Here is a 57,671-nt window from a genome sequence, read left to right as displayed (position 1 = left end):
CTCGAGACCGATCTGGTCGCGCACCTCGCCGAGGCCAAGGCCGAACAGGCCAAACGGCTGCACGTGTGCGTCGTGGCCGGCGCGGGCACGGACGACCTCACCGACCTGTGGACGCTCAAGCGCATCGCGGTCGCGGTCTCGGAATTCGCCAACCCGACCGTGGAAGGCGCACCGCCGCAAGCACATTTCGGCGACGGCACCGTGCACGCCACCCTGATCACCGAAGGCGCCTGCGCCGTACCCGGCAACGACCTCGTGCCGGACACCCGCCAGGCCGCACTCGCGGGCGGACGTCGCGTGCTGCTCAACGAGCAGACCCCGCTGCGCTGGCGCCTGATCGACACCGAACCGAGCACCCCCATCGCCGACCTCGTCACCGAACTCGGTGTGCCAGGCGCGTTCTCGCTCGACAACACCGACGAGGTAGTGCTGCGCGACGGTGTGCGCTGGGCACCCGTGGTCACCAAACCGCTACCCGGCCGGATCGAAGAACTGGAAACCTCGCACCCCCTGGGCGACCCGGAGGCCAACTTCGAACTCGACATGCCACGCACCCGGCTGCTGTCACAGGTGGCCTGGCGGCAATGCCCGCGTCCCGCCCCCGCCCCCGGCGAGGTCGAGGTGCGCATGGCGGTGATCGGCCTCAACTACAAGGACCCGCTCAAGATCATCGGCCTGCTGGGCGAACGAGAGCTCGCACCGACGTATTTCGGCACCGTGCCAGGCATGGAAGGCATCGGCACCGTGGTGCGGGTCGGCGACAATGTCACCGACGTCGCGGTCGGTGACAAGGTCGCGGTCGCGTCCAAGGGCATGATGCGCCGGTTCGCGGTGGTCGATCGGCAGCTGGCCGTGGCCGTGCCCGCCGACACCGACCCCGGCCACTGCACCAGCACCATCGCCTTCGGCACCGCCGAATACGCACTGCACGATCTGGCCCGACTCGAACCAGGCGAGACCGTGCTGATCCACGGCGCGGCAGGCGGTGTCGGCACCGCGGCCATCCAGGTCGCCAAGGCGATCGGCGCCCGCATCATCGGCACGGCGAGCTCGCCCGAACGTCGCGAACACGTCCTGGAGATGGGCGCGCACCACGCGGTGAACTCGCGGTCGCTGAACTTCGTCGACGATGTACTCGCCCTGACCAACGGCGCGGGCGCCGACGTGATCATCAGCAGCGCGCCAGGGGAGATCCTGCGCCAGAACTTCAATGCCGCAGCCGAATTCGGTCGCATCGTCGAAGTCGGCAAGGCCGACATCTACACCGGTGGCCTGCTGGAACTGGCCAACTTCGACAAGAACCTCGCCTACTACTCGATGGATCTGGACCGGCTGGTCGCGGTCCGCCCGCAACGCCTGGCACGTCTGCTGGAGCGGGTGTTCGAGAAGGTCACCGACGGCACCTACACCCCGCTGCCGTATCAGCTGTTCGACACCCACGAGGTGAGTCAGGCGTTCGAGGAGACCCTGCGCTCCGCACGCGTGGGCCGCGTCGCGCTGCGCATGGACGACCCGCAGCCGCCCGTACGCCCCTTCCTGCCGCCGATCGAGATCGACAGCAGCGCAAGCTATCTCATTACCGGTGGCTTCGGTGGCTTCGGCATGGCACTGGGCCGCTGGCTGGCACTGCGCGGTGCGCGCAGGCTCGTGTTGGTCGGGCGCAGCGGCGCCACCACCGACACCGCACGCCGTCAGCTCGAGGTCTGGCGGGCAGTGGGCATCGAGGTGATCGAAGAACACGCCGACGTCACCGACGCCGACGCGGTCGCCGCGATCGTGGCCCGCGCGCACAGCCCACAACACCCCCTGCGCGGAATATTCCACGCCGCGGGTGCGGTGGCCGACAACCGCCTGGCCAACATGCAGTTCGCCGAACTGGACCGGGTCTACCGTCCCAAAGTCCATGGCGCGCAAACACTGCACCAGGCCGTGGCCGACGCGGGCATCACCTTGGACATGTTCGTGCTGTGCTCGTCGGGCGGCTCGATGTACGGCATCTACGGGCAGTACAACTACTGCGCCGCCAACATCGCCGTGGAGACACTGGCGCAACGCTGGGCCGCCGCCGGCGAACGCGCACTGTGCATCGGCTGGGGCCACCTGTCGGGCGCGTCAGGCGGCATGGCCTCCGACGAAACCGCCGAAAAGTATTTGGACCTGGTGGGATTCGGCCCCATCGACATGGCCGACGCCACCGCCTACCTGGAACAGGCACTGCGCCTGGGCGCCACCCGAGCGGCGATCATCCCCACCGACTGGGCGAAACTGACCGGCACCTTCCCGCAGTTGGCGCGCACCGGCCGCACCGCCGCCCTGGCCCGCACCTCGGCCAAGGACACCTCCGAATTGGCCAGGCTGCGTGAGGAATTGGCGGCCATGGACGAGGCCAAGCGCGGACCCGCCATCGCCCGGAAGATGGCCGACGAACTCGCGGTCGTGATGGGCGTGCCGGTCGAGTCGATCGACATGACCGTGCCGGTGCCCGAACTGGGGCTGGACTCGTTGATGGCGGTCGAATTGGGCGCGCGCGTGACCAAGACGCTGGGCATCGACCTGATGTCGATGCAGATGGGTCGCTCGTTCAGTCTGGAACAGGCTGGTCCGAAGGTCGCGGAGCTGATCCTGGCATCGGAACCCGTTGCCGCACCACCACTTCCGGTATCGGAATCCGCTCCACAGCCCGACGAGACGACCGACTGGACCGTCGATCGACCCGCGGACGTCTCGATGGCGGGATCGCACTGATGGTGAACTTCGGTCTGATCGACGAATGGCGGCCCTCGCCCGGCCGCCTGGTGACCTGGTTCGCCTCGGCGGACTCGGTCGCGCGCGCGGCGAGAGCACCGGTGCATCCGTCGCCGCCCTCGCTGCAGCAGGAACAGTATCTGCGCCTGGCCGACCGGCACTCCGGCGCGGACTTCCGGTTCTCCGGACTGTGCCTGGTCACCGCCGAGATCCCCACCGGTGACCTCGACCGCGACGCCATCACCCGCGTGATCCACGCATTCCTGTTGCGCCACGACACCTTTCGCACCTGGTTCGCCGTGGAACCCGGCGGCACGGTGCGGCGGCACCTGGTCCCCGAGGCCGATGTCGAGTTCACCCCCGTCGAGTACGGCTACATCGACGACCCCGAGGCGATCTGCCGACACGTGGAGAAGACCACCCCCGGCCCGTTCCAATGGGACTGCTTCACCTTCGGCACGATCGAACACGAACACTCCACCACGCTCTACCTGGCCGTGGACCACCTGCACACCGACGGCCTCGGGCAATACCTGTCCGCCGCCGACTTCGCCCAGCTCTACACCGCGCAACTGTGGGCCGACGCCGAACCCCTTGCCCCCGCAGCCAGTTACCTGGACTACTGCCGCAACGAACGGTTCGTCAGCGACCAGCAGAGCCTGTCCTCGCCCGGGGTGCGGAAATGGTTGGCGCTGTTGGCGGGCAACGACAACCGGCTGCCGGTCTTCCCGCTCGACCTGGGCAAGAAGACCGACGGCTACCACCGCAGCGCCCACCGCAGCATCGAACTGCTCGACGACGAGCAGGCCGACCGCTTCGAACAGGTCTGCCGTGCCAACGGCGCCGACTTCGTGGGCGGAGTGTTCGCCGCGGCGGCACTGGCCGAACGGGAGCTGGTCGGCTCGGACTACTACTTCGGCATGACCCCGATCAGCACCAGAACCACAGCGGCGGAAAATAACTCAGTCGGCTGGTACGTCACTCTGGTCCCCGTCGCGTTTCCGCTGAGCGAACGCACCACCATCGGCCGCGCGATCACCCTGGCCCAACGCGCGTACGACAGCGGCCTGCTGATGGCACCCACTTCCTTCCACCGGGTGCTGGACCTGCTGCCGCCCGATTCCGAGATCAAGGCCGAGCCCGGCTGGGTCACGCCGATGATCTCGTTCATCGATGCCAGGGACTTCCTCGGCAACGAACTGTTCGACAGCTTGAACGCCGGCGTCTTCGCCAACCGCGCCGCCTCCGAAGAAGCCCTGATCTGGATCAACCGGCTGCCGGGACGCACCTCACTGAGCGTGATCTTCCCCGACACCGAGATCGCCCAGGAGTCGGTGTCGCGCTATCTCACCACCATGAAGTCGGTCTTCACGGCCATCATCGACAGCGGCGAGGAGCACCGGTGATCCGAGAAGAGTTCGAACCCAGCATCTTTCGCGATCCGCACATCCCCGACGGGGAGAAGTCGATGTACCGCATCGGCATCACCGGACAGCCGGGCGGCCTCGACGTGTCGCACGTAGTCGTGCACAACCGGGGCGCTTACCACACGACACTCGAAGTAGGCTCCGGCGATTCGGGTCAGCGCGGGCTGTCGATGACGATCGAGCAGCGGATCAGCCGCATCGACGGGCGACTGCACGCGGAAACCTATCGCGCACAAACACTGTCGGGAACCACCGTGGTGTCGCGGGAAGAAGCCAACTTCGCCGACACCGTGCACCTGCAGTTCGGCGGGCTGCCGCAACCGTTCCCGGCGAACGTGATGCCGATCGCCGGCGGGCTCACCCTGCTGCGCGGGCTGGAATTCGCCGACGGGCTGGTCGAAACGGTCGACGCGTGGCTGTCGTTCTCCGTGCACTGGCCGCTGCTGGTTCGGGTGGAGAAACAGGTCGTGTTCGCGGGGCCCGCCGGGGTGTTCCCCTGCTGGCAGGTGCGGATGCGGCCGGGATTCGACCAGGTGAACCCCATGCTGGACAAGATGGTCGGCTCCGTCGTGCCGCCGTTCCTCGCACTGTTCGAAGTCGCGGAACCGCATCGGCTGGTGCAGGTCAGCTTCCCGACCCAGATGTCGATGTCGGCCCCGCGCGCCACGATGGAGTTGGTGTCATGACCGTCAAAATCGACACGCGTGAGCTCGGTGCGTGGCTGGCCTTCGGTGCGTGCCTGATCGCGGTGTTCATGCAGATGATCGACGTGACGATCGTGAACACCGCCCTGCCGAACCTGACCGCCGACCTCGGTGCGTCCAGATCCGCTCAGCTGCTGGTGATTTCGGGCTACGCGTTGGCTTTCGCGTGCACCTTGCTCACTGCGGCGCGGGTCGGGGCGATGGTCGGTAGGCGCCGGATGTTTCTGGTGTCGGTGGTCGCGTTCACCGCCGCGTCGGTGTGGTGTGGATTGGCTGACGGCGCAACCGAATTGGTGATCGCGCGGGTGGTGCAAGGTGCGGCGGGCGCGGGGATGGCGGCCCAGACGATCGCGATTCTCACGGCCGGCTTTCCGCGCGAACGGCATCCGTTGGTGTTCGCGCTGTACGGGGGAGTGGCCGGATTTGCCGGGATGCTCGGGCCGATCGTGGGTGGGGTGCTGCTCACTCTCGATATCGGCGGGTGGGGGTGGCGGTCGGTGTTCTTGATCAACCTGCCGATCGGGGTGTTCGCGTTCGCGCTGGCCTGGAAGTTTTTGGACCGGAGTAAGCCCGAAGGGGGACACCAGCTCGATCTGGTCGGTGCTGCGCTGTCGGGGCTCGGATTGTTCGCCTTGATCGCCGGGATGGCGCAGATTCAGGAACATGGGTGGCGACTGGATTTGCTCGCGGTGGTCGGTGCCGGGGTCGTGCTCGTCGGGGTGTTCCTCGCACAGCAGCGCAGCCGCACCGCGCGGGGTGCGAGCCCGCTCGTGCGCCTGGATCTGTTCGGCAACCACGGCTTCCGGATCGGGTCGGTGCTGGTGGGGGCGTTCTTCGGACTGTTCACCGCGTTCGTGTTCGCGGCCTCGATCACCATGCAGGATGTGCTCGGGTACTCGCCGTTGCTCACCGGGATGGTGATGACGTTGTTCGCGCTGGGTGCTGGTGCGGGAGCCATCGGGTCGCTGGTTTTGGTTCCTCGCTGGGATATCTGGGCGTTGGCCGGGGGGATCGCGCTGTTCGGTGGGTGCATCGGGGCGGGTGGGGTTTATCTGTACCTGGTCGATGGGGTGGCGAGCGCGCTGCTGTGTGCCGGGCCGGTGTTCGCGGCCGGGTTCGGGGTCGGGGTGTTCGGGGTGCAGTTGCAGCCGATGATGTTGTCCGGGCTGGATTCGGAGCGGATGGCTGAGGCTTCGGGGGTGTTGCCGACTGTCGAGCAGGTCGGGAACGCGGTGGGGTTGGCGGTGTTGACCACGGTGTTCTTCCGGTCGCACACGCTCGGGGGCAGCATCATGATGATGGGGGCCATCGCGGGTGTTGCGCTGGTTCTCGCGGCGTTGACGTTGGCGATGCCGTCGCGTGCGCGTCGAGAACAGGCTGCTGCTGTGGCTGTGTGAAGAACGTCGGGTCTCGCGCGGTTGCCGGAGTCTCGTGTGGCGTCGCCGCAGGTTGTCGTACCCCGGTGCCAGACTCTGGCAGGTGCGGTGGGCGATAGCGGAGACGGGTGACGGTGGCGCTCGGCTGTGCCCGCTCGACCAGGACGGACACCCCGCCGGGCCCGTGGTCGACGAACCCTCGCTCATCGAGGCCGTGCGCTCGCGACCCGACGTCGACAGGTGGGTGTGGCGATCCACCGCCGAGATCTATCGGCCACTGCTCGCGGCGGGTGTGTGGGTGCAGCGCTGCTACGACGTGCAGGCGGCCGAATCGTTGCTGATCGGCCACGAAGAAGGACAGTCGGGCCAACCCCGCTCGCTCGCCGCCGCATGGGCACGCCTGCACAACCTGCCCGTGCCGCCCGATGGTCCTGTGCGCGCCGCCGAAACCCAGCCATCGCTGTTCGACTCCGGCCCCGTGCCGCTCCCCGCGGGCACTGACGAGTTCACCGCCTTGCTCGCGGTCTACGCCGGACAGATCGCCCGCACAGCCCGCACCGAACATCCCGACCGCATGCGCCTGCTGCTCGCCGCGGAATCAGCGGGAATGCTCGTCGCGACGGAAATGGGTCTCGCCGGAATCCCGTGGCACGCCGACGTCCACCGCGAACTCTTGGATTCCTTTCTCGGAGAACGTTTTCCCGGCGGTTCGGAACCACGCCGCATGGCGGAACTGGCCGACGAAGTCTCCCAGGCATTCGGCTTCCGAGTCCGCCCCGACCTACCCGCCGACATCATCAAAGCCTTCGGCCGCGCCGGAATCCTGTTGTCCTCCACCAGAAAATGGGAAATCCAGAACATCGACCACCCCGCCGTAGCCCCGCTGCTGGCCTACAAATCGCTGTACCGCCTGTACACCGCCAACGGCTGGTCCTGGCTCGAACAATGGGTCCACGACGGCCGCTTCCGTCCCGAATACCTGCCCGGCGGAACAGTATCCGGCCGCTGGACCACCAATGGCGGTGGCGCACTACAGATCCCGAAGGTGATCCGTGCAGCCATCCGCGCCGACCCCGGCTGGTCGCTGGTCGTCGCCGACGCCGACCAAATGGAACCCCGAGTACTCGCCGCCATCTCCCGAGACCCCGGCCTGATGGAAGTAGCCGGCCGCGGCGACGACCTCTACGCCGACCTGGCCGCCCGCGGCTTCGGCGGCGACCGAGACCAAGCCAAAATCGCCCTGCTGAGCGCCATCTACGGCCAAACCTCCGGCGACGCCCTCACCCACATGGCCAACCTGCGCCGCCGCTACCCCGCCGCGGTCGCCTACGTCGACGACGCCGCCCACGCAGGCGAAGAAGGCCGCCTGGTCCGCACCTGGCTGGGCCGCACCTGCACACCCCTGTCGGTGCCGCCCGACGACATCGAACCACCCCCCGACACCCGCACCAACTCCGCCGCCCGAGCCCGAGGCCGCTTCACCCGCAACTTCGTGGTCCAAGGCAGCGCCGCCGACTGGGCTCTGCTGGTCCTGGCCGGCCTGCGCCACGCCCTGCGCGACCTGCGCGCGGAACTGGTCTTCTTCCAACACGACGAAGTGATCGTGCACTGCCCGACCGACGAAGCCGAAACAGTCGCCGCGGCGATCGCCACCGCCGCGAACACCGCAGGCCGAATCGCCTTCGGACACACCCCAGTTCGGTTCCCTTTCACCACCGCGGTGGTGCAGTGCTACGGCGACGCGAAATAGGTCGCATCGGGCTGCGATGAGTTTCGCGTGGCGCGGGCGTCTAATCGAACATGACCTCAATTCACGCGGACATCACCCTCTCCCTCGACGGCTACGTCGCCGGTCCCCACGCGGGCCCCGGCAACGGGCTCGGCGACGGCGGCCGACCCCTCCATGATTGGATCTTCGGCGACCTGACCGATCCCGCCAACAGCGCCGACGCGGACTTCGTCGAGAAGCTCGATGCCGAAACCGGTGCGGTCATCGTCGGGCGCACCATGTTCGAAGCAGGCGACCGCTGGGGCAACCAGAATCCGTTCTCGACGCCGGCCTTCGTGCTGACCACCCGCGTCACCGACGACCTGCCGTCCGGCTTCGAGTACGTGACAAGCCTGCCCGAGGCCCTGCGCCGAGCCCGCGACGTCGCAGGCGACAAGGCGGTGGCCGTGCGCGGCGGCGCGCACGTGATCCGCCAGTTCCTCGAAGCCGACCTGGTCGACACCCTCACCCTGCACCTCGCCCCGCTCGTCCTCGGCGGCGGCACCCGCCTGTTCGAGGGCTGCGTGCCGACCGTGTGGCAGCGAACCGACTGCCGTCCGTCGCCGCGAGTCACCCACCTGACCTACCGCATCGCCCGCTGAGCCATTGTGGCCGCGTCCCTGCCGTTCCTGTCGGTGGGTTTCGGTAGCGTTCGTGGCGTGGAAACAGGCAAACGAATCCAAGAGCTCGCGGACCGCATGGTAGAGCTGCGCGACGCCTACTACCAGGGCACGCCGCTGGTCGCGGACGCCGACTTCGACGCGGTCGAAGACGAACTGCGCGCGCTGATCGAAGCCAATCCCGAGCTCACGCCTGACCCGAACCCGCTCGAGCAGGTCGGTGCGCCCGCGGTACTGCACGCGCCGGTGCGGCACTCGCGACCGATGCTGTCGCTCGAGAAGTCGACCAAACCCGAGCAGGTCGAGGCGTTCTTCAACCGCTTCCCCGGACAGTCGGTGGTCGTCATGCCCAAGCTGGACGGGTTATCCCTGGCCATCGTCTACGAGAACGGGCGGCTGATGCGCGCGGTCACCCGCGGCGACGGCACCACCGGAGACGACGTGACGCTGCTGGTCCGCGCCCTGGTCGACGGAGTTCCCGAGCGGATCGACCTGCCGGGGCGCGTGGAGGTGCGTGGCGAGGCGGTCATGCTGCGATCCACTTTCATCGCCTACAACGTCGCGCACCCCGACAAGCCACTGATCAACCCCCGCAACGCCGCAGCGGGCACTCTGCGTTCCAAAGACCCGTCCACCGTGTCGGACCGACGCCTGCAATTCTTCGGCTTCGACCTGGACACCTCCGCCGACGACGCCGCCCACGACCTGGGTGAGGGGCTGCGCGCCATCGGCGTCGCGGGAGCGGAGATGCGCCTGTGCGCCGACGCCGCGCAGGCACAGGCCGCGATCACCGATATCGAAGCCGGCCGCAACGACCTGGACTACGACATCGACGGTGCGGTACTACGCCTGGCCGACCGAGATGCCTACGCGGCAGCCGGAACTCGCTCGAACTCCCCCCGCGGCGCACTCGCCTTCAAGTTCGCCGCCGAGGAAAAAACCACCCTGCTGCGCGAAGTCATCTGGGACGTCGGCAAGACCGGCAAAATCGTCCCCGTCGCCTGGCTCGAACCCGTCTTCGTCGGCGGCACCACCGTCACCAAAGCAACCCTGGCCAACCAGGAAGTGATCCGCGCCCGCGACATCAAGGTCGGCGACACCGTCCTCGTCCGCCGCGCAGGCGACGTAATCCCGTTCGTAGCAGGCGTTCTCGATGCCTCGAAACGCACCGGCGAAGAAATCGACATCATCTCGCCCACCGCCTGCCCCTCCTGCGGCCAACCGGTCACCGAACAGGGCAACAGCCGAGAACTGTTCTGCACCAACGTTTCCTGCCCCGCGCAAACGGTCCGCCGCCTCATCCACTGGGCCTCGCGAGCAGCCGCGGACATCGATGCCATCGGTGGAGTTTGGATCGAACGCCTAGCCGAGGCAGGCATCCTGGAAAACCCCTCCGACTTCTACACCCTGACCAAAGAACGCCTCCTCGAGTTCGACCGTATCGGCGAAATCTCCGCTGCCCGCATGATCGACTCGATCGACGCCAGCCGCCAGGTAGGCCTGCGCCGCGCCCTGATCGGCCTAGCCATCCCCATGGCGTCCGACGGCACCGCCGCCCGCCTGGCCCGCTCCGGCTTCGGCTCCCTGGAAGAAGTCGCCGACGCGGGCGAAGAACGCCTGGTCGCAGTCGAAGACATCGGCCCCAAGGTCGCTGCCTCCCTCGAAGCCCACCTCACCCGCCTGCGTCCAGAACTGGAACGCCTTCGAGCCGCAGGCGTCAATCTCGATGTGCGCGAAGAAGACCTCCCCCCGGTCGTCGCGGCCGGCGCCCCCCTCGCGGGCAAAACGGTCGTCATCACCGGCGCCATCAGCGACCCCCGCTCCGGCGAAAAGGTCGCCCGCCCGACCTTCCAGCGGCTGTGCGAACAGGCAGGCGCCACCACGGTCTCCTCGGTCTCGGCCAACACCGACATGCTCATCACCGGCGCGGGCGTCGGCGACAGCAAACTCGCCAAGGCGGAAAAGCTCGGCGTGGAGGTCGTCGACCAGGGCGAAATCTGGAACTTACTGATCGAGGCCAAGGTCGTGTAGGGGCAGCCGAATCCACTGTCACGGAACACGCCCAGCGACAGCACCGCGTCCACGATCAGGCGTTCTGTGGGTGGAGCCGTGCGACCACCCGCGATCAGTAATCCTGGCTCTTCGCTCGAGATGCCACCAGTTCGGTGAAGGCCTTCGCGACAAGGGCGACGGAATGATCCGGGTCCGCGCTCAGTGGCCGCAAGGTCGCCAGCGCGCTGGTGCCGGGCAGTTCCACCAATGCCTGGATCAGCCGGATTCGGATGCCTGCGTCGTGATCGTGTGTGGTCAGAGCGTCGGTCAGCGCGCGCAATATTCGATCGGCGGATTCCGGATCACCGGACAGCTCGCCCAGCACTTCGCCCGCGTCGACATCGTTGACACCCGCGATCACCATTCCCACCAGGACCGGCTCGGCCGCGGTCACGCCACGACGACCGGCGGACAGGGCCGCGTGACCACGGACCCCGGAGTCCGGATCGTCGAGCGTGGCGGTGAGCAACTCGGTCGCGGCGTCGCCCGAAATCTCCGCCACCGCCAGCACCGCCCGCCGCCGAACCTCGACGTCGACCGAGGCAAGTCCGGGCGCGACCGCGACCAGGCCGTCGCCGCCGGCCCGCGACAGCGCCCAGCGCAGGGCGCCCGCCATATTGGGCTCGGTCTCGGCCAGCACCGCCGCGGCCAGCAGGCCCGTCGGCACCGGCTCGTTCGCGGCCGGGTTCAGCACCGCCTGCAAACGGTTGTGCGGGTCGGCCGAGCCGAGCGTGCGAACCAGTTCGACGATGCGCAGCACATCCGGCCAATCGTCGGGCTCGGCGTTCTCGACCGCGCGCAGCCGATCGAGCAGTTCGCGCTCCCGCACCAGCCGCTGCTCCGTGCGTTCGATGAGATCGCTCACCAGGGTCCGCGGCGTGAACGACTGATCTGCCAGTATCCGGGCGATCTCGCGCAACGAGAGACCAAGCGTCCGAAGGCTTTCCACGTGAAAGATGCTGCGGATATCGGCATCGGAGTACTGGCGATACCCGCCGACGGTGCGCCCGGTGGGTCTGACCAGCCTGAGCGAGTCGTAGTGGCGCAGCATTCGGGTGCTGACTCCCGAACGCCGCGCCACCTCGCCGATCAGCACGGGGCGCCGTCGAGGGCAGCGACCCGCTTCGCCGCGTCGATGTCGAGATCGAACGCGGCATCCGGGTCACGCAGCAACTGCTCGGTGGCCAACGCGTGCGCCCGCACTTCTGGATCGGCACTGGTCGTCGCGCGATGCAGCACCGGGGCGATCACCTCGCCCAGTGAGGTCAGCGCACGGCTCAAGCTGCGCCGAACGTCCCGATCACCGCGGGCGAATTGGGTAGCGAGCTCGGTGGCCAATGCCTCGCACTCGGCATCCGGCACGAGGACAACCGCCGCCCGCCACGCGCTGCGCGCCACGTCGTCATCGGGATCGCGCAGCAGCGCCGAGGTAATCGACGGCCACACCGTCGGATCGCCGATCTTGGACAGCGTGTGCAACGCCTGGCTCCGGGCCTGACCTCCGTCGGACTCCAGTTCGGCGCGCAGCCGGGGCACGGTCAGCTCAGCGGGAAGTCTGGTCAGCGCCCAAGTGAGCATGTCGCGCACGAAGAAGTCCGACTCCACCGCGCAGCGATCCACCAGCGCACCCAGCAGCGCCGGGTCGGCATGGGTGCCCGCAGCCAGCGCGGCCTGCAGCCGGGTCGACGCATCCCGCGCGCTCAGCGCGGCAAGCAGCCGCGGATCCACCGATTGTCCTGATGTCGAGTTCATGTCGGAACCACCTCCAACCTCCAGTGAAGACGTTGTCACTGTGTCAGGGTCAAGCGCTCGATCGGGTCAGGACGCTCACCGTCGCGCCCGGCAGGACCGTGCGCATCACCTGTACCACTCGTCTGAACTGCGAAGGATCAGGCGGCCACAACCTCGGCCGCGCCGTTGAGTCGCGCGTAACGTCCACCGTCGTCGATCAGGGTCGAGTGGTCGCCGAGTTCGACGACCCGGCCGTGGTCGAGCACGGCGATCTGGTCGGCGTCGCGGATCGTGCTGAGCCGGTGGGCGATGGTGATGACCGTGCGGCCCTGCGCGACCACGTCGATGGCGGCTTGCACCGCGCGTTCGGTCTCGTTGTCCAGCGCGCTGGTGGCTTCGTCGAGGACCAGCACGCGTGGGTCGCGCAACAGGGTGCGGGCCAGGGCGATGCGTTGTTTCTCGCCGCCGGAGAACCGGTGGCCGCGCGACCCGACCACCGTGTCGTAGCCGTGGGGGAGCGCGGCGATCAGTTCGTGGATCTGGGCGGCGCGGGCCGCGCGTTCGATCTCCGCGTCGGTGGCGGTGGGCTTGGCGTAGCGGAGGTTTTCGCGAATGGTCGTGTGCAGCAGGTACGACTCCTGGGACACCACGCCAACGATGCGGGCGAGGGTGCCCAGTTCCAGGTCGCGCACGTCGACGCCGTCGATGGTCACTCGGCCGTCGGTCACGTCGTGCAGTCGCGCGACCAGCGAGGCCAGGGTGGTTTTTCCGGAGCCGGTCTCGCCGACCAGGGCCAGCGTCGATCCCGGCGGGACGACGAGGGAAATGCCGTCGAGGACAGCGGGGCCCTCGTTCTCATAGCGGAAGCTGACATCTTCGAACCGGACCTCGCCCACGACATCGCGCGGGTCGAGGTCGATCGGCTGCGCGGGCTCGTCGATCTCGACGGGCAGGTCGAGGTAGCCGAAGATCCGGCTGAACAGTGCCATCGAACTGGTGACTTCCACACCCACGTTGAGCAGCGCCATCAGCGGCCGGAAGAGCCCGGCCTGCAGGGTCGTGAACGCGACCAGCGTGCCGATCGTCATGCCGCTGCTGGTCGCCGGGAGTCCGGCGGCCAAGTAGAGCAGGGCAGGAATCGCGGCGAACACGATGCTCATGGTGGCCATCCGCCAACGCCCGGCCAGCTGCGCGCGCACTTCGAGATCGACCAGGTCGTGCGACGTCTTCTCGAAGGTCGCCGACGCGAGCGGCCCGGTGCCCAGCGTCTTACCCAGCTGCACACCGCTCACCGACAGCCCCTCCTCGACCTGACCGTGCAGGTCGGCGAGGTGACGTTGGCGCTGGGCGGTGATGGTGCGGCGAAGCAGGGCAACGCGTCGCGTCAACCAGATCGCCGGCGGCAGGACCACCAGCGACAACAGCGACAACCGCCACGACAGCACGGTCATCGCGATCGCGGTACCCACCACGGTGGTGACATTGCTGGCGATGGAGGTCGCGGTGCTGGTGACCACCGACTGCATCCCGCCGACATCGTTGATCAGGCGGGACTGGACCTCGCCCCCGCGCGTGCGGGTGAAGAACGCCAGCGACTGCCGTTGCAGATGGCGGAACACGTCGGCGCGCAACACGTGCATGACCTGCTGCCCGACGGTGGTCGAGATGAGCGTCTGGCCTACGCCGAGCACCGCGGTGAGCACGGTCACCGCGAGCATCCCGCCCACGGCCCACAGCAGCAACGACACGTTCTGCTGCGGCAGCGCGTCATCGATGATCATCCGCAGCAGGAACGGCGAGGCGAGACCGATCGTCGAAGCCGCCACGATCAACACGGTCAGCCCGGTGAGCTGCAGCCGGTACGGCGCGAACAGCGCGACGATCCGACGCAGGGAAACCGGCGACTCGCGCAGTTGCGCGCGGTCGGCCGGGTCGAGGCGACGGGTGCGTCCGCCGGTCGAGTCTTTCTCTTTCATGCAACCCCCTTGGGCTGTGCAAGTATGCTGAGGTTACCTCACTATCTGGTCAGGTGAACAAACCGAGAGGCGAGTTTATGCCCGACAACGACAGCGACCTGCTCATGCAGGTAGCCAGAACGCTCCGTCGGCGCTGGTCAGCGGCATACGCCCCGATCGGACTCACCCCCCACCAGGCCCGAGCCCTGCGCGTCACCGGCGAACACAACGGCCTACGCCTCTCGGCCATCGCCGACGCACTACGCATCAGCCCCCGCTCAGCCACCGAAGTAGTCGACGCCTTACAGGAAGCCGACCTGGTAACCCGCCACCCCGACCCGACCGACCGCCGAGCAATCCTCGTAACGGTCACCCCGTCGGGCAAGCGAACCCTGGCAACCCTGACCGACGCCCGAACAAAGGACGCCGACGACTTCTTCAGCCGACTCACCGATGAGGAGCGCGCCGCGCTGCGCGCCATTCTGGGAAAGCTCGTCCGCTAACCGATCGACCCGGCGACGTTGGTGTTGTGCACCGAACAGACCCACCAGGACCCATCGCGCCGGACGAGCACCCATGTTCCACGATTGGTGACGGAGAACTCCGGTGTGCGCAGCGTCTGCTCTACGTTGACCACAGCGTGGTCGGGTGTCAGGAAGCGGACCACGAGCAGTTCGAAGTGGGCGCGGGCGTCGGGAGCGCTGCCGAGGCGTTCTCGATGGTAGGAGTGCAGTTCCTCCCAGCCGCGAAAGATGGCCCCCGCGGGGGTGATGAACACGACGTCGTCGGTGAATGCCTGATCGAAGGCGGCGGCATCCTTGGCGACCAACGCCTGTTCCAGTGTTCGGAACAGTGCCTCGATCTCGGCCGTCGCGGTGGCGTCTGTCTCGGCCACGCCGGCTGTCGGGCGGCTACCCGACATCGGGCCCGAATACTGCCTTGTCATCGGCTTCCTCTCAGATCTGCGTCCTGGTCTCACCGACAACCCTGCACGATCGTCGATCGGCATGGGGGAAGATGCGCGCACGTGGGGCGCCAAGTAATGTCCCGGAGCTGTGGAAGACGACGGTATGCGGGGCACCCGACGGATTACGGCGGGATGGGCCGGTGTGACCGTGCTCGGGGTGATCGTGGGGTACGTGGGGGTGCTGCTGGCCAATGCCCGGCACTTCTACACAGACGACACCGAGGCGCAATATGTTCCGCTCTGGCTGACAGTCGGGCGGCACCTGCGAAACGGGGACTTTCCGGGGCTGGAACCCCAGCGTTGGATGGCAGGCAATTACCTGATCGAAGGTCAGGCGAGTCTGTTCAACCCGCCGCAGCTGCTGGTCGCGGCGATCGCACCCTCGTTCGACAACATGGTCGTGCTGGCCACGGTGGTCAAGCTCGCCTATTCGATCATCCTCGCCCTGGGCGTTTTTCGGATCTGCCTGGCCTATCGGGCGCAGCCGCAGTGGGCGGCGGTGGCCGGGGTGGCGATCTGTTTCTCCGGGTGGTTGCTGTTTCTCGACCAGGCCACGTGGGTGCTGGGTCTGGCCGGAACTGCTTGGCTGGCGCACGCGTGGGCGTCGGCAGTGCGCTACGCGCGAGGACGCAGCGGCCCGATTCCGGTGTTCGTTTTCCTGTTCTTCACGATCACCGTGGGCTACGTGTGGCCGGGCGTCGAAGCGGCGCTGATGATCGTGGCCGTGGCGGCGGGGGAGTGGCTGTATCAGCGCTCGCCGTGGCCGTCGCTGCGGCTGCTGCTGGCCGCCGGATGCGCCGGACTGGCCGGGGCGATCACGTATCTGCCGAGCCTGCTGTCCTCGGAAGTCACCTGGCGCGTGGCCGACAACTCGATCCACAACGACGGCTTCATGACGGTGCCGTGGTCGGAATCGCTGAGCGCGAGCCTGCCCACGAACTTGCCGTCGTTCAACTCCTGGTTCGGTCTGATCCAACCGTTCCCGATCGTCTACATCGCCTGGTTCCTCATCCCCGGCCTGGCCTTCGTGGACTGGAAGGCGGCGGCGAAGTCCGCGCGCGAGATCAGCGGCATCGCGATCTTCGCCGCGATCACCCTGATCTGGACCGCCGGACCCGCGATGCTGGGCCCGCTACGTTGGCCCGCCCGCGTCCTGCCCATGCTCGCGATGGCCCTGCTTCTGCTCGGGTGCGTGCTGTTGAGCAGGCATGGCAGCCTCGTCAACTGGCGCACGCGAGGCGCGGTGGCGGTCGCGCTGGTCGCGGTGCTGTGGGTGCGCGCGGTCGCCTCCGCGCCCTACGACCGGATCCAGGTCCACCTGGCCGCGGCGCTCGTGGTGATCGCGCTCGGCGCGGTCGTGACACTGCTGTACGCGAAATGGGGACCGACAGCGGCCTGCACGGCACTGCTGGCGACCATCGCGCCGATCGCGTACTACCAAGTCGACGAGTCGTTCCCGCATCCGATGTCGTGGAGCCTGCCCGAAAGCCGTTCCGAGGCCGCCGCCCGATTCCCCGACTTCGACGGCACCACCCTGCAACTGGGCAACAGCCAGGCCTTCCCCGGTGACGCCAAGAACAGCGACGGCGTCTACACCTCCCTGGTCGTGGGCTTCTCCGCCGAAGTCCCCGGTGTCGAATACGTCAACGGCTACACACCGATCGGCCACCGGGCATTCTCGGACCGCATCTGCATGTTCTGGGAGGGCAGCACCTGCGCCGAATCCCTCGGCAAGATCTTCGAGATCGAACCGAAAACCGGCAAACCCATCGTCGACCTGATGAAGGTCGACCGCATCACCCTGATGCGCCTGGTCTACCCCGACGTCCGCTGGCACCCCGCACCCGCGGGCTGGCACTGGGTCGACTACCCACCCAACGACAAATGGATCTGGGTCCTCGAACGCGACAGCGGCCCGATCTCCACCACCAACGGCCGCATCGCCGCCACCGCCGACGGTGTAGACGCGGTCTCCCTCACCGAATCCGGCTACACGAGCACCGCCCGAGTCTCGTCCGAGAACGGCGGCCGCGTGACATTCGCCCGCCTGATGTGGCCCGGCTACCGCGCCACGCTCGACGGCCGCGACCTCGACGTCGAAGCCGTCGACGACATCTTCGTCTCCGTCATCGTTCCTGCGGGCACCGAGAACGCGCAGCTCGAGGTCACGTGGCGACCGCCGGGCATGTATTTGGGGATCGCGATCTTCTCGCTCGGGGTGACCGGGATCGGCGCGCTGCAGTGGTGGTTTGTGCGCAACCGGCGGCGGTCGGATGGGCTTCTGCTCACCAGTTCGGTGTCTGCGTTGGGTGATGGTGAGGTCGTCGATCGACCGCGTGACCAGAGCTCGAAGGTGTTGGCCCGGTAGGGGTTGACTGTCCCGTAGGGGGAGACGGTTGGCTGGGCTCATGGACCTCACCGAGATCAAACAGGCCACCGCCGTCCTGAGCGAATGGGCGCACGTGGCGACCGTGGGTCGAGATGGCGACCCCGACGTCTCTCCCGTGCACCCCGCGTGGCAGGGCGACACGATCTGGTTTCTGACCGGTGCGTTATCGGTCAAGGCCCGCAACATCTCTCACCACCCTCGAGTCGCCATGCACTGGCAGATCGACGCGGCCGGCGATGGCGTCGAGGTGTGGGGCGAGGCCGAGATCTACGCCGACGTGAGCACCAAGCGTGGCCTGTGGAACGGGGTATTCGACTACGACCTCAACGACTTCGCCCCCGGTGGCCCGGACGACTCACCCGACATGGTGTTCGTAGCCGTCCGGCCCACCCGTGCCGTTCACATCCGCGCCTTCGGCATGGGCGGGACGAGCAACTGGTCGATCCGTCCGCATCGCGCCTCCACATCGACGGAAAAATCGCCTCTACCAGCCGATTAGTACCTTCGGTCAGAGGTGGGGTAATCTTTTCGAGCACCCGGAGACGGGGGCAAGAAACGGGCTGTGGCGCAGCTTGGTAGCGCACTTGACTGGGGGTCAAGTGGTCGCAGGTTCAAATCCTGTCAGCCCGACAGTGAAACCCCCTCTGACCTCGGTCGGAGGGGGTTCTTCTGTATCTGGAGACCTGCAACGTTTGGGTCCAAATGGACACATATTGCACACTAAAAGCTTCAACCAGCCCATCTGGCGGCCTCTGAAAGGCCTTCAAACCCATGGTTTCGCCCACTAGGGGCCGCCGCGCATCGTTATGTGATGCAAATCACGAAAATCGGCCCAGGTGGGGTCCTGAGCAGCCTGTTTCCGATCGCTGGCAAGGCTGAATTCTTCGCTCCGACTGATCTCCGGACCACCTGGCGGATCTTCCGCCGGTACGGGCTCGGCCCAAGTGCGAGCGACTGGCACCCTCCCATCGCTGCCCACTGATTCCGATCGTAGATGTGCAGTTTCTGTTATTCGGTTGCGCTGGTTCGAGTGCTGCGCACGCGGCCTTCGCCGTACCTGCGTTTCGGCGGTGTCGATGGCAAAGCGTCCGGGGCATTGCATGAGTGAGTAGCGGGCGTCGCCAAGGCTCACCACTGTGGGTGGCAGAGAGTGCGGTGCGCACGGAGTGTCAACACGGAGAACCCTGAGGGCCATCGTGCGTGTCCGGAGGGGGATACACTCGCTATCCACAGTGGTTGACCTGCGGAAGCGCTGAGTATCGGGCCCGTAGCGGTACGGGGTCTCGCAACGGGCTTGCTTCCGGTCGCCCGAGTTCGTTCCGGGCGCGGTGATTTCGATGTCGAGTTGGGCGAGCAGGATGGGAGCGGTCGGCAGACCGAATGCTTGGCCGGAGCATCGGTGGTCGTTCTGGCCGTCGGTAGATGTCTCGAACCGGCTGTCGGAGCAGGCAGTGGGGCGGCGAGTAGTTCGATCGGCGTTCTGGTGAACTCATTTGCCTCGTTGGTTGCGGCTTAAGCAGCGCTAGAGGTGATTTGGGCGAGGTAGCCCTTGAGCGCGGCTACGCCGACACAGCTTCGGGCGTGTGGGAAAGGGTCGGTGTCGTGGAGAGGTGTCGATCAGTTCCGCGGATGTTTGCAGTGCATGCCGGGTTGCACTTCCCGACGTTCGACCTCGGCTGCTTCTACCGCGATCTCTGCACCGGCGTTACGTGCGGTCGATAGCCCCGGCGATCCACTCGGTCAGCGCGGGCGCGGCGGTGTCGTAGCCGGTGGTGTCGAACCGCGCCCCGTCGCTGTTCTGGGGGGTCGGAACGCCTGTCCTGGTGGTGTTGGTCGCGGTGTTGTAGGTGAGTGAGGGTAGGGAATCCGGTCCCGGTGAACAGGCTGGCGGTGGCCGAGAGGAGGTCGGCGGCGATCGGTGCCAGCTCGGTCAGCGCCAGGAACGCGGCGACGGGGTCGCCCTTGGCGAGGGTTTCGACGGCCGTCCAGGCGATAGTTCCGGTGTTCGCCAGACCTCATCGATACGCGCGGACCAAGCCGTTCAAAGAGTGATGTATTTCATGGTTTGTAACAGGGCGCCTGTTACGCCCGGTTTGGGGACTGGAGCTTCCGATCAGCAACCCAGCTGAGATGCTCCTCCGGATCGAAAGGCATTGGTATGAAATGGTTTCCGAATACGAGCCCTCCGCGAGGGCGACCAACAACAGTCGCGGTGTCTTCACTGGCCACCATGATCGTGTGCGCGGTCGTGATGTCGACAGCGACCGCGTGGGGCGACCCGAATGCCCCATCGACTACGCCGCCGACCTCGGCAGCACCGTCGGCGACCACCACAACCAGCACACCGCAGGCAACGCCATCGAAGCCCGCTCAATCGTCTTCGGCTACGACCGAACCCGCGGACGCGCCTACGACCACCGAACGGCCGACAGCACGGCCGTCCACGACGACCTCCGCGCCGCCGTCCACCACGACTGTCACCTCCGCGCCGCCGGTAACCCTGACCGAACCAGAACCGGTCGGGTGCATCTCGGAGACGCCGGGCAAGCGAAACAAGCCCGAAAAGTGGGCACCGACAAAGAATCCGAACCGCAAGGTCACACCGGGCAAGATGCGGTCGGACTGCGAGGAGGTCCCCGGCGGGTTCACCAAGGAACAAGCCGACAAGGCCGAAACCATGGAAGCCGCAGTGAAGTCGGCGGATTCGACCGAGGGTGGGGCAACGGTGATGGTCGCGCCGGGTTGTCAAGTCTATTGGCCCGCTCCGTATGAGGTGTGTGGCGCGATCCGCGATAAGTACAACGAGCTCGGCGGTCCGAACAGCTTTCTGCTCTGGCCGACCAGCAACGAGCTGACCAACCCGGACGGTGTTGGTAGGAGAAATACCTTCACCAACGGGCCGATCTACTGGTCTCCGTGGGGTGGTGCGCATCCGGTGGCGAACCACTTCTTCGCTGCGTGGCAGCGCAACGGTTGGGAAGGCGGTATTCTTGGTTACCCGACCTCTGATGAATTCGTCAACGGGGACGGGATAGGGCGTCGCCAGTATTTCGACGGCGGTACCGTCTACTGGCGGCTGAACGAGGCGTATTTCGTCGCCGGTGCCATCCGTGACAAGTGGGGCGAAACCGGCTGGGAAGGTGGCTTTCTCGGGTATCCGAGCAGCGACGAAACCGGCACGGCAGTCGGCGGCGGACGATTCAACACCTTCGAGCGAGGTGTCATTTACTGGTCAGGTGCGGGTGGTGCCCATCCTGTGGTCGGTGGTGTCCTCGACAAGTGGGCGAAATCGGGGTACGAAGGCGGCACTTATGGCTTCCCGATCGGAGATCAAACCAGTCGCGACGCCAACGTCACTGTGGAGCAGCAGTTTCAAGGTGGACTGATCACCGCTCCGGGTCCTGCTGCCACCGAGCTCGCCTACCTCAATCCTGGCACTACTGCCGAGCAGATGATCGCCGAGGCACAAGCGTGGGCTCAGCGGATGGCAAAGCCTGTCATCGATGTGCTCAATGAGACCCTGCGAAAAGGCAGGGAGTACACGGAGATCGGCAATACCAGCGACACTCCATCAGAAGACGATATGCAAGACGTTCCTGACGCGCGCGGCCCCGGCGATATCTTCTACGCCGACTCGAGCTTGGAAAGCGGACTCGTAAGTTGGATCAATCACGGTCATATGGCAATCTTCGTTTCGAAGACGAACACAGTCGAGTCCAACAATTCGAAGGGCGTCTTCGAGATCGATAATTCCCCAGCCGGACCCACGGGCGTGCGGAGAAAAATGCGCAACCCCAAGCTCGCGTGGGTCAACACGTCCGACGAGATTCGCGCGAAGGCCGTCGCATTCGCCCTCTCGAAGAAGGGCAAAGGGTACAACAACAACTTTGCCTTCAGTGACAACATCGAAGATGAGCAATACCATTGCGCGCAAATCGTCTGGGCATCGTATATGCATGCATCGAACGAAGACGTAGACCTGCGAGATCCGGTAGCGAAACATATATCAACCGGAGTGTATCCAAAAGAGGTCTTTAGATCGTCCTGGCTAACGCGCTACTGAGCGATCCGGCCGGAACAAATCAAACTCTCACACTGCCTATTGCAAGGATGGCTGTCGCTCATGGTAAAACTTCGTCCGCTGGCGCGGGTACTGGCCTCAACGGTGACCCTCCTGGCTGTCGCTTCGTGCGCGCAGCGTGAGTATCCAGGAGGCCCGTCAGACACGCTGGGGGCTGAGGTCGTGGGAGCTGTTTCGGTCGGACCAAACGGCTGGGACGCCATCGGAGACAAGGACCGCACACGGGTCTTCCTCTTCGATGCGAAGGGCGAAGTAGTCTCGCGGTTGGATGGTGTCGCGATCGCCAACAACCGGCTACTGGTCTCCCGGCAGCGGCTGATCACCGTTGCCGGGAGCTCGGTAACCACGCTCGACGGTGCCGGTCGTTTCGCAGTGCCGATCGATGCGGAACTCATCGTCCAGGCCGCTGCCAATGATCCTCGTACAGGCGCGGCGACCATTTGGTTCAACAGCGGGGTGATAGATGACCAATACACCAACCGATACGTATCGATTGGCCCCGACCACACATCGCGCGTCGGATCCGTACCCGGCATCGTCGGCTCGGCTGGATACTGCGGGGACAAGCACTTTGCAGTGGTCCGCCAGTCGTATGTAGGTTCCTCGGGGGCCCCGACACAGCAATGGCTCTACGCAATCCCGCCTAATGGCGACGCTGTCGCAGTAAGTGAATGGCGCCATGATCCAGGATATAGGCCGATATCCTCGGCGACCTGCACTGATCGAGGAGAAATGCTGGTGCTCTATGGGTCCGAAGAGTTGATCACCAACAAGAGTGGAGGCCTCAGTCCGACCCTGGTAAGAATCGACACCACTAACGGTTCACGGACTGAAACGCCATTGGACATGCCTGAGTACGCCTGGAACACGCGGCCGGGGGCGCTCACGATCGTCGAAGATCGACTCTATTGGATCACCCACGAGAATGAGGTGCTGTCGGTTGGTTTGGATGGATCATCGAAAGTCAACAAAGAGTGGAGGTTGCCCGACCTCGGCGAGGAAACATCAGCGTCAGTCGCGGGCAATACCGTCTCCGCGATCAACCATCGAGGCACTCCAACCTTCACCCAATACGATCTACGGACCGGGCGGATAATACGAGAGTCAGTGACGTTGCCGTGGCTCGAACCGCTCGAGGGCTCAGTCTCCGACAGCGGAGGCACCATTTACACGATAGACGCGTCCGTCGGCATGGTCAGCTGATATCGCACGGTCGACACGACCCCGGACGCCAGCCAGGAAATTGTGAGGTGCAGTAGCAGGGCTTGACGACGGCGCTCGAACTGTCAGATTGGCGTACCGAACGGACCGTGTTCAACCCGTAAGCCGTTGGGCCGCCGCAGATCTGCTGACCCGTTTGGCCGACTGCACCGCCCAGTGGTGCCGAGCAATTCGCTCGACACCACCGGGCGGTGCGCTGTTGGCTGTGGGTGACTTTGTCGCGCTGGCTACTTCGTGCGGTCGATAGCCTCGTCGATCCAGTCGGTCTGCATGGGGCGGCCGTTGTCGTAGCCGGTGGCAAGGTACACGGCTGCGTGGTCGTTCCGGAGGGCCGGATCGCCGGTGGCGGTCGTGGTGCCGACCCCGGTGGTGGCGGTGTTGAAGGTCTGGGTGAGCGCAGGGACCGATCCCGGTGAACGCGGTGGCGGTGGCGGTGGCGGTGGCCGAGAGGAGATCGGCGGCGATCGGTGCCTTGCATCAAGCCTGTCTGCACGCGGCACCATGAGCGTCGTCTACGCCGCACACGCGCACCAACCTCGAAATTCAGGCGCCGAGGGTAACCGTCACCACCGTCACGACAGCATCACCTGGATCGCGCCGCCGCCCATCACGATTACGAACAGTACGGCGATGCCGATCCAGAATGGCAGCCAACCACGTTTGGTCATCGCAGCACTCTGAGCTGCCTCCTCGGCGGTCTTGGGCGGCTCCAACGCTGACCATGCCACCACCGTCCCCACCATCGTGACAGCACCGATAACCACTATCGCAACGCCGAGCAGCATCGACACCAGCGCGAACACGCCGATCCCGGACAGCAACAACAACACCCCGACCGTGAACAACGCCTGTACCACTGCCAATTGTGATTTTGTCATCTCGTCGCGGCTCACAGTTCTACCTCGATCGGGGCGCCGAAGATCTTATCGGCCGGGAGATCCCAAAAGTGCGTGGTCACATCCGTACTTCCTAGTCGAGTAGTCACTGTCAGCCGATAATTCTCAGCCGTGCGATCAGGTCGCGACAGTATGAACGGGAATGCGCATACCATCCCGCCGAGCCCACGGGCGTACATGCCTGCGGGCAGATTGGTACTCGTGACCCGGTCTCCGACAGTGTCGCTGTCCACCAACGTGTACAACGCCACGACGGCATCAACCCCGAGCGGGTGCCCACCGACCATGACCGAACAGCCCCCGCCCTCCTCGGACCGAGAATCACCAACGACCACGACACGCCCCGACAGATCGGCCATATTCCGGTCACGGAAAGCCCGAACACCGACACCCGCAGCGACAGCAGCCACCACGACACAGCGTGGCCTGCGCGAGCGGAAACAGCTGTCCCTGCCCTGACTCCGGATCCAGGTGAGCACGAATCGCCTGCAGATGTGTCACCGCAACCGACAGACCCTGATGCGCAACCGCCGAAACCGGCGCAGGCGGCCAGTCGAGGTCGTCGACACGCAGCTGGCTGCCCGGCTCGGGCCTGAACACGGTTGCGGCCGCGCTCCGCCACAGCTCGAGCGTCGCGAAGGTCGATCGAATCTGCCGCGCGTAGTCGGCATCGCTGGTCACGCCCGGATACTACGTGCGAGCATGCGATACACGGCAGGGAATTTTCCCGCACGGCTTCTCAGCTTCACATGATCGCTGGTCAGGTCACAATGCTGAACTAGAGTCGCGAGCCGGACTGCCACAGCTGCGGTAATGCACACCTCTCCGTGTCGACCAAGTGAATTACGAACCTGCTGGCCTGCAACGGATTTGGGAATACATTTTGCCTCACGAACAACCTCATACCGCCCGCCTTACTCGCCGAGGCTGCTAGCGCCCCGGCTGTTGCGGTCGATGGAGCGCGTTGAGCAGTTTGGATTCACCAGGGCCCATATGCACTGATTTCGCTTGGGCAAGGGCTGCATTCGCAGCTCCCGGGTCATAACCAGCGAACGGTGGCGCCGGTGCGGGCAGCCAGTTGTCAGCATGGGGCTGGGGCAGCATCGCTGGCTTCATCTGGCGCCTGTCCCACAACTTTTGGCACTCAGCAGTCACCGCCTGCACAACCGGTGTGACAGACCCGAGCACGCCATGCATCGTTATCGAGGCATCCTCGGTCAAGCAGACATCGGGGAGTGCGTCGACTCGCTGCAACTCGAAGCCTTGGACAAGTTCGGGCTGTCGAGGCAGCAACGAATAGGTCCCGGCTTCGGGCTTGCGCTTGTCGACTTGCACCAAGAAGTCGGTCCAGCGGGCTCGGTGCACGAATCCGTTGCGCGTGGCCTGAGCCCAGGTTTCCCACCCAGCTGGACCCGCAGCAGCCGCTGCACCCCGTGCTGAGCGAAGCAGCTGGTCTTGGGCGAGCCCTCCCTCCGTCTGTTCGGCGGCGAGGCGCTTTCGCAGCTGGCCGCCGCGACCGTTTTGTCCGGATGTACGGGGATAGGTGGGTGCTGTATCAATGGTATTGAGCGTGCCCCAATCTGCCTTGACGATGTTGACATTGATCGCGCCGACCCCAACGACCACCGCGGCCAGCGTGTCGAGGACCGAGCCCACGGCACGGAAGAAGCCGGCGCGTTCAGCATCGATATGCGCGAGACGTCGCCAATCCATGCCGTTGCGTTCTACCAGGTTTGGTGGCCCTGCCGACTTGCGCCGTTGGCGGGCAAAATAGATGTTCTCTTTTTGCACCGCCTCCTCGTAGCTCCATAAGTGCACGGCCGCGTCACGGAGATTGGTGCCGACCGTCCCGACGGCGTTGGTGAGATAGTGCGACAACCACCCGCGCGCCTCGATCGGCATCGAGTATCCGACCCACCACGTGAACCCGACAACGTCGTCGCGGAGATCGCGCGTCAGTGCCTGTTTCAGCTGTCCTACCGCGAGTAGCCCCGGGCGCACCGGGTCGTCGAATTGGGTCACGACTCCCCATTCTGGCGGATCAAGCACGTAGCGTCGCGGGATTTTCTGAGGCGGGACACACCAATCACCAACTCCCCCTGCTGGCGGAAACCGCCGTGATTGGTCACGGGTCAGTTCAGGCCCGAACCCATTCCACATTGGGGCCCGGAGTGGGTCCGGGGGTCGCCGCGTCCAACCTGCTGCCCGACCGCAGTACCGGCCACCACCGCCGGTTCGACGCCGACGAGGTCGCCGACTTCCTAGCCAACTACCCTTATCGGCCGGATCGGCCCGTCGCCTACCTCGGGGTGTCCCTCGGCCCTCTCGCCGAGCGTGTAGAGCCTGTCTACGATCTATCTACCCTGCCACCGGTCCTGTTCAGCCGCTACGCCGGCTACGACTACCTCAACGTTGCTGGCCTGACTCCGACCGAGCGCGCCCGGGCGATCGTGTGCACCTGGAACATCAGCGAGGCGACCGCCAAAGCTGTGATCGAGCGGAAGCTTCCTCTGATGGGCTGCGTCAAAGGCGTCACCACCCACGACACGATCTTCTGGCCCCGCGACATGATCCGGCTCACCGGCGGCATTGGGTTCGTCGTCGACCCCGACCTGCGTGGCCATGACGAGATCGGCACCGGGGTCATCACCACCGTCCCCGGTGGCGGACCCTGGCGCATCGTCGACCCCGCTGGGCTGTGATGGCTTCCTGGCCGTCCCGGTCCGCCGCGCGACTCGCCATCCACCTGGGCTAATCGGCTTGTAAGTTGTTCCCTCAGTAGGATATTGATCGTCCAGGAAGACCGGGCACAGGCGAGAGTCTGCACCACCCCCAGCTCCTACGCGGAATATCCCAAACGAGCGCGATGGAGGAGGTGAAGAATTTCGATGTGCGAGGACAAACTGGACGGGCCTTCGGGCCCCAGCGAGGACCGGCCGAACAGCAAGTTGCTCTGGCTGTTTCGGTTCGGTCAGGCCGTCACGGTCTCATGTCTGCCGGTGCTGCTGACCCTCTGGTTGGCGCCCCAGCAGCCGTGTACCGACCCGACCGGACCGGCCGAGTCGGTACACGCTAACCACTGCGGCTGACGGATCGACGCCCTAGGAAAGCGTCCGTCTCGCAGTCTCGGACCCCGGTCGCCTTCGCGACCGGGGTTCCGTGTCTCTGGCAGGGCCTTACGCACCTTACGCATCTCGTGCGTGGCGATATCGCTACGTGTAGCAAACGATACGTCCCCAACACTATGCAGGTTAGCCGATCTCTCTGGCACCAGCTATGAGGCGCTCCGCGGCGCGGCCAGGCGCGGAGTGGGTGGCTGGGCTCCCAGATCGATTGCAGGGACGATTCGCCCGTCGGTTGGATCTACAATCCCAACCCCCGAGGCCCGGCCACCTGTGCATTCCGCGCGAATGTTCCTCGACCCCATATCCCCACCGAGCGGCTGGTTCCGGCCAGCCCCGGCGATCGGCACGGGCGCAAGCTCGGGCCGCCCGATTCGCACGTTCGACTAGGCGCGCTCGAGTTCGCCAAAGCTGTCGCTGACCGTCCGCCCTTGCGTGGGGATCGTCACTGTTCCGTCGTAGACACGACCAAAACCCTCGGCGGTCACTGTCCATGTCGCGGTCAGCTCGGTTGGCGTGGACGGATCGGTCAGTACGAGTACGAAGTCCCTGTCGCCGTTCTTCCACCCGGGTCCGGGTGGCCGCCGTTCAAGATTGACCTTGATGATGGCGCAGTCGCCTTCCTGCTCCCAGTCGACGGGATCGTCCTTCAGGCGTGGAATCTCGAAGTCGAAATCGGCGGAGTAGCCGACGCCTGAGAAGTCCAGCCCACCCCAGGAGCCGCTCTGGGATTTGCTCGCTGAAACAGGCACCAGGAGCTTGGACTCCTTGAACAAGTTCGGATCCAGACAATCCAGAACCCGGACGCCGGGGATCGCGATTATGACTTCCACGTGGGTGAGGTAGACCGCTCCGACGTTGCGCACGCCGAGCCGGACCCCCGGCCAGGCCCGTGCCGCCAGATCATCCAAGCGCGCGGGCCACTCTTCGATGGTGGTCTCCCGCCACTGGTCGATGTCCCGTTCGGAAGCACCCCGCTCTCGCCCCTTCTCGGCGCCGAACTCGAGCCAGCCGCCAAGCAGCTCGTCGACATCATCGCGAACGAAGTACCGCACTTGCCCTGCGATCTCGACCTCGATTTCTACCGGGTGTGGTTCTGGATCGATGTCGAGGTATTGCTTGCGGACCGGGGCCATAGCAGGGCGGTCCAGGATCGTTGCGATCCGCTCGAGATGGTAGAGATCGATTGCGAGGCCGGCCGCCTCGCCGAGGGTACGTAGCTCGTTGCGTTGGGAGAGCCTGAGCTCCTGATTGGTGACGAACGCCAGGCCGTGGGGGGAATGCTTCGCAGCCGAGGTGAGGTCACCGGCGAACTTCTGCTTGATGTCGTTGAAGGTCTGCTCGCCGCGGGGAAAGTAGACGGCGTAGATCCAGGCTTTGCCGTCTTTGGTGCAGGTGCCATCGCGTCCTCCATCCTTACCTCCTTGTGGATGAGAGGGATCGATATCCTCATATCCTGCCGTCGCGAGAACTTGAGAGGCCAGGCGCTCGGAAGGTGCTTGGCCCTGTCGCCACTCGAGCAATCGATGCAGGGTCTCTTCGACGCGGGTCATGGGTAAGTTCTACCGTGACGAGGGGACATGCGTGCGGCAGGTCGCTGTTCAGAAGCCCAGTTTCCCGTCTGCCACAGATAATTAGTCGTTATTTGAGGCAACCGCCATAGCGTGACTTTTCGCAGTTTGGCCCCAACCGTCCCACATGCCTACGGGTTCTCGATCAAGGCGATGACTTCCTCGGCGTGAAGTCGCAGATCGGCGTTGAAACCGGTGTCGCTGCCGTACTGGTCGACCTCGAGTCTGCGGCCTATCTCGTCCACGATTCGCTTTATCGCCGCGTAGCGCTGGACGATCTCCGGCTCCAGGCGCCCCCGTGAGTTCTGCAGGGCAACATCGATAATCGCCGGGTCGGTATCGGGGCTCCAGCCCATTCCCATAGCCAAAATCTTCAAGTCACCGGAGTGCCCGTTTGGGAGGTAGTGCTGGAAGGCCAGCTTCTCGGCGACGTGACCGGCCATCAGTGTGTCGAGTGCGCTGTCGGGTTGTCGCGGCATCCATGACCTGTGCTCGGCGGTGGTCAGTCGCAGGCCACCGGCAACCGCGGGCCCGCCGCCGAGCAATTCCGCAAGCGCGGCCGGATGGGCGATCGTGATGTCGACGAACTCGATCCCCCGCGCATGGGCGATCACCGCGTGAGCGGCTTCGTGAACAGCGACATGGGAGAGCCACCCGTGCTCGGCGCAAATGAACTGGTCCAGCCCCATGGCTACCGCACTCTACGCAGCGAAACAGCTGGCGGAAAGCCGAGCATCGTCAGCGGTGCGGCGGCTTCGGTTAGATGTCGTTGCCCACGTGCATCATTCAGCTATGATCGCGACGGCCAAACAAGAAGGCAGCTGGTGTTGCGAACAGGACTACCGACTGCTGTTCGAAGCAATCGCCTGCGTGATGACCGATGGACAGATCGCCGAACATACCTAGTGCAGGTCAGTGCGGTGCGCGCTGACGCTGCACACATGCTGGTGAGCTACGGGACCTCCAAGAGTACGTCGTTGGCCCTGTTGCGGCGCGTGGCCGCCGAGCCCAGACTTCGACTGCGATTCGCTGGTTCGGATGATGCACCAGCACGAAGGAATCCCTACTGGGACACCATTTCGGACCTTGGGCTAGTCACCGGGTGGGGCGCCTCCGGTCCGCCTCGAATGCAGCAGCTGTGTGACCAATTGGGTATCGACGAGGACCGGATCGCGCAGCGCTGCCCGAAGTCGGAACTCGCGCGAACCCGTACCGAGGTCGTCGACCGATTCGGCGCAGATGAACACGGAAACCTCTACCAAGCAGGTTGTAATTCCCTGTCAGCGCCGACCGGATTCCACGTTGGCCAAGTTCGCTGACACGACTGCACATCGCTCGTCTCACCAAAGCTGGTCAAACCGCAGGTCGCGGGATCGGTTCCTGGCCAGATTCGCTGAGACAGGACAGTCATCCTGAAGCGAGCCTCGCGGCACGGCGAGAATCTCAACACCTGTACCCACACCCTCACCTATCTCCGCTGCGCCGGGCCGCACGGTTCGGGCGAGAATCTAAGCAACCAGGCACTGCTCCGCAACGGGCTCGCCGTCGATCAGCGCCGGTTGCCAAGGAATTCCGGTCTGCTACCGGGAACAATATCTCTCCACGCTCCCGTGGTTTTGGAGAAATTGTGACTACGCGGCCACCGAATTTCGGCAACAGCAGCTCCAGAACTTCCTCCATGTTGTCCGTCAGGACCTGGTTCGATTGCCGATAGCCGCCACGGCGAACATGATGCCCGACCCGACGGACTACCTGCCGTGAACCGAAAATCCCATGGGGAGACGTGATCTAGTCGGCGGCTGGAGAGCGGCCCGAGCGCGCAGCTGTGGCGGGACCTGTTCGCGCAGGTCATCCACCCCTTGGCCCGCGCGACTGCTGCACGCAATCGATCGGTCGTACGTAATAGCTGGTGCGCATCAAATCTGGGACGGCTCAGCCCGCCACCGTCGGTTCCGGTTGACTACGACGCGATCCACCAGCTATCGACGCTCGCCGTCGCCAGCATGGACCGGTGGACCCGAGTATGGCTCTGGCGTGGCTGTAATCAGTTGGATGTGGTGAGCGCGAACGCCATCTGAGAAGTTGATCTGGTAGGAGATCGGTCTTCCGAACGCGTTTACGGTGTGTAGGGGGCTGGTTGTGTCTCGGCCGGAGGTCGCGTTGAGGCTGGCGGCCCAGAGTCGCTGGGCGTCTGGGTTGGGGCCCAGTTCTGAGACGAGGGTCTGGGCTTGTTGGGAGGTTCGGTACCTGCCCATGGTTGCTTTCAAAGTGGCTACGGTCCAAGCCTTTTCGGCCTCGGGGTCGACGAGGATGGAGCGGCTGTGGGGGCTGAACATCCACGATGCGATGGATTCGCTCTCGTCGATTCCGCGTACGGTGCGTGTGAAGGAGTCGTTGCGCGCCAGGACATTCCACAGCGGGTCGGTGTAGGCGGCGAGTAGGCCTCGGGCTTGGAGCCGGTCGAGGTTCATGGTCAGGGTGGGGTCGGTGGCGACGTAGGTGCGCAGGCTTTGGGTCGGTGCCAGCGGGACGTCTGGTGCGGCGAGGTCTCGGAGGTGGGCGGCCATCGCTTGGTTCAGGCGGTACCCGCGGATGAGCAATTCGAGAGTTTTCGGGTGCGGTGAGAATCCGTTTTCGATGCGTGCTAGGTGAGAAATGCTGAATCCGAGCAGTTTTTGCGCTTCTTCGCGGGTGAGGTCCTGGTCCTGTCGAATCCACAGGCAGGTGGTGGCTAGCGTCGGAATTGACACATGAGGTCGGGTTGGTTCGCGGCGTCGGCGTCGGCGTGGTTGTGGCCTTGAAAATCCCTCTGTCATATCTCCCCCCGGAGAATCGTGGCGCGGGTCACAATATGGATGCTGAGCTGGGAGCGTGCTGGCTGGTGATGAGATCGGTTCTACCAGAGGGTATTTCGTGCGGCAAGTTCGCGGCAGTAATGAGCTCCGCGTACGGCGCCGTTCATCAAAAATGGTGTCAAACGGTTGAATTTCAATGAGGTAGGGATCACTACCGGGACTGTCCGTGGGTGTTATCAATGACCAAATATTTGAGCACTTAACAGGAAATTTCCTGCTCGGGGTGGGTATTAAGGTGCTCATTAATGAGCACTCAAAACGTGAGCGACTAACGCTATAGCGCTGCAGTGCGTTTCGGGGATTGGATGGAACGGAAAGATATTCCACCGAGAAAGGAAACCCTGTGGATCCCATCGTGATCGCCAGTTACGTCAACGCCGGACTGGCACTGTTGGCCAACGGCGCTGCCCTCGCAAACCAGGTGCTGCACCTGGCGCTCGCCTTCCTCTGACGTCTCGCCGAACGGCACCGCCGCTTCCAGCCTTGCCTGGCCGGCGGTGCCCGGAAGCACCGATCCGACGTTTCGCCGCACACTGATTTCAATTCTGCTGCGGCATCCCCGTTTTGCTTCACCCTTCGAGAAGGGTCTACCCGTCATGCCCGAAATCTCTCCCACAACTCGCGGAATTGCCACCAGCGGTCGACACCGCATTCCCGGCGTCCGTCGCGGCAACGTCTTGCTGCTGGTCACGGCGATCCCGGTCGCTATCGCCCTGGGCGCAACCGGTCCGGCCCATGCGAGTGGTCCATTGGCCACCGTGGCAGACCAAGGCGGCGTCACCAGCCCACCACAGCCCGGGACCGAAACCCCCACGCCCCCACCATCGGTCGAACCCGAACCACAACCAGAACCCAACCCGCCGACGTACTACGAACAGCCTGCCGAGGTGCGCAACGGCCCATCACGGCCCGCGCCCAGCGTCTCCGCACCGGTCGAGCCGGTGCGGATCGACCAGCTCCACCTTCCAGAGCCGGTCGAACCTGTCGCACCGATTGCCCCGCCGGAGAACACGATTCGGATCGGGGAGTGGCAGACCCCGAGCCCTGACTGGATGCCGATCGAAGTCCGCGACACCATCAACAACACCGCGGCAGGAGCCGAGGCGCAGGTCGCGACGGCGTTGGACTCGGTCGGCATTCCGGCGGGACGCTCCGATCGCGTCAGCGGCGCGGTCCTGGGCGGTGCCGGACTGGGCGGTGCGGCTGGCGCGACTGTACTCGGCGCACCAGCTGCCGCGGTTGGTGCAACTGTCGGCGCACTAGTTGGGGGCACCGTCGGTGGAATCGCCGGTGCCGCGCTGGGAATCGTGATCCCCGTCCCGATCATCGGCCAAGCCACCAGCGGTGTCGCGGGTACTGCGCTCGGTGCTGCTGCCGGGGCTGCGGCTGGTGCGGCGATTCTCGGTGTGCCGGCCGGTGTTGTCGGCGCGGCTGTTGGTGGGACGATCGGCGCTGGCTTCGGTGCCGGGGTCGGAGTCGGCCAGTGACCGGGAGCCGCACCGTCGCTGTGGCTGCGGCGATGGTGGGGGCAGCGGTACTGACCGCCGCCGTACCGACCGGACCGGCGGCTGCGGTGCCGATCAATGGTTGCCCTGCCCTGTTCATCCTCGGCGTCCAGGGCACCGGCCAGTCGTCACCGACCGCAGACCCCCTCGCTGATACCGGTGTCGTCGGATCGTTGATCGGCCCGGTGGTGGCGACGGTCCCGACGCTGGTGCAGCGGGCCTACATTGCCTATGAAGCTGGGTTCGGTGGCATCGTTCCTGGTGGCGGTGCCGATCCGTACGTGCGTTCAGTGTCGGGTGCGCGGACCAACCTCGATGCCGCGGCGACGCAAATCGTCGAAGCGTGTCCGAACACGATGTTGGCTGGTATCGGCTACAGCCAAGGTGCCCAAGCGGTTTCGGAGTTCGCACGCGACGTCGGTGCGGGTCTGGGCCCGGTGTCCGCTGATCGTGTCGCCGGGATCGCGCTGTTCGCTAACCCCGGCCGACGCCAGCACGAACCGGTGTTCCCCGGACGGCCCGGCCAGACGGTGCCCGACCCGGCACCCGGCACTTCGGGTGTCGCGGTGTCGGCAGTGCAGGTGCTGGCCGCACCTGCTGGGGGAGCGGGGATCGCGACCGACCCCGACGGTTACGGCAACTTGACGGGGCGAGTGGCTGATATCTGCAGCGACGGCGACCTCGCGTGCTCGGCACCTGGACAGGCTGCGCTGCTGCGCCTGGGCGCGCAGATCTTCGCCCAAGCCGACCTGACCAACCCTTTCGGCGCGATCGCCACGCTGAACACCGCGCTCTCGGAAGCGCTGGGTGACACGTGGAACACAGTGATCCTCAACGACTTCCGGATAGTCAACGGCGATGTCGACTACGTACCGCAAGCCGGTCTCGGTGACCGTTTGGTAGCCGCTGGCGACACCCGTGTACCTGGTGCGGACGCCACTGCGGCAGGTACGCGGTGGGGCGAGATTGTTGCCACCGCGTTCGCGAATCCGGTGGTGGTGTTGCCGAAGCTGATCGCGCAACTCGGCGCAGCCTGGGCGCAGTTAGCGGCGGAGAACACCGAGTTGGTGAATCCGGGCGTGTGGGTGCGTTTCGCCGACACAGTCGGACGCCACAACTCGTACGCCGTCACCGGGCAGATGGATTCGGGTGTCGCCTGGATGATCGCGTTGGCCCACGACCTCGCGGGAGCCCAGCGATGAACGGCGACAACGTCTTCGACGAGTTCTACGACAACACGGAACTGGAGCCCGGCGGTGCCAACGGCACGGTCCTGCGCACACGCGACGTCGTCGTGCCCCACATGCCAGGATTGGGCAGGGCCTGGCAGTTGGTGTACACGACCACCACGACCTTCGGGAACCCCGTCACAGCCTCAGGCATCGTCCTCGAACCCAACCCTGCGATCTGCAACGGCGCGATTACGCGGCCGATCGTGGTGTACTGCACGACATTTCACGGACTCGGTGGCAGGTGTGCCCCGTCGCAACTCCTAGTCGCCGGCACCGAGCCCGATGCCCGCGGCATCGCCGCGGCGCTGGCACAAGGCTGGAAAGTCGCAGTCCCCGACGGTATCGGGCTGGGCATCACCGGCGCGGGACCCCACCATTTCCTTGCTGCCCACGCTGGCGCGCACGCCGCGCTGGACCTGGCTCGTGCCGTCTGCACCCACGGCCTCAACCGTGCGCCAGTAGCGGTATGGGGCTATGCCGACGGGGGCCGAATCGCCGCAGCCGCAGGCGAACTACAGCCGTCGTACGCGCCGGAGCTGGATTTGCGGGCCATCGCCGCCGGTGCGGTCATCCGCGATCCGGGTGCGTTGATCACCGGACTCGACGGCGGACCGTGGTCGGGAATGGCGTTCGCGGCCATGGTTGGGTTGGCGCGCGCCTACAGCCATCTGCCGGTCGATCACCTGCTGACCGACGTCGGGGTTCGCGCGGTTACCGAGGCCTCCGAACTCGATCTCACGAGGCTGCTGGTGGAGTATCTAGCCCCACTATCGGTGTGGTGTGAACGCCCCGACCCCTGGAACGACCCGGTCTGGCGACACGTGCTGAGCCACGAATGCCTCGGGGCTAAAACACCTTTGGCACCAGTCCACCTTTATCACGGACTGCTGGACACTCTCGTTCCGATCGAATCGGCTCGAACGATCTTCGCTGAGTACATCTCCCGCGGTGTGCGAGTGTCCTGGTCGGAATATGACGTCCCGCACCTCAGCGCCGCCGCCCTTGGCCTCCCGGACGCTCTCAAAGCCCTGCGTGCGGGGTTCGCGCGCCCACCGGACCGCGGCGGATCTCCCGCAGTCACCTGACGTCGATGCGTACGCACCCCACCATCCCCGATGCCGAAGGAGGCCGAATCCGATGAACAACAACACACCACAGCGCGCTTGGTCAGCGGTCGCGATTGCCGCCCTTTCTGCGACCGCGCTCCTCGTCGGATCAACGCCGGCTACCGCACAACCCACACCGAGCCCCTCGACAGTCACGAAACCACCGGAGTCCGCGTGCCCCGGCCTTCACGTCCTCGGTGTGCAGGGCGGGGAGGAAGGCGCGACCACGACCGTGGACACCGGCGATTCGGGGATCCTCGGACAAGCATTCGGCAGGATGTCCAGCGCCACAGACGGTTTCATCGCCCGGTCCTACATCGTCTTCGGTGCCGACACCGGTTCGACCGACTACTCCGCAGCCGTGAGCGCAGCGGCGAATCAGATCGAGCAGACGGCAGGCGAAGTAGTCGCTCGATGCCCATCGACGCAGATTGCAGTCGCGGGCTATGCCCAAGGCGCCGCTGCCGCCTCGACGTTCGCGGAAAAGGCAGGCGGGGGACAGGCACTGGTTCCCGCTGACCGCATCGCGGGAATTGCATTGCTGGCCAACCCTTCCCGTCGGTACGCGACCACGGCTTTGCCCGGCACCGACAATGTCAGCACTCCGTCAGCGACAGCAGGCACCGACGGCACGAACGTGTCGAAGATCAGCTTGGCCAACTCCGGATTGTCAGGTGCGGGGATCGCCGCAGCCGCGATGCCGGTCAATTACGGGGACCTGGTGGGTCGAGTTGCCGACTTGTGCGTCGCCGGTGACGCGACCTGCGATGTCCAATCCGGCAGTCCGCTGATAACGGCGGTCGCCAACATCTCGGCCCAGGGCGAGGGCAAAGACCCGGTCGCCGCGATCACGACCGTCGCACAAGCTCTCGTCTCTACCGCCTTCACCACCGCGGTCGGCGTGGTCAACGACGACATCTCCGGCACCAGCCTCGACCAACTCGCCTACGCGCCGGCGAAAACGCTCGGCCAGCGTCTGGCCGAAGCTTCCTCGCCGAGCGCCACCGTCGCGACCGAATCCGACGCGCTCTCGGCCTTGTTCAAAATCGGCACGATCGGGTTGAACGCGGTGGTCTCGGTGGCGCAGAAGGTCTTTACCGCGACCACGGTGGCCGAGCTCGCGACGGTCGGTCTGGCCAATCCCTGGGCCGCGGTCGCCTCGTTGGGTGTGAAAGTCGCTGAGGCTGTGGTGGATCTGGTGCCACCGCAGTCGGTCAGCACCTGGGTCAACGACGCGTTCGAGGCGATCACCAGCGCCGTCACCGAGACCCAGGATCTCTACACGACCGCGGCGACCGCGCAGTACAGCGATTCCACGGGGCGCCGCAGCACCTACAGCAACGTCGCGGCCACCACCACCGGCCAGTCACCCTTGATCGCCACCGCCGCGTGGTTCACCGCCCTCGCCAACGACATCGCCACCGCCACAACAACTTCGGGGACGCAGACGTCGAGTAGTACGACCACTCGGGCACCGACCTCCGCGACGAACCCGAGCCCGCCGACCACCCCATCGCTGGCGCCGACCACGGCGACCAGCCCGCACGCGGTGTCCTCGACACCGCGCCCCTGAACCCCTTCGGAGCACGAAGCGAGTCCCACGCCCATCCCCCTGGTCGGTGGCTCTTCCAGCGGCGTGCTCCGAAGGGCCAGACCAACCGACTCCCACCCGAACGAGGAGGTGAACCACATGCCCGACCACGACCTGATCCCCGACCACGGTGCCGCCTGGCTACACAAGCCAGCAACAACCGAACATCCGACGAACGCGATTGAGAAGCCGGACAGGCGATTTCGCGCGCGATCGGCGAAGAACGGCCGGAACAGATCGGGTCGATCCCACATTGTCGTGATCGCCGCGCTGGCATCGGGACTTCTCACCGGATCGGCAGCGGCCGTTGGCGTCACCGTAGTGACCGACGGGGACGACCCCGGCACCACACGCATGGAACCGGTAACAACCGCGTCGGCGCAGCCTTCCGGCGAGCGAACTTGCGTGGGAGTGACCGCGCAGATTGTGACGTCCGGACCCGGTGACACCACCACCATCGGGGGAGTGATCGCCCGGTTCGAACACTCCTACTACGTGCGGCGCAGTGCGGAGGTTGCCCTGACGATGGTGGGCCCCGAGGCGGGTCTTGCCCATGATTCGCTCGCCGCCGCGATCACCGCGCTGCCCGTCGGTACCACGCATTGCGTTGGCATCACCGCGGTCGCGGAGAACATCGCCGAGGTGCACCTGGCCGAACTGCGTCCCGACGGTCGCCGATTCGACTACCTGCAGCTGATCAACGTCGGCCCCGGCGCATCCGGGCTGGTTATCACCAATATCCAGAAGCGAGGCAGCTGACATGCACGCCGTGACGCCTCGCGTCCCGCTCGGCATCCTGCGCGGTCGGCGGCTGGAACCGGACACCGTGAACAGCCCGAACCATCGCGCTGAAGTCCGCGCAGATCCCCTCCCGACCATCGGTGCACATCCACCGCTGGTGGCGATCGTCGGTGCTCATGGTGGTGCCGCCACGTCCACCCTGGCGCGATGGTGGGCACCGGCGGTGGATTGCAGCCAGTGCTGGCCAGGGTCACCGGAAACGACCCAGCGGGTCGTGGTCAGCGCACGACTGTGTCTGCCCGGATTGATCGCCTGCGCCGAACGGCTGCGGGAATGGCACGCCGGCCTGGCACCCGACGGAGTCGAGGTCGTCGGGGTCGTCCTCAGTGCGGCCCGACCGGGCCGAGTGCCCGGATCGGTGCGCCGCTATCGCGCCGTGATCGAGGACCTGACCGAGGTGGTGTGGGAAATCGGGTGGCACGACGAGCTCGTGGAACGCGAACTCACCGAATTGGCGGAGTTCTTCCCGTTCGACCCCGCCCCTTCCCGACGGCGTCACGTAACGGAGGCGGTCCCGGCCGACGTGCATTCCGCTGGCAGCGAGCTCGTCGACGTACTGACTCACCTGATGAAAAGCCCCCGTGATCAACAGGATTCGGAGATATAGCCATGTCCACCTTATCGGCAGTGGGAGACAGCCTGACCGTGCTGGCCCAGGAAATCAAGATCACCCCGACTCGTCCGCCAGGCGGGGACAAACTGATCAACCTGGCCAACTATCTGTCCTGGTTGGTGATCTTGGCCGGGGTCCTGGCGTTGATCTATGCCGGCGGCAAGTTCGGATGGGAACGCTGGCACGGCGGCGCGGTCGAGTCGCCCAAGATCGTGTTCGCCGCGCTCGTCGGCGGCATCATCGCGACCTCCGCCGGGGCCATCATGAACGCCGCAGTTTCCGGGGGCTCCTGATGCGGGGCCAGCACGGCAAGGCCGAATCCCGAAGCAGCACTACGCGATCCGGGCGTTTAACCGTGACGACAACGGACGGCACCGCGCTGACCGCGACTCGGTACGGGATGTCCACGGCACCGGCAACTGTTGTCTACGTCCCTGGGCCATTGAGCGATTCGTCGCACTTCTCACCGCTGGTAGCGCAGCTGGACGAGCATTTCGCCGGCGGTATCGCTCAACTGATCTATGACCAGCGAGGCCACCGATCCGATCTCGGCGGCGTCAGCAACGTGGGGATGGCCCAACTGGTCGATGACCTTCAGGCGGTACTCGACCGAGCCAGCGGCTCCGTGGTGCTGGTGGTGCATTCCCTGGCGGCGATCTTGGCGCAGGAATGGCTCTACCGTCATCGGCACGAGCAACCACGGGTCGGGGCCATCGTTGCGGTCGGTCCGGTCGCGGAACTGCCCGACACGGCGGGTGTGCTGACCACACGTCCCATGGAATCGGCGTATGACGCAGGCGCGCAACTCATTCGCCAGCTGACCACCGCACTGGGCACCCGAGACCGGATTAACGACCAACGAGCGACGGATTGCGCACGGCAGATGCTGCGAGCGTATCGCCGTTGCGGTGCCGATCTAGCGGTCGTGGAAGACATGCTGCGCGCGATCCCGACCTGGATCGTGGCCGGAGCGCGCGACCCGGTCGTTGGCTGCGAGCGGATCGAGGAGTTGGCGGCCACGGCGTGGGCAGAGCTGATCATCGTCGACGACGCCGACCATGGCCTGCTGGTCACCCACCCCGCAGCAGTCGCTGACGCCGTCGTCGCCGCGCTCGAAGCAGTCCATGACCGCAGTGTCTTCGGCGGTGGATGGTGATCGCCAAACCTCTTCCCTCCGAGGTCCTCTCGCCGCTGACCCAACTGCTGAACTGGCTGGCCTGGTTCGTGCTGCTGGTGTGTATCTGCCGCGCCACCTGGGTCGCCGGACAACTGGCCATCCGTATCCATCGCGAAGAAGCCATCGAAGGCTTCATCGGCTCCCTCGCTGCCGCGGCCCTTCTCGGATCGGCCAGCGCGCTGGCGATCGCCATCATCCCCACCTGAGACTACGGGAACTCTTATGCCACAACCATATTCGATTCGAACCGCTCGAGCACTCGGGTGCCTGATGATGCTCGCCGTGTGCTCGACCGCGGCCGCTGGCTGTGCGGGCCGCGACGTCGCCGACCACGTGTCCGACGTCTCGACAGGACCCGTACCGATCGCGCCCAGCGCAGTGAGTTGGCGCAGCTGGCAGGGCATCGAACTGCCCGTCGCCGCGCAAGGTCCGCGCCTGATCGAAGGCGCGGTCGCTGCGGACTTCGACCGGTCGCCGGCCGGTGCCGCGCTGGCCGCGATTCATGCGACCGTGCGGATGTCGGTGGCACCGGACCGACAGTGGGCGCTGGTCGGACAACGCATGCTCGCACCTGGCCCTGGGCGCGACAAGTGGGCGACAGCGCGGGCCCAAGTCTCGATCACCGAACCCGCGACATCAACCGCGCCACACATTCTCGGCTACGTCATCGCCGCCTATGCCGACACCGAGGCACGGATCGAGACCTACTCCACGTATCCGGATCGCTCGATCACCCGCAACATCGCCACCGTCGTGTGGAGCGCCGACGGATGGCGGCTACATCTGCCGGAGGTGGTGACCGAAAACCCTGTCGCGGCAGTGGATTCCGCACCTTTCGCCCTGGTCATCCTGAATCGCCCGTGAGGACACCTGTGATGCGCTCGCTTCGCCTGCTCTTGGTCTTGCTCGCCATACTTGCCACGATCGTCACCGTCGTGTTCGTTGCGACAATCACCAGCGACGAGGGAGTCGACACCCCGCAGCCTTCACAAGGCTTCGGCGAACCGTCGACGACCGTCTCACCCTCTGTCGCCCTGTCACAGCCACCGACGGTCGACATGTTCGGCAACCGGCTCGAAGTACCTGCCGATGAGGCCGGTGCGATCCTGCCGCAAGCGGCCGACGCCAGGATCGACCCCGCACGACCGGACTATCTCACCGCGGTCCCGGCCCGGCTGCAATGGCAGCGAATCTGGGGAGGCGCCGCAGTCCCGGTATCGGGTGGTGACGGGCCGACCCGGATCGAGGACGGCGTGGCGACGGGATTCGCGCGTACCCCGCAGGGTGCGGCGGTGGCGGCGATGGACGCGATCGGGCGCGTTCACGCCGCCCCGGATCACATCTGGCAGCAGGTGGTGCGGGACCGGTTCTACGGCGGCGGCGAAGTCCTGGTCGACAAGTTCGCACGATCCAGGGCGAACACGCCGGGCGTCGCGCGCTTCGTCACCGTCCCCGAAGGCGTGCGGGTCCAACCCGGATTCCGTGTCGACCTGGCCGTGGTTCAGCTCGCGGTGCGCTCTACAAGCGGCTACGCCATCGCGACCTGGCCGATGGTGTGGGTCGAGGGTGACTGGCGCATCCGCGTACCCGATGACATCGAAAGCCTGTGGCGCCCAGCGACTCCCGTCGCCTCGCTGAGCGGATTCGGTGATTGGAAGGCGCGATCATGAACACGGAACTACACGCGGCGGCACCCACAGCGGTTGACCCGATGCGGACTCAGATCCCCGACATCACATGCACCGTCCTACCCGGAGTCCGCGAAGCTTGCCGGTTCGCTGATGCGGCCGTGACCGAAGCCGGCGACTCGGTGATCGATGGCCTTGTCAACTCGCTTCTGTCCGGCCTGGCGACGCTGATGCGCATGGGGATGACCTGGTGGACGGCTTTCCCCTCACCTCAATTGTCCACCGCAAGTGGTCAACCGGCACCGGTGCTCGCACAGATCCGCGACTACACCGCCGGATTGCAGGTAGTGCTGTTGACCGCGGGAATCATGTTCGCCGCCGCACGGCTGGCACTGGCCAAGCGCGGCGGCGTCGCGGCAGAAGCGCAGGAAAGTTTCCTCATGCTCGCCCGCGCGATCTTCGCAGCGATGACCTTCGCCACGCTGGTCACCGTCGGGACCAATGCCGGTGACGAGTTCGCCAACTGGGTGATCTTCGATGCCACTCGCGGAGACCTCGACACCGCAGTCGGCAGGCTGCTCGACCGCGACATCATGGGCGATCTCGGACCTGGGATACTGCTGGTCGTAGGCGTGCTCGGCGTGATCAGCATGCTGATCCAACTGGTGATGCTGGTGATCCGGCAAGCACTACTGGTGGTGGTCGTCGCGGTGATCCCTATGGCTGCGGCAGCATCGGGAACCGGGCCGGGTTCACAAGCCTACAAACGACTTCTAGCGTGGTCGCTGGCATTCGTGCTGTGGAAGCCTGTCGGCGCGTTGGCCTACGCGATTGCCTTTACCGTGGCCGGCACCAAGGATCAGACCGATCCGCAGATGATGTTGCTCGGGTTGATCTTGATGCTGATGTGCGTGGTCGCGCTTCCGGCACTGATCCGATTGATCTCGCCCGCGGTCGCCACACTCGGCGGTGGGGGAGGCGCCACGGCGGCTTTGGCCGGAGCCGGTGCGGGAATCGCGATGTCGGCCGCAGGGAGTCGGCCGCAGGCGCGACCGATGTCGGAGGGTGAAAACTCGGCCGCACCATCGGGGTCCTCCGGCGGCGGCCCACCACCGTCTGGCGGTGGTGGCGGTGCACGCCCGATGTCCGCTGGCGGCGGCTCATCGTCAGCAGGCGCGGCGTCTGGGGCGGGCGGCGGCGGGGCGGCGACGTCAGGGGTGGCAGCCGGAACCGGTGGAGCGACAGCATCCGGGGGCGCAGCCGCGGGTGGTGCGCTGGCGGCAGGGCCCGCCGGTGCGGCGATGTTGGGTGCGCAACTGGCCGTCAGTGCGCTGCGAAGCGCCTCGTCGGCTGCACAAAGCGCTACCTCCGAATCTTCGGCGACGCACAGTGATCCAGACACGTTGGGGCCCGGGGAGGTTCGGCGGTGACAACGCGGATGTACGGGCGCTGGGAGCGTCCCAGGAGCGCGGGATTCTTCGGTCTGACGTGGGGGGTTTCGCTGCTCGGCCTCGGGTTGATCATCGCGGTGATGGTCTCGTTCATGCTCACCCGCTCCCTGGAAATCGCCGGGGCGATCCTGCTCGCCGCGGCCGTGGTTTTCGTGCCGTTGGCGGTGACCCGCAGCGGGCGTACCGGTTGGGAATTGCTTTTGCTGCGCGTTCAGTTCGCTCGAGCCCGTTCCCGAGGTGAACTGACCTATAGGTCGGGCCGGTTCTCGCGACTGCCGGGTTTGGCGAAACTGCCTGGGTTGCTGGCTGATTCGCGTCTGACCGAGTTCGAAACGGCGGGTGGGAAAAGGTTCGCGATGCTGCATATTCGGCGCACCGACCACTCCACAGTGATCGTTCGGGTGATTCCGCGCGGCAAGGAACTGGTCGATCAAGCCCAAATCGACTCCTGGGTCGATGGTTTCGGTCAATTCCTGGCTTCCCAAAGTCGTGGTGGCGAAGTCATCGCGGTCACCGCGGTCCTGGACAACACCGTCGAAACCCGGCTCAAGCAGACCCGTGAGGTGACTCGCCTGATCCGGGACAAGGCTCCCGATTTCGCGAAAGCGGTGATGCGTGAAGCCGCCGCCGACAGTGGCGGGGTCGGCGTCCGGATCGAGGCCCGCATCGCGATCACCTACCGGGCGATCGGCAAGGGCCGACGTGATCAGGCCGAACAAGCCCGTGAGATAGGCCAACGCCTGCAGTCGGTGCTATCGCAGCTCGCTCGCGCCGGCTTGCCCGCCACCCCGCTCCAAGCGTGGGAAGTGTTGGGGCTGGTCCGTAGCCGATACGACCTCGCCTCCCAGCGTGACGTCGAAGCCGCGGGCGCCCAGATCGTGGAGTCGCAGTCGTGGGACTCGGTCGGGCCGCTGGCCCATCAAGATCGGTGGGATCACCTGGTTCACGACGGTGCCAGGTCGATTACCTGGGAAATGGACGGTGCGCCACGCGGTGCGGTGATGGAGACCGTCCTGGAAGATCTGTTGCGTCCGCGCTCGGACGTACCACGCAAACGCGTCGCGATCATCTATCGGTTGCATTCCGCGGGGGAAGCGACGTCGTTGGTGGACTCGGACTTTCGTGACGCGGTCGCGGCCGAGCAGACCGAACGGGGGATCTCCTCGGCGTCGGCGCGGATCCGGGTCGGCAACACCCAAGCCGCTCGCGAAGAACAGGCCAGGGGTGCGGGGTTGACCCGGTTCGGGGTGTTGGTCACGGTCACCGATCACCTCGACGGGGACCTGCCCGGGATCGAAGCGTCGGTGAAAGGCATGGCGGCCGCGTCACGGCTGACGGTTCGCCGCTGCTACGGCTCCCAGGCCGCCGGCTTTGCCGCGTCACTGGGAATCGGGCTGATCTTGCCCGAACACGCCTCCATTTCCCAGCGGGTCTCGGGATGAACACCGCTGAACCGCGAGCCCGTCACAACTCGAAAACCGTTGCGATCGACGGTATTCGGCTTCTGACCGGTGCGCGCAGGGCGCAGATGGAAGAGACCGCTGGCCTCGGTGGGTTCCGGGGTTGGCGTGCTCGGATGACGTTGTCCAGCGATGACCATCGCCGCGCGACCGCATCACGGCGCCGGGACGCAACCGTCGGTGACGGGTTCGACCTGACCGCGCCGGCCTTTACCGACCGTGGTTATGCGGGGCCCGGTGGTGGTCGCGCGTCGGTGGTGCCTCGTACCCCGGAGTGGCGGGCGACCACGGTTCAGGTCGCGGGGTTGTGGCCGTTCTGCGTTGGTGCGACCGCGCCCACGGTCGGTGTGCCAGTCGGCAGTCATTACATCACCGGTGCACCAGTGCATTTCGATCCGATGAGCTGGTTTCTGCGCGGTTTCATCACCGCACCGATCGCGTTTGTGCTGGCACTCAACGGGTTCGGAAAATCCTCGCTGATCCGACGGATCGTGACCGGGGCAGTCGCGGCGGGGGAGACCGTGCTGTGCATGGGCGATACCAAGCCCGACTACCGCGACCTCATCGAGCACCTCGGTGGTCAGATCGTCGATGTCGGGTACGGGCACGGCACCATCAACCCCCTCGACGTCGGCGCGCTGGGTGCGGTGATCGAGCGTCTGCCCGATGCAGATCAGCGTCGTCAGGTCGTGGCCAGGGTCGAGGCCGGCCAGATCAATATCGTCGCGGGCTTGATCGAGCTCGTGCGCGGGGCGCGGGTCGCCGACTACGAGGAAGTGTTGCTCGCGGCGGGGTTGCGTGAGCTCTACAGTCCCGCTGGCGGATTCACCCATGAGCGGCCGCCGTTGCTGGAGGATCTGCTGGCGGTGATCTCTCAAGGGTCCGACCGATTGCGAGAATTCGCCGAGGAAGACGACGAGACCTCCTACCGTGCCGCGACCAAAGCGTTGCGTCGCTCGATGCGCGCATTGGTGGAAGGACCGTTCGGGGCGATCTTCAACGGACCCACCAGCACGCGCCTGGATCTGGCCAGTCCTGCGATTTGCGTCGACATCTCCCGCATCCCCGAAGGCGACACCAAACTACTGGCCGCGGTATTGATGACCTGTTGGTCGGATGGATTCGGTGCCGTGGCCGCCGCGCACGCTCTCGCCGACGCCGGTCTCGAGCCGGCGCGCACATTCGAGGTCGTGATGGACGAGATCTGGCGGGTCCTGGGCGTCGGTGAGTTCATGGTCGACCGTGTCGATGCCCTCACTCGACTCAATCGCGGCCTGGGTACGGGTTTGATCATGTGCTCGCACACCATCAAGGATCTTGCCGCGTTCGATTCTCCTGCTGCACAAGCCAAAGCGCTCGGGTTCTTCGAGCGCGCCAGGGCGAAGATCATCGGTCCGGTCGGCCCGGAAGAAGCCAGCCGGATCGGCGCGGTCGCCGGGATGACCAACACAGAGAGACTCCTTGTGACGTCGTGGGCGGCGCCGCGTCCACCCAGCGACGACGACCTCGACCCCGCCCGGCGTGAAATCCCGCCGGGTACAGGGTGTTTCCTGCTCAAGACTGGTGAAGCCGAAGAGCCCGGAATCCCCTTCAGGATGGTTTTCACCCCCACTGAACGTGCCGCGGATGTTCACAACACCAATCGGCGGTTCGAAAGTCTGAACACCGGTGCGGGCGAGTGATACGCGATGGATGCCGGAACACGTACCGCAGCAGCCTTGATGCTGGTGACCCCGGTCGGGATGCTGATGTTGCTGCTGTTGCTCGTCGTTGGCGCAGGCTCGAACAGAGCGTCGTGTGCGTCGGGGGTGGGGTCCGCGCATGCCGCCGGGGTCGAGGGTGCACCGGGGTCGAGTGTGGCGGGGTTGTCGGAGTCGCAGTTGTTGTTGGCGCGCAACGGGGTCGCGATCGGGATCCAGCGGGGGATGCCCGAGTCGGTGATCGTGTCCGAACTGGCGGCCCAAGCCACCGAGACCTCGCTGCGGAATCTGGCCAACTCCACTGTGCCGGAGTCGTTGCGCTACGCCAACGACGGCGTCGGTAGCAATCACGATTCCGTCGGACCGCATCAGTTGCGATACAGCATTTGGGGATCGGTCGGCATCGCCACGTTGATGGACCCGATCTATCAGATCAACTGGTTCTACGACCAAGCCGAGAAGATCCCAGGCTCGGAATCCATCCCACCGGCGGAGCTCGCCCAGCTGATCGAGGTCTCCGAGCCCAACGCCTACGCCGAACAGCTGGACTTGGCACGGACGTTGTACGCCGAATTCGCTGACATCGACCCGAATTCCCTGTCTGTTGGCGCGAACGGTGCAGCGGGCTGCGGTGGCAGCAACTCGAACGTCCCGCTGACCGCCGCGGAGGCCAGCGAGTTCGGGCGCGCGGTGATCGCGCACGCGCAGCGGTGGATCGGCACCGACTACGTGTGGGGCGGCGGCGACGCCGAGGGACCCACCAACGGGGGTTTCGATTGCAGCGGTCTGACGTTGTACGCGGTGTATCAGGCCTCCGGCGGTGGTATCCGGCTCCCGCACTACACCCAAGCCCAACAGGATGATTCGCGTGCGCAGGTGGTTGCCTTCGCCGACCGCGCTCCTGGGGATCTGATCTTTTTCACCGCACCGGGTGACGCTGATTCTCATCACGTCGGGGTGTTCTACGGGCGTGACGAGCAAGGCCGTGACCTTTTACTACATGCTCCGCAGACGGGGCAGACGGTCACGATCACCCCGCTCAGCGCGTGGGACGGCGAGCAGATGAACGTCCGCCGCTTCGGCGCCACCGGCAACTCCGACAGTGCTGGGGGAGGTCGCACGTGACCGCATTGCAGGAAAACAACAGCTCTAGTCCAGGTCAGGTGTTGGTTCACCGGCGGATGACGGCAGCGATTCAGAACGTCACCGCCGACCTCACTGTCCTGGCCAGGCAGCGGCCTGACGGGTTCCCGCAGTGGCGTGCGACCGTGCGTGATCTGTCGCTCGCCGGTCGGGTGCTGCACGAGCAGGCGGTCGCGATCGGCGTACCGCAGACCTGGATCGAACACGCACGCCACGCTGGACGCCTCGGACAGAAGAGCACCGCAGAAGCCCCACTACCGCCATCGACCGAAGTGCCACGGATTGCGCTGGTCGCCCAGCTACGCCACCAAGTCGACACGCTCTACACCCTCGCCGCGATCGGAGCAGTCCGCCGAGGCCAGGGGCACGTGCACAGAGCCAGCGTCGAGCGTCTGCGCGAGCATGTGACGGCGCAGTGGCTGCGCGTGGCAATGGTCGCTACCGCCCTCGATGTCACCGAGAACGAAGTAGAGGGCTGGTGGGCCACCGATTCGTCGACGTGGCAGCCACGATTGGCACTGTTGCAGGCCCAGGTCGAGCCCGAGCGGGGTCGACAGTGGCGTGCCTTCACCCAACCGGGCGCCGTGCGCGAAGCACGCTGCCGGGTCGAGGCGATGCGTGTGGTCGGCATCAACGTCGACGACGGCTCACCGCATCAGCTGCCACCCACCCGGAATCTACTCGAGGCAACTGCCGAAAACGTGTGGCAAAGCCAGCACGCGGTCGAAACCGCCGCAGGGGCGCGGATCGGGGCCGCGATCGTTGCCACCGGAATCGACGATGCCCCGCACTTCGGTCTCGACGATCCACACGACCTGCCACCACCGAGTCTGTCGCAGGTACTGCACGCCGAATCCGAGCCGTGAATCACCCACCCAGGAGAATCTCGATGACAGCCAACCCACCCCTATCCGGTGCTTCCGCACCGATCACGCCCGAGGACATGGTCCGCGACCACACCGCTGAACTGTTGAACCTCACCTCCACAGCCGAATTCGACAGGCTCGCTATCGAATACGGGTTCGCCACCGGCCACCTGAAAGATCGTTTCGTAATTGCACTGCTCGCCGTCGGCATCGACTACGAAGGCTTGGCACGCATCGAGAACGCCCGCACCGCCGACGATGGCCACCTTGCTCGGCAAGCAGCAACCGGCCCGAAAATGATGGTGTGGTCTGCCGCGACAATGCAGGCCTTCACTGTCTGCGCCGCGAACGGTCGGCTGATCTGGCACGAACCTTTCGCTGATATCGACGAGGTTGTGGATGGCGTTGCGGCCGCGACAGTCTCGGCGGAGAAGGCGATCGAGCTCGCTGGTCACGCCGTCCGTGAATGGGGTGGCGATGCCGGGGTGTTGCGATTGAACCTGGCCCGCAGCCGGGGTGTGGATCTTGCCCGCTTGCATGGCTTCGCCAGCTCGCGTGGCCTAGTGCTCGGTGTGGCGACTGTCGCGGTGCACAACCCGGCTGCCGAACAATGCACTCACCCCGATCCAGTGGTGTGGTACACCACTGACCTGCACGAACTTTGGCAGCGACCGGAAACTTCGTCATGAAGCGTGTCGTTGTCGCCACCGTGTTTGCTGCGCTGGTCGCCGCCACAGCGGGATGCAGCACGGATCCCGAGCGTGTGATCGAACCGGGCTGCGGTGCAGATCCGTTTCCGCCGCCGTATGCCGAGGTTTCGCCGTGTTCGGCACCCGAAGTCCTGCACGCTGCGGTGACGACGCTGTATCAGCTGGATCCGATCGCGGGATTGGATGCCCGGTCGATGTTCGAAGCAGCCGAGCCTCTGATGCGAGCAGCGTTCGCTGCCGATGCTCGTGTCGCAGTATCGATGTGGGCACCGATCACTACCGTGCAGTGGCAGGACTGGGTCGCCCGCAGGGTCCCGCTGCGCACCGATGTTCGCGTCACCGACGATGACCATCCGCCCGACACCGCGACCTCGTCGAGCCGGGTGCTGTCGGTCCGCCTCACCCCGGCAGACCACACGCCGATCGTTTTCGCGGTGTACGCGCGATCGACCCGCCTGTCGGCTGAACGTGCGTGGCTGCTCGCCGATGTCCAGGTCCTGCTGTGAATGGGGATCCGGTCGAGGAAAGCGGCCAAGCGGTCCGGCAAGGGTTCGTGCAGGCGTTGCAGACCGCGCATACCACCAGTGCACTGTTGCGTAGTCGAGGTGGCGAATCGCGGTCCAGCGCCGAGTCCGAACAGCGTTTGGCGCTGGCCGCGGCGAAGGACCGACGCTCCGACATCGAACACCGGCTCCGCGTTGCCCAGAGCATTGTCGCCGCTGGTGGGCAACAGCAACTGACTGCCGCACGGATGCAGGAGATCGGTTCCCGTGTCGAGCGTGCCGGTGAGATTCGCGAGATCGAGGTTCGGCACAAAGAAGGCCAGATCATCCGGGCCGATACTGATTTGGCGCGGCGTGAGTCAGCCGCCGAGCTCGAACGAACACACAGCACTGACACCCACAAACACCGGATCGACGGCTACACCAATCGCGAGACACGCGCGGCCGAGCTCCACGCCCTCGACCTCGAGTACAAGCAGCTCCTGATCGACATCCGCCGTCGCGCGGCCGGATTCACTGAAACCCTGCATCACGACGATGAGGACACCGGCCGTGGCATGGCCGCGGCAGCGCAATTCGCCGCCGCGGACGCGTCTCGAGGTCTGTCGCCGGACCTGCAGGCCGAGGCCGACGCCTACCGCGAACGGTTCACCGCCGACACGGGCATGAACCCCGAAGATGTTTTCGACGCCGGAGAGTCGGCCACTGTAACGGACAGCTGGTCGAACGGGCTCGACGACGTCGCCGGCCTCGCTGAAGGGCTGACCGCGGCCGCGCACCTGCGCTATGAGTTCGGTTTCGGCATAGACGATCTCGATCACCCAACCGATCTCGACGATGCCGTCATCGACGCCGAGGTCGTCGACACTGGTGAGCTGATCGAGACCGCCGTCTCGGCGACCGCGGTGCATGACATCGACACCGCCGCAACTGATCCTGGCCTCGCTGATGGCGGCACCGTTCCGGCGGGGTTCGCGCCGAGTCGGGAGAACGGGATCGATCCAGGTGCGGACTGGGGTCGCTGAGATGTTCGCCCCATCCCGGCGCGGGCGCAACTGCTCGGGGCTGTGTAGATCGTCGCCTTCGACTCGAAATCACTTTCTATTGAACAGAATTGGAGTATCTCGATGAACTCACCTCTGTCTGGAGCTGAGGAGTTGTCGTCGTGGCAATTGCGTCTGCTCGAACGAATTCAGAACATCAGTGTCGAGCACACGCGCGTGGTGATTGCAGGGCATCCCCGGTGGTCGGCAACCACCGGGACCGGTGACATGGCTGTCCAGACCTGGCGAACCCATCTGCGTGCGTTGGAAGGCGACCGTGCCGAGATCGCGTTGCACGCAGCGGCGGTGGGTGTCCCGCAACGGTGGATCGACCATGCCCGCGAATTCGGTGCGCGCGGGGTTCGGTGGGGCGAGGATCAGGCCTCGGACCAGGTCCTGATGTTACGAACCCCTGAGGAGACCACCCGCGCTCAGTGGATCGAAGGTATCGCCGCGGATGTGTGGCAGCTCGAGCACATGGCCTTGGTTCGTGCCGAACATCTCCATCGTGTCCAGGAATCGCGACTGCCCGACGAGGAGCCTGCCCTGAGCCAGCTCGAGACCAACATGGCTGCCCTGTGGACCCGAGCGATCACGACCGCCGCTTCGGTGCACCTCACCGACCTAGAACGTGCGCAACTGTGGGAACGTGATTCCGCCGGGTGGCAGCAGCTGGCCGTGCTGACCGCCGCGTCCTACACCGACGCGCAACTTCACGAGCGATGGCGAGTTTTCGCCTGGCCGGGCATCGAACGCCAAGCGAACCAGGTCGCCGAAAACCTTGTCCTGGAACCGGGTCTGGCGGTCGGACCGCCCGACCCGATCGCCATGGTCCAGCGCGCGGAAACCGCGCTCGACATGGTCAACATCGACCAACGCGTTCAGCCGCGTCATGAGCACACGATGGCCGCCGCGGTCGACGCGGCGTTACCTGATGATCCCGAAACAGTCTGGGAGCTCGAACGAAGCGGGCCGGGGCCGGCGCCTGCGTATCGGGGTCGTGATCTCGGCATGGGGCTATGAGCGATGACCAGCAGTGAACCACCGCAGAGCGTGGTGCAGTGGCAAGGCTCCCAGCTGCGGCGCATCCAACATTTGGCCGCTGAATACCGTCGCCTGGAACAGGCAGGCCCGCAGGTTTTCGAGGACGGGATATCCGGTGACCGCAACACCGTGTGGCGGCAACGGTTGGACCAGCTCGAGATCCAACGAGAGCAGGCCGAGGACGCGGCGCTGCTGTCGGGAGTCGACCCGGGCTGGGTCGCGGATGCCCGCGAACTGGGCCGTCGTGCCAGCCGCGGGCCGGAACTGGCCGTCGTGCGTCAACATCCAGGCAACGCCACCGGTGTGCAGGAGTTCTATGTGGACATGCTCGAGGTCGATCTGTGGCATCTGGAGCGGATGGCCAGTCTCGAGGCCGCGCGCCGCGACCGCATCGACTCCGGGCGATGGAGTTTCGGTGCTGACCCGATCTCCTCGCGCCACTTCGGGCAGAACATGGCTGCCCGCCACCACCGTGCCAGTGTGCTCGCCGCCGCCGCACAATTGAGTCCTTCGGAAGGTGAAAACCTGTGGGGTAGCGCGGTAGAGGGCATCCGTCGGGTGCACGCGGTCGCGATCGAAGCAGCCGACGAGCTGTCGGTGGTGGCCGAGTGGAACGCCTACGCACGCTCAGATCCTGGGCTGCGGGTGCCGCCGTACGTGCCCTCCGATCCCTTCAGCGGTGCACCGACGGACGCGGCGATCGTGGTGCCTCGCTCACCGCAGCAGATGATCGCTGACGCGACGTCGGCGTTGCGGGCGCAGTTCGCGGACTCGATGTACTCCCACACCGAGCCTGATCTGGCCGCAGAGAGCACCGCGATCACCCGGGTCGTCGACGCGGCGCTGCCCTCCGGCAACGACCTGGCGTGGGAGCCAGAAACTGACCCGGTGACCATGCGCATCACCGGGTTCGAAGTCGACCGCACACCTGATCTGTAAAACCCGCGAAAAACCGTGTCTTATCGGCGCTTTCGGCTAGGGGGACTGGACCGAAGCGACCGAACCCGCCACCGCTGGGATCTCGACACACCCCTCACCCTGGGTGTGATGGCTTCGCTCTGCGAGGACCCCCGATGCCCATCCCTGTCCTTCTCCCCATCCCCGCACCGCGCACCCACATCTCGTCGACCAGCCAGTCGCGATGAGCTGGGTAACCCGGGGAACCAGCTGCACCAACCCCGACTACTACCGCGACGCCGCCGACCACACCGAAGCCCGGCTACGCGCCGATTTCGCAATGTACTACCAGCTGCGACAGGTCGCCCCGCAAGCCGAAACACCGTCGCGCACTGTCGAACTCACAGCCAACGCTTACGACATCGCGCGCCGATGGGAACACGGCGCTTCCAACGAACACCGCCAACTGTGGCAACAACTCGACGCTGCGGTGCAGTCCTGGAACAGCAATCCAGAATCAGCACGGGTCAGCTTCGGTCGCCTCCAACGATCGATCACCGCAGGTGAGGCGAACCTCGACTCGAATCACGTGCGCACCCTGTACCAAGCCGCGGAACTGACCGGCCACACCGAACCGGTCACCACCGACTCGACCCAAGACGGTGCCCGCTGGCGACCACGGCACCTGAGCGTGGTCCCCGACCTCGGTCCGACAAGCCCGCGATCAGGCAGCGCCGCTGATCGCGCGCTGGGCGGCCGATCGGCTGAACTGCTGCCCACCGACAAGATAGACGCGCTCATCGCCGCCACCGACGAGCTCCTCGACGCCCAAGAGCGGGCTGGGGACCTCGACACCGGAGCCGATGAACTCACCGCACTGATCCCCGCCAGCCAGCGGACCGCACCGATCACCCACGACTACTCCACCGATTTCGCCCACCACAAAGCCCAGATCGCCGCATTGCGCCGCTTCCAAGACCTGACCGCCGAACACCTGCGGCTGGCAGGGGAATTCGACGGGACCACCGAGGGCGGGCAGTCGCTGATCGCCCGCATGGAAACACTGATCGACGCCGCCCGCCACGCCCGCGACCACGCCGTCGCCCTCGGCATTCCCGGCGAGGAGATCACCGCCGCCTACCACGCCGGACTCGAGGGCACCTGGTGGTCACAACAACCAGGTGCCCCTCGACTCGGCCAACTGGATCAGGTCATCACCGCCCGCGATACGGCGCTCGCCGAGATCCAGGCAATGCGAACCGTGCTCGGCGCAGACCAAGCCCCTGTCAGCGGGCTCGCTGTGGCCGCGGGCGCTGAAACGACCTACAGCCCGGCCGATCCGGCCGGCGCGGTGATCTCCGGCGCCGTGGACGCTGCCCTACCCGAACTCGACCTCGACGCGCAGTGGGCCACGCCCGCGATCACCGGCGTCATCGACGCCCCACGCCACCAACCCGCCGTCGACCCTCAGTTCTGAAAGGGCACGTGAATCATGTTCTCCACCAGGCAAACTCGCCGCCGCACGAAGTCCGGCATGGGAGAGGAGGCCGGCCTGCTCGTCATCCTGCTGATCTGTCTCGCCGTGGTTGTCCTGTTATGGGCCGCGTTGAAACTGGGCAGCTGGTGTGCCGGACAACCGACATCGTGGAACCCGTTTCTCGCACTGCTTTCGGTGCTCGCCGGTGATCAACGGTGGCCATGGCAGTCCACCCCGATCGCCTTCGCGCTCTCTGCCGTCGCAGCCGCGTTGGCGGGGTGGGGTTTTCGACGGTGGGGCAGTCGTCGCGAGATCGACGCGGCCGCACGAACCATGCAGCGGCCCAACAGGATCCGCATTGCCCGCGCCGCAGATAACATCGCCGACAACGTTCGGTTGCTCAGAGACGCACCCGCGCGCGTGCGGACCAATCCTGGACCGTTGCTGGGGCGCACCGTAATCGGTGACATTGCCCTGCACGTGCCCGCCGAACTCGGCGTCACCGCCACCGCCGGTCAACGAACCGGCAAAACAGTCGCCTGGGCTATCCCCGCAGTGTTGTCTGCCTGGGGCCCATGCCTGGCGACCAGCAACAAACCAGATCTGTACCGGCACACCGTGTACGGCCGTGAACAGGCCGGACGGATCTGGCTCTCGGACCTGCAAGCGGTGACCGGGACCGTGCAGTGCGGGTTCTGGGTCAACTACTTCACCCAGGTCACCGGCTTGCCCGCCGCCCGCAAGCTCGCCGGGTTCTTCATCTCCGGCGCCGCGGGGTCGGCCAGCGATATTGCGAACGCCAAAACCGACTCCTACTTCGACGGTGGTGCGCAGGAATTGCTCTCGCTCTACATCTTCGCCGCCGCAAGCACTGGCGGGGACCTACACCATGTCGCGGAATGGTTAGGCCGCGACCAAGACCCCACCCCAGCACTGATTCTGCGCCACCACGGCCACGGCCGCCCCGCGGCCCGCATTGTCGAATGCCAAGGCCTCTACAGCCGCCAACGCGACGGACTCTTCGATATGGCCCGACGATTTCTCAACGTGCTCTCCGACGCCGGCTACGCCCAGATGATCACGCCGCCCACCCGAAAAGTGCTGCGCGCCCGAGAAGTTGGTGCCAGTGACGTCGCGGGACGAAACGGAGTGGTCGTCGAGGTAACCGAGCTTGGTCCGACCCACGATCTGCCCGAGTTCGAACCCGCACGGTTCGTGACCTCCAACGACACCCTCTATGCCCTGTCGATGGCCGGGCCTGACAGTGCCACAGCCCTGACCGCGGCTTTGGTCGGGCAGGTCCTCGAAGCCGCGCTGACCGCGGCCAGAGCGCGCCCCGACGGACGTCTGAAGATTCCCTTGCTGGGTGTGCTGGACGAGGCCGCCAACTGTGCCAGGATCTCGGAACTGCCCTCCTACTACACCTACGCCGCAGGCTGCGGAATCATCTTGATGACCATCCTCCAGGTCCTCGAACAAGGCGAAACCCTGTGGGGCGTAGCTGGTTTGAAAACGATGCGCGCCCAATCGATCGAGGTGTACGGCGGATCCATCGCCGCGACCGACTACCTCGAGCACTGGTCAGCGATGACCGGCCTGCACGACGTCGCCGACCGGTCCCGCAGCTACGGACCAGGCGGAATCCAACGAACCCTGTCCTGGCGTCCCGAACCGATCCTCGACGTCGCCACCCTCGCCGCGCTACCCAAAGACCGCGCCATCGTCCGTTTACCCGGGCACGGACCAGTCGTGGTCCGCAAAATCCCCTGGACCGACACCGCATACGCCTCACTGGTCTACGCGTCGATGGCCCGGTTCGGGAACGGGCCGATATCCCTGGATAAACGCGCCGATCCGAAACCTGGTGTGGGGGAGTGGCAGTCGTGAGCACCGCGAGCGCGGCTCCTGCGGCAAAGGTGCTGAAACCGCCGCAGTTCCGCCATTTCACCGAATTCGCCGAATCCTGGATGCTGCCAACGGTCAGCGTTCGACTAGCGGAAGCGAACCGGGAAAACACCTTCACCTGGTGCACCCAGTGGTGGGCCCACCGCGCCGTCGCTGTGCGTATTGCGCACCTACACAGCGCTTTCGAGGCGATGCGCCGAGCCAAAACCGGATCCAGCCTCAACACCTTCCTGCTCACCCACCTCGACCCACACGTCAACCTCATCCTCGACGCAGCCAACGGCCCGCTGCACCGCTGCACCCGCACCCACCACCAGGCCACACCCTCACTCTCGTTCGACCCGGTCCCGCCAGCCTGGTTCGGCAACAAACCACCCGCCCAAGACAATCCGCCCAAGAAGTTCGCCCACTACACCGAGTTCGTCGAACAATGGCTGCTGCCGGCCACATCGGTGAAGATCGCCGCGAACCACCGGGAAGGCCAGTCCACGTGGTGTCGACAGTGGTGGCGCCACCAAGCCGTCGCCGTCCGATTCGCCGCGCTACATGCCTGCTTCGAAGCAGCGGTCAAAGCAGACGACAAAATGGCGATGAGCGCCCTGTTCGTGCGCCACATCGACCCGCAACTGCGCTACATCCTCGACGCAGCCAACGGCCCACTACATCGGTGCATACCCGACCAACACACCGACACAACAGGTCTGGCCTGGGCGAGAGTCCCAGTCAACTGGTTCGGGCCGCCGGGCACCACGATCCCGACCGAGCACCTCGGCTTCGGCCCTGACTTCCGCAGCCTCGCCCCGGAAGTCGGGTCATGAGCGCCGCCACCGCGAGCCAGGCGAAAGTGCTCAAGGCTCTGCAGAACGGGGCGGCGGCCGTGCAGGTGATGCTCGAGCGTGAACGTACCTCGGGGTTGGAACGATCGGTCCGGCAACTGCGCCAGTTCCAGGATCGTGGACTGGCCCACGCAGAACTCGCCACCGCGGCCCACGCCGGGGGAGTCCCGGCAGAATGGATTGCACAGGCCCACGAACGTGGCACCCGCGGGATCCGGTGGCGGGCGGGGATGTTCCTGCGCACTGCAGCACCGGTTGACCGCGAACAGCTACTGACCGCGCTCGACACCGATGTGGCTCGACTCGCGTCGTGGACAGTACTCCACGCGGCCCGTGGCGGCAGCGGCGGCGAGGTCGGCACCACGACGACGGTCGCGCGCAACCTGCGGGCACTGTGGACTCGGACATGCGTGGTCGCGGCACTTCTGGACGTGACCGCCGGTGAATCCCAAACCCGGTGGGCCAAGTCGGTAGAGGCTGCTGCAGACGCTATCACTCGGCAGGGATTGTTCGGTGAACAGATCACAGAACAATGGCGCGCGATTGTCCATGTCGATATGACCCGCTACCGGATCCAGGCGACCGCGCTGGGCGAAGCCGGGATCGACACCGACCCCTCCATCGGGCCGCCCCGGCCTGACACCGCGATTGCGGCGATGCGTGCTGAGGGTGTTGGCCCCATCGACCACATTTCCCATCACGATGTGCCCACATCAGGCGCCCAGATCGCTGAAGCTGTCGAGGTTGCAATGCGGCAGACCGGGGACCTTGACCAAGACCCGCTCATGCAACCGCCGACGTTCAGCGATCCTCCAATACGTTATCCCGGGGCCGAGCTGTGACCAGCCCGAACAAAACCGCCGCAGCACGTTACCGGTCTCTCCTAGCTACTCGTGCAGCAGTCCGAACTCCGCGCTCTCCCCTGGTCGAAGACCAAGGTCGAGCGTGTCCATCGCCCGGTTCAGGGACCCTTTGGCGTTGGCGACAGCGTTCGCGTTGATGCCGTCGCGGCGCGGAATACATTTGCCGCGCGCCGAAAGCGACGGGACCATGAAATGTGGTTCGTGCGATGCTTGTCCCGGTGGGAGGGAAGGCACGGAGCTACCGCAGGGAATCAGCCCCGCGCATAAGAGGGTCCGGCGAATCGGAGAGCCCCGCGCGCACTCCGATGATCTCAGCTGATCCCGCGATCTCGCTGTTAGTCACCCGTACGCCGTCACCAGTCGAAGCAACATCGGAGATTTTCAACGCCCCCGCCGCCAACCCGTTGACGTCGACGCCGATCACGAGGTGTGGATCGTGCTCGCGGATCGCCTTCAGTACGGCGACCGCTGCCTGACCAAGCTCGGCATCGCCTGCGAGCCAGCGACTTCCAGGTCTTCTGCCAACGATGTTTGCTTTGACTCTGACTCCGGCCTCCGCTCTAGCCTCGACCGGTCATGGAAATAGGGTCTGACCTGCACCAGAAATGGCGAAAGGTGCTCTGACCTGCGATAATTCTTC

At 65.6% G+C, this 57,671-nt stretch carries 50 protein-coding genes and 1 tRNA gene (1 of these 51 running past the window's edge); 40 read left to right on the top strand and 11 right to left on the bottom strand.

Annotated features, from left to right (window positions below; genetic code table 11):
* From ACFWU5_RS20985 to ligA, 7 genes are all read left to right on the top strand, one after another.
* Positions 1-2,745, top strand: partial view of a type I polyketide synthase gene (locus ACFWU5_RS20985; RefSeq protein ID WP_379268336.1) — the end only. The gene continues 3,660 nt to the left of window position 1, outside the view; only the last 2,745 of its 6,405 coding nucleotides appear in the window; the start codon falls outside the window, past its left edge; its stop codon occupies positions 2,743-2,745.
* Entirely contained in the window at positions 2,745-4,151 is a 1,407-nt protein-coding gene (locus ACFWU5_RS20980) for a condensation domain-containing protein (protein ID WP_379268335.1), read from the top strand. The genes ACFWU5_RS20985 and ACFWU5_RS20980 overlap by 1 nt, the downstream gene beginning before the upstream one ends.
* Positions 4,148-4,858, top strand: coding sequence for a hypothetical protein (locus ACFWU5_RS20975; RefSeq protein ID WP_379268334.1), 711 nt, complete (start codon positions 4,148-4,150; stop codon positions 4,856-4,858). Before ACFWU5_RS20980 ends, ACFWU5_RS20975 begins: the two co-directional genes overlap by 4 nt.
* Positions 4,855-6,273: an MFS transporter gene (locus ACFWU5_RS20970; protein ID WP_379268333.1), complete on the top strand. Its 1,419-nt coding sequence runs from the start codon at positions 4,855-4,857 to the stop codon at positions 6,271-6,273. Before ACFWU5_RS20975 ends, ACFWU5_RS20970 begins: the two co-directional genes overlap by 4 nt.
* An 82-nt stretch (positions 6,274-6,355) precedes the next feature.
* The gene (locus ACFWU5_RS20965) at positions 6,356-8,002 is read left to right on the top strand and encodes a bifunctional 3'-5' exonuclease/DNA polymerase (protein WP_379268332.1); all 1,647 of its coding nucleotides are present in this window, start codon (positions 6,356-6,358) and stop codon (positions 8,000-8,002) included.
* Positions 8,003-8,052: 50 nt separating this feature from the next.
* Entirely contained in the window at positions 8,053-8,622 is a 570-nt protein-coding gene (locus tag ACFWU5_RS20960) for a dihydrofolate reductase family protein (RefSeq protein WP_379268331.1), read from the top strand.
* A gap of 6 nt (positions 8,623-8,628) precedes the next feature.
* A complete protein-coding gene (gene ligA, locus ACFWU5_RS20955) occupies positions 8,629-10,671 on the top strand; it encodes an NAD-dependent DNA ligase LigA (RefSeq protein WP_379268330.1) in 2,043 nt (680 codons plus the stop codon).
* A 94-nt stretch (positions 10,672-10,765) separates the two neighbouring features.
* Here ligA and ACFWU5_RS20950 read toward each other — a convergent pair whose 3' ends face one another.
* The 3 genes from ACFWU5_RS20950 to ACFWU5_RS20940 all read right to left on the bottom strand — a co-directional run bounded on the left by ACFWU5_RS20950 (position 10,766) and on the right by ACFWU5_RS20940 (position 14,399).
* Entirely contained in the window at positions 10,766-11,788 is a 1,023-nt protein-coding gene (locus ACFWU5_RS20950) for a MerR family transcriptional regulator (RefSeq protein ID WP_379268329.1), read from the bottom strand.
* A complete protein-coding gene (locus ACFWU5_RS20945) occupies positions 11,782-12,444 on the bottom strand; it encodes a HEAT repeat domain-containing protein (protein ID WP_379268328.1) in 663 nt (220 codons plus the stop codon). The genes ACFWU5_RS20950 and ACFWU5_RS20945 overlap by 7 nt, the downstream gene beginning before the upstream one ends.
* A gap of 137 nt (positions 12,445-12,581) precedes the next feature.
* Positions 12,582-14,399 (bottom strand): ABC transporter ATP-binding protein, encoded by a 1,818-nt coding sequence (locus tag ACFWU5_RS20940; RefSeq protein ID WP_379268327.1) that lies wholly within the window; start codon positions 14,397-14,399, stop codon positions 12,582-12,584.
* A 77-nt stretch (positions 14,400-14,476) separates the two neighbouring features.
* On the opposite strand from ACFWU5_RS20940, the gene ACFWU5_RS20935 reads away from it, so the two are divergent.
* The gene (locus ACFWU5_RS20935; protein ID WP_379268326.1) at positions 14,477-14,881 is read left to right on the top strand and encodes a MarR family winged helix-turn-helix transcriptional regulator; all 405 of its coding nucleotides are present in this window, start codon (positions 14,477-14,479) and stop codon (positions 14,879-14,881) included.
* Here the strand turns inward: ACFWU5_RS20935 and ACFWU5_RS20930 are convergent.
* Entirely contained in the window at positions 14,878-15,324 is a 447-nt protein-coding gene (locus ACFWU5_RS20930) for a YybH family protein (protein WP_379268325.1), read from the bottom strand. The two genes, ACFWU5_RS20935 and ACFWU5_RS20930, sit on opposite strands and share 4 nt — an antisense overlap.
* Positions 15,325-15,433: 109 nt before the next feature.
* Here ACFWU5_RS20930 and ACFWU5_RS20925 point away from each other — a divergent pair, with 109 nt between their 5' ends.
* The 5 genes from ACFWU5_RS20925 (at position 15,434) to ACFWU5_RS20905 (ending at position 23,018) form a co-directional block, all read left to right on the top strand.
* On the top strand, positions 15,434-17,713 hold the full coding sequence (locus tag ACFWU5_RS20925; protein WP_379268324.1) for a hypothetical protein: 2,280 nt from the start codon (positions 15,434-15,436) through the stop codon (positions 17,711-17,713).
* A gap of 40 nt (positions 17,714-17,753) precedes the next feature.
* Positions 17,754-18,233 (top strand): pyridoxamine 5'-phosphate oxidase family protein, encoded by a 480-nt coding sequence (locus ACFWU5_RS20920; protein ID WP_379268323.1) that lies wholly within the window; start codon positions 17,754-17,756, stop codon positions 18,231-18,233.
* A 57-nt stretch (positions 18,234-18,290) separates the two neighbouring features.
* Positions 18,291-18,364, top strand: a tRNA-Pro gene (locus ACFWU5_RS20915).
* Between the two features lie 1,582 nt (positions 18,365-19,946).
* Positions 19,947-21,797, top strand: coding sequence for a hypothetical protein (locus tag ACFWU5_RS20910; RefSeq protein ID WP_379245550.1), 1,851 nt, complete (start codon positions 19,947-19,949; stop codon positions 21,795-21,797).
* Between the two features lie 60 nt (positions 21,798-21,857).
* Positions 21,858-23,018 (top strand): hypothetical protein, encoded by a 1,161-nt coding sequence (locus tag ACFWU5_RS20905; protein ID WP_379245548.1) that lies wholly within the window; start codon positions 21,858-21,860, stop codon positions 23,016-23,018.
* A 590-nt stretch (positions 23,019-23,608) separates the two neighbouring features.
* On the opposite strand, the gene ACFWU5_RS20900 is transcribed toward ACFWU5_RS20905, so the two are convergent.
* The 3 genes from ACFWU5_RS20900 to ACFWU5_RS20890 all read right to left on the bottom strand — a co-directional run bounded on the left by ACFWU5_RS20900 (position 23,609) and on the right by ACFWU5_RS20890 (position 25,954).
* Positions 23,609-23,929, bottom strand: coding sequence for a hypothetical protein (locus ACFWU5_RS20900; protein WP_379245546.1), 321 nt, complete (start codon positions 23,927-23,929; stop codon positions 23,609-23,611).
* 369 nt (positions 23,930-24,298) lie between these two features.
* Positions 24,299-24,613: a hypothetical protein gene (locus tag ACFWU5_RS20895; protein ID WP_379245544.1), complete on the bottom strand. Its 315-nt coding sequence runs from the start codon at positions 24,611-24,613 to the stop codon at positions 24,299-24,301.
* Positions 24,614-24,862: 249 nt separating this feature from the next.
* On the bottom strand, positions 24,863-25,954 hold the full coding sequence (locus ACFWU5_RS20890) for a hypothetical protein (RefSeq protein WP_379245542.1): 1,092 nt from the start codon (positions 25,952-25,954) through the stop codon (positions 24,863-24,865).
* Positions 25,955-26,103: 149 nt separating this feature from the next.
* Here ACFWU5_RS20890 and ACFWU5_RS20885 point away from each other — a divergent pair, with 149 nt between their 5' ends.
* The gene (locus tag ACFWU5_RS20885; RefSeq protein WP_379245540.1) at positions 26,104-26,634 is read left to right on the top strand and encodes a hypothetical protein; all 531 of its coding nucleotides are present in this window, start codon (positions 26,104-26,106) and stop codon (positions 26,632-26,634) included.
* Positions 26,635-27,440: 806 nt separating this feature from the next.
* Here the strand turns inward: ACFWU5_RS20885 and ACFWU5_RS20880 are convergent.
* Both ACFWU5_RS20880 and ACFWU5_RS20875 read right to left on the bottom strand, forming a co-directional pair.
* A complete protein-coding gene (locus tag ACFWU5_RS20880; RefSeq protein WP_379245538.1) occupies positions 27,441-28,607 on the bottom strand; it encodes a hypothetical protein in 1,167 nt (388 codons plus the stop codon).
* 149 nt (positions 28,608-28,756) lie between these two features.
* Positions 28,757-29,314 carry a hypothetical protein gene (locus ACFWU5_RS20875; protein ID WP_379245536.1) on the bottom strand — a complete coding sequence of 186 codons (558 nt, stop codon included), beginning with the start codon at positions 29,312-29,314 and terminating at the stop codon, positions 28,757-28,759.
* Between ACFWU5_RS20875 and ACFWU5_RS20870 the strand changes: the two genes are divergently transcribed.
* A complete protein-coding gene (locus ACFWU5_RS20870) occupies positions 29,313-29,531 on the top strand; it encodes a hypothetical protein (RefSeq protein ID WP_379268322.1) in 219 nt (72 codons plus the stop codon). The two genes, ACFWU5_RS20875 and ACFWU5_RS20870, sit on opposite strands and share 2 nt — an antisense overlap.
* Before the next feature lie 1,073 nt (positions 29,532-30,604).
* Here ACFWU5_RS20870 and ACFWU5_RS20865 read toward each other — a convergent pair.
* Positions 30,605-31,375 (bottom strand): helix-turn-helix domain-containing protein, encoded by a 771-nt coding sequence (locus ACFWU5_RS20865; RefSeq protein ID WP_379245534.1) that lies wholly within the window; start codon positions 31,373-31,375, stop codon positions 30,605-30,607.
* Positions 31,376-32,076: 701 nt separating this feature from the next.
* Here ACFWU5_RS20865 and ACFWU5_RS20860 point away from each other — a divergent pair.
* The 25 genes from ACFWU5_RS20860 (at position 32,077) to ACFWU5_RS20740 (ending at position 57,010) form a co-directional block, all read left to right on the top strand.
* Entirely contained in the window at positions 32,077-32,967 is an 891-nt protein-coding gene (locus ACFWU5_RS20860) for a hypothetical protein (RefSeq protein ID WP_379245532.1), read from the top strand.
* Positions 32,964-34,187: a cutinase family protein gene (locus tag ACFWU5_RS20855; protein ID WP_379245530.1), complete on the top strand. Its 1,224-nt coding sequence runs from the start codon at positions 32,964-32,966 to the stop codon at positions 34,185-34,187. The genes ACFWU5_RS20860 and ACFWU5_RS20855 overlap by 4 nt, the downstream gene beginning before the upstream one ends.
* Complete coding sequence (locus ACFWU5_RS20850) at positions 34,184-35,302, top strand: lipase family protein (RefSeq protein ID WP_379268321.1); 1,119 nt, start codon at positions 34,184-34,186, stop codon at positions 35,300-35,302. Before ACFWU5_RS20855 ends, ACFWU5_RS20850 begins: the two co-directional genes overlap by 4 nt.
* Positions 35,190-36,896 carry a cutinase family protein gene (locus tag ACFWU5_RS20845; RefSeq protein ID WP_379268320.1) on the top strand — a complete coding sequence of 569 codons (1,707 nt, stop codon included), beginning with the start codon at positions 35,190-35,192 and terminating at the stop codon, positions 36,894-36,896. Before ACFWU5_RS20850 ends, ACFWU5_RS20845 begins: the two co-directional genes overlap by 113 nt.
* 429 nt (positions 36,897-37,325) lie before the next feature.
* Positions 37,326-37,673: a hypothetical protein gene (locus ACFWU5_RS20840; RefSeq protein ID WP_379268319.1), complete on the top strand. Its 348-nt coding sequence runs from the start codon at positions 37,326-37,328 to the stop codon at positions 37,671-37,673.
* Between the two features lies 1 nt (position 37,674).
* Positions 37,675-38,322 (top strand): hypothetical protein, encoded by a 648-nt coding sequence (locus ACFWU5_RS20835; protein WP_379268318.1) that lies wholly within the window; start codon positions 37,675-37,677, stop codon positions 38,320-38,322.
* A 2-nt stretch (positions 38,323-38,324) separates the two neighbouring features.
* Positions 38,325-38,621, top strand: a complete 297-nt coding sequence (locus tag ACFWU5_RS20830) for a hypothetical protein (RefSeq protein WP_379245521.1) — start codon at positions 38,325-38,327, stop codon at positions 38,619-38,621.
* 62 nt (positions 38,622-38,683) lie between these two features.
* Complete coding sequence (locus ACFWU5_RS20825; protein WP_379268317.1) at positions 38,684-39,484, top strand: alpha/beta fold hydrolase; 801 nt, start codon at positions 38,684-38,686, stop codon at positions 39,482-39,484.
* Positions 39,481-39,711, top strand: coding sequence for a hypothetical protein (locus ACFWU5_RS20820; RefSeq protein WP_379268316.1), 231 nt, complete (start codon positions 39,481-39,483; stop codon positions 39,709-39,711). The genes ACFWU5_RS20825 and ACFWU5_RS20820 overlap by 4 nt, the downstream gene beginning before the upstream one ends.
* Before the next feature lie 76 nt (positions 39,712-39,787).
* The gene (locus ACFWU5_RS20815) at positions 39,788-40,369 is read left to right on the top strand and encodes a hypothetical protein (RefSeq protein ID WP_379268315.1); all 582 of its coding nucleotides are present in this window, start codon (positions 39,788-39,790) and stop codon (positions 40,367-40,369) included.
* 11 nt (positions 40,370-40,380) lie between these two features.
* The gene (locus tag ACFWU5_RS20810; protein WP_379268314.1) at positions 40,381-41,175 is read left to right on the top strand and encodes a hypothetical protein; all 795 of its coding nucleotides are present in this window, start codon (positions 40,381-40,383) and stop codon (positions 41,173-41,175) included.
* Positions 41,172-42,563 (top strand): hypothetical protein, encoded by a 1,392-nt coding sequence (locus ACFWU5_RS20805; protein ID WP_379268313.1) that lies wholly within the window; start codon positions 41,172-41,174, stop codon positions 42,561-42,563. The genes ACFWU5_RS20810 and ACFWU5_RS20805 overlap by 4 nt, the downstream gene beginning before the upstream one ends.
* Positions 42,560-44,026, top strand: coding sequence for an SCO6880 family protein (locus ACFWU5_RS20800; RefSeq protein WP_379245509.1), 1,467 nt, complete (start codon positions 42,560-42,562; stop codon positions 44,024-44,026). Before ACFWU5_RS20805 ends, ACFWU5_RS20800 begins: the two co-directional genes overlap by 4 nt.
* A 134-nt stretch (positions 44,027-44,160) precedes the next feature.
* On the top strand, positions 44,161-45,726 hold the full coding sequence (locus ACFWU5_RS20795; RefSeq protein ID WP_379245507.1) for a hypothetical protein: 1,566 nt from the start codon (positions 44,161-44,163) through the stop codon (positions 45,724-45,726).
* A gap of 6 nt (positions 45,727-45,732) precedes the next feature.
* The gene (locus ACFWU5_RS20790) at positions 45,733-46,869 is read left to right on the top strand and encodes a C40 family peptidase (RefSeq protein ID WP_379245505.1); all 1,137 of its coding nucleotides are present in this window, start codon (positions 45,733-45,735) and stop codon (positions 46,867-46,869) included.
* Positions 46,870-46,925: 56 nt separating this feature from the next.
* On the top strand, positions 46,926-47,753 hold the full coding sequence (locus ACFWU5_RS20785; RefSeq protein ID WP_379245503.1) for a hypothetical protein: 828 nt from the start codon (positions 46,926-46,928) through the stop codon (positions 47,751-47,753).
* A 23-nt stretch (positions 47,754-47,776) separates the two neighbouring features.
* The gene (locus ACFWU5_RS20780; RefSeq protein ID WP_379245501.1) at positions 47,777-48,442 is read left to right on the top strand and encodes a hypothetical protein; all 666 of its coding nucleotides are present in this window, start codon (positions 47,777-47,779) and stop codon (positions 48,440-48,442) included.
* Positions 48,439-48,969 carry a hypothetical protein gene (locus ACFWU5_RS20775; protein ID WP_379245499.1) on the top strand — a complete coding sequence of 177 codons (531 nt, stop codon included), beginning with the start codon at positions 48,439-48,441 and terminating at the stop codon, positions 48,967-48,969. The genes ACFWU5_RS20780 and ACFWU5_RS20775 overlap by 4 nt, the downstream gene beginning before the upstream one ends.
* 137 nt (positions 48,970-49,106) lie before the next feature.
* Positions 49,107-49,991 carry a hypothetical protein gene (locus ACFWU5_RS20770; RefSeq protein ID WP_379245497.1) on the top strand — a complete coding sequence of 295 codons (885 nt, stop codon included), beginning with the start codon at positions 49,107-49,109 and terminating at the stop codon, positions 49,989-49,991.
* A gap of 102 nt (positions 49,992-50,093) precedes the next feature.
* Complete coding sequence (locus ACFWU5_RS20765) at positions 50,094-51,032, top strand: hypothetical protein (protein WP_379245495.1); 939 nt, start codon at positions 50,094-50,096, stop codon at positions 51,030-51,032.
* Positions 51,033-51,035: 3 nt separating this feature from the next.
* Positions 51,036-51,992, top strand: a complete 957-nt coding sequence (locus ACFWU5_RS20760) for a hypothetical protein (protein WP_379245493.1) — start codon at positions 51,036-51,038, stop codon at positions 51,990-51,992.
* 202 nt (positions 51,993-52,194) lie between these two features.
* On the top strand, positions 52,195-53,427 hold the full coding sequence (locus ACFWU5_RS20755; RefSeq protein WP_379245491.1) for a hypothetical protein: 1,233 nt from the start codon (positions 52,195-52,197) through the stop codon (positions 53,425-53,427).
* Positions 53,428-53,484: 57 nt separating this feature from the next.
* Entirely contained in the window at positions 53,485-55,314 is a 1,830-nt protein-coding gene (locus ACFWU5_RS20750; RefSeq protein ID WP_379245489.1) for a type IV secretory system conjugative DNA transfer family protein, read from the top strand.
* A complete protein-coding gene (locus tag ACFWU5_RS20745; protein ID WP_379245487.1) occupies positions 55,311-56,150 on the top strand; it encodes a DUF4913 domain-containing protein in 840 nt (279 codons plus the stop codon). The genes ACFWU5_RS20750 and ACFWU5_RS20745 overlap by 4 nt, the downstream gene beginning before the upstream one ends.
* Entirely contained in the window at positions 56,147-57,010 is an 864-nt protein-coding gene (locus tag ACFWU5_RS20740) for a hypothetical protein (RefSeq protein WP_379268312.1), read from the top strand. The genes ACFWU5_RS20745 and ACFWU5_RS20740 overlap by 4 nt, the downstream gene beginning before the upstream one ends.
* 45 nt (positions 57,011-57,055) lie before the next feature.
* Here the strand turns inward: ACFWU5_RS20740 and ACFWU5_RS20735 are convergent, their stop codons facing one another.
* A complete protein-coding gene (locus ACFWU5_RS20735; RefSeq protein WP_379245483.1) occupies positions 57,056-57,220 on the bottom strand; it encodes a hypothetical protein in 165 nt (54 codons plus the stop codon).
* Between the last annotated feature and the right edge of the window lie 451 nt (positions 57,221-57,671).

It is taken from the genome of Nocardia sp. NPDC058640 (assembly GCF_042716995.1).
In the GTDB taxonomy this organism is placed as follows: domain Bacteria; phylum Actinomycetota; class Actinomycetes; order Mycobacteriales; family Mycobacteriaceae; genus Nocardia.
Note: the sequence above shows the minus strand (reverse complement) of the source record. Positions and strands in the feature narration are given on the sequence as shown.

Excerpts from the sequence above, each read along its gene's own strand:
- ACFWU5_RS20980 (WP_379268335.1), top strand. The coding sequence starts at position 2,745 with ATGGTGAACTTCGGTCTGATCGACGAATGGCGGCCCTCGCCCGGCCGC.
- ACFWU5_RS20970 (WP_379268333.1), top strand. The coding sequence starts at position 4,855 with ATGACCGTCAAAATCGACACGCGTGAGCTCGGTGCGTGGCTGGCCTTC.
- ACFWU5_RS20960 (WP_379268331.1), top strand. The coding sequence starts at position 8,053 with ATGACCTCAATTCACGCGGACATCACCCTCTCCCTCGACGGCTACGTC.
- ACFWU5_RS20945 (WP_379268328.1), bottom strand. The coding sequence starts at position 12,444 with ATGAACTCGACATCAGGACAATCGGTGGATCCGCGGCTGCTTGCCGCG.
- ACFWU5_RS20940 (WP_379268327.1), bottom strand. The coding sequence starts at position 14,399 with ATGAAAGAGAAAGACTCGACCGGCGGACGCACCCGTCGCCTCGACCCG.
- ACFWU5_RS20935 (WP_379268326.1), top strand. The coding sequence starts at position 14,477 with ATGCCCGACAACGACAGCGACCTGCTCATGCAGGTAGCCAGAACGCTC.
- ACFWU5_RS20930 (WP_379268325.1), bottom strand. The coding sequence starts at position 15,324 with ATGACAAGGCAGTATTCGGGCCCGATGTCGGGTAGCCGCCCGACAGCC.
- ACFWU5_RS20920 (WP_379268323.1), top strand. The coding sequence starts at position 17,754 with ATGGACCTCACCGAGATCAAACAGGCCACCGCCGTCCTGAGCGAATGG.
- ACFWU5_RS20905 (WP_379245548.1), top strand. The coding sequence starts at position 21,858 with ATGGTAAAACTTCGTCCGCTGGCGCGGGTACTGGCCTCAACGGTGACC.
- ACFWU5_RS20880 (WP_379245538.1), bottom strand. The coding sequence starts at position 28,607 with ATGACCCGCGTCGAAGAGACCCTGCATCGATTGCTCGAGTGGCGACAG.
- ACFWU5_RS20870 (WP_379268322.1), top strand. The coding sequence starts at position 29,313 with ATGGCTACCGCACTCTACGCAGCGAAACAGCTGGCGGAAAGCCGAGCA.
- ACFWU5_RS20875 (WP_379245536.1), bottom strand. The coding sequence starts at position 29,314 with ATGGGGCTGGACCAGTTCATTTGCGCCGAGCACGGGTGGCTCTCCCAT.
- ACFWU5_RS20860 (WP_379245532.1), top strand. The coding sequence starts at position 32,077 with ATGCCCGAAATCTCTCCCACAACTCGCGGAATTGCCACCAGCGGTCGA.
- ACFWU5_RS20850 (WP_379268321.1), top strand. The coding sequence starts at position 34,184 with ATGAACGGCGACAACGTCTTCGACGAGTTCTACGACAACACGGAACTG.
- ACFWU5_RS20845 (WP_379268320.1), top strand. The coding sequence starts at position 35,190 with ATGACGTCCCGCACCTCAGCGCCGCCGCCCTTGGCCTCCCGGACGCTC.
- ACFWU5_RS20835 (WP_379268318.1), top strand. The coding sequence starts at position 37,675 with ATGCACGCCGTGACGCCTCGCGTCCCGCTCGGCATCCTGCGCGGTCGG.
- ACFWU5_RS20830 (WP_379245521.1), top strand. The coding sequence starts at position 38,325 with ATGTCCACCTTATCGGCAGTGGGAGACAGCCTGACCGTGCTGGCCCAG.
- ACFWU5_RS20810 (WP_379268314.1), top strand. The coding sequence starts at position 40,381 with ATGCGCTCGCTTCGCCTGCTCTTGGTCTTGCTCGCCATACTTGCCACG.
- ACFWU5_RS20805 (WP_379268313.1), top strand. The coding sequence starts at position 41,172 with ATGAACACGGAACTACACGCGGCGGCACCCACAGCGGTTGACCCGATG.
- ACFWU5_RS20795 (WP_379245507.1), top strand. The coding sequence starts at position 44,161 with ATGACGTTGTCCAGCGATGACCATCGCCGCGCGACCGCATCACGGCGC.
- ACFWU5_RS20790 (WP_379245505.1), top strand. The coding sequence starts at position 45,733 with ATGGATGCCGGAACACGTACCGCAGCAGCCTTGATGCTGGTGACCCCG.
- ACFWU5_RS20785 (WP_379245503.1), top strand. The coding sequence starts at position 46,926 with ATGACGGCAGCGATTCAGAACGTCACCGCCGACCTCACTGTCCTGGCC.
- ACFWU5_RS20780 (WP_379245501.1), top strand. The coding sequence starts at position 47,777 with ATGACAGCCAACCCACCCCTATCCGGTGCTTCCGCACCGATCACGCCC.
- ACFWU5_RS20775 (WP_379245499.1), top strand. The coding sequence starts at position 48,439 with ATGAAGCGTGTCGTTGTCGCCACCGTGTTTGCTGCGCTGGTCGCCGCC.
- ACFWU5_RS20765 (WP_379245495.1), top strand. The coding sequence starts at position 50,094 with ATGAACTCACCTCTGTCTGGAGCTGAGGAGTTGTCGTCGTGGCAATTG.
- ACFWU5_RS20760 (WP_379245493.1), top strand. The coding sequence starts at position 51,036 with ATGACCAGCAGTGAACCACCGCAGAGCGTGGTGCAGTGGCAAGGCTCC.
- ACFWU5_RS20755 (WP_379245491.1), top strand. The coding sequence starts at position 52,195 with ATGAGCTGGGTAACCCGGGGAACCAGCTGCACCAACCCCGACTACTAC.
- ACFWU5_RS20750 (WP_379245489.1), top strand. The coding sequence starts at position 53,485 with ATGGGAGAGGAGGCCGGCCTGCTCGTCATCCTGCTGATCTGTCTCGCC.
- ACFWU5_RS20740 (WP_379268312.1), top strand. The coding sequence starts at position 56,147 with ATGAGCGCCGCCACCGCGAGCCAGGCGAAAGTGCTCAAGGCTCTGCAG.
- ACFWU5_RS20735 (WP_379245483.1), bottom strand. The coding sequence starts at position 57,220 with ATGGTCCCGTCGCTTTCGGCGCGCGGCAAATGTATTCCGCGCCGCGAC.